At 64.1% G+C, this 55,723-nt stretch carries 55 protein-coding genes (1 of these 55 running past the window's edge); 31 read left to right on the forward strand and 24 right to left on the reverse strand.

All coding sequences use genetic code 11. The features are described 5' to 3' along the window. Positions 1-1,095 carry the 3' portion of a SulP family inorganic anion transporter gene (locus EZV60_RS01625; RefSeq protein ID WP_135501472.1) on the forward strand. Its footprint begins 540 nt before the window's first position, so only the last 1,095 of its 1,635 coding nucleotides appear in the window; its start codon lies off the left edge, out of view; it ends in the stop codon at positions 1,093-1,095. Positions 1,096-1,111: 16 nt separating this feature from the next. Here the strand turns inward: EZV60_RS01625 and EZV60_RS01630 are convergent, their stop codons facing one another. After that, entirely contained in the window at positions 1,112-1,714 is a 603-nt protein-coding gene (locus EZV60_RS01630; RefSeq protein ID WP_135501474.1) for a flavin reductase family protein, read from the reverse strand. Positions 1,715-1,817: 103 nt separating this feature from the next. Between EZV60_RS01630 and EZV60_RS01635 the strand changes: the two genes are divergently transcribed. The 3 genes from EZV60_RS01635 to EZV60_RS01645 all read left to right on the forward strand — a co-directional run bounded on the left by EZV60_RS01635 (position 1,818) and on the right by EZV60_RS01645 (position 3,589). Further along, positions 1,818-2,303, forward strand: coding sequence for a GNAT family N-acetyltransferase (locus EZV60_RS01635; RefSeq protein ID WP_135501476.1), 486 nt, complete (start codon positions 1,818-1,820; stop codon positions 2,301-2,303). A gap of 40 nt (positions 2,304-2,343) precedes the next feature. Further along, positions 2,344-3,123, forward strand: coding sequence for an EcsC family protein (locus EZV60_RS01640; protein ID WP_135501478.1), 780 nt, complete (start codon positions 2,344-2,346; stop codon positions 3,121-3,123). Positions 3,124-3,280: 157 nt separating this feature from the next. Then, positions 3,281-3,589 (forward strand): hypothetical protein, encoded by a 309-nt coding sequence (locus tag EZV60_RS01645; RefSeq protein WP_135501480.1) that lies wholly within the window; start codon positions 3,281-3,283, stop codon positions 3,587-3,589. 56 nt (positions 3,590-3,645) lie between these two features. On the opposite strand, the gene ptsP is transcribed toward EZV60_RS01645, so the two are convergent. The 6 genes from ptsP to EZV60_RS01675 form a co-directional block, all read right to left on the reverse strand. Next, entirely contained in the window at positions 3,646-5,889 is a 2,244-nt protein-coding gene (gene ptsP, locus EZV60_RS01650; RefSeq protein ID WP_135501482.1) for a phosphoenolpyruvate--protein phosphotransferase, read from the reverse strand. Between the two features lie 165 nt (positions 5,890-6,054). After that, positions 6,055-7,917, reverse strand: a complete 1,863-nt coding sequence (locus EZV60_RS01655; RefSeq protein WP_135501484.1) for a hypothetical protein — start codon at positions 7,915-7,917, stop codon at positions 6,055-6,057. Between the two features lie 172 nt (positions 7,918-8,089). Further along, on the reverse strand, positions 8,090-9,328 hold the full coding sequence (locus EZV60_RS01660; protein ID WP_135501486.1) for an aspartate kinase: 1,239 nt from the start codon (positions 9,326-9,328) through the stop codon (positions 8,090-8,092). A 77-nt stretch (positions 9,329-9,405) separates the two neighbouring features. Continuing rightward, positions 9,406-10,050, reverse strand: a complete 645-nt coding sequence (locus tag EZV60_RS01665) for an SDR family NAD(P)-dependent oxidoreductase (RefSeq protein WP_135501488.1) — start codon at positions 10,048-10,050, stop codon at positions 9,406-9,408. A 72-nt stretch (positions 10,051-10,122) separates the two neighbouring features. Beyond that, a complete protein-coding gene (locus EZV60_RS01670) occupies positions 10,123-10,599 on the reverse strand; it encodes a DUF1178 family protein (protein ID WP_135501490.1) in 477 nt (158 codons plus the stop codon). Positions 10,600-10,672: 73 nt separating this feature from the next. Then, a complete protein-coding gene (locus tag EZV60_RS01675) occupies positions 10,673-11,200 on the reverse strand; it encodes an NUDIX hydrolase (RefSeq protein ID WP_245306168.1) in 528 nt (175 codons plus the stop codon). Positions 11,201-11,330: 130 nt separating this feature from the next. Here EZV60_RS01675 and modA point away from each other — a divergent pair, with 130 nt between their 5' ends. From modA to EZV60_RS01705, 7 genes are all read left to right on the forward strand, one after another. After that, a complete protein-coding gene (modA, locus tag EZV60_RS01680; RefSeq protein WP_135501492.1) occupies positions 11,331-12,092 on the forward strand; it encodes a molybdate ABC transporter substrate-binding protein in 762 nt (253 codons plus the stop codon). Next, positions 12,089-12,778 carry a molybdate ABC transporter permease subunit gene (modB, locus tag EZV60_RS01685; RefSeq protein ID WP_135501494.1) on the forward strand — a complete coding sequence of 230 codons (690 nt, stop codon included), beginning with the start codon at positions 12,089-12,091 and terminating at the stop codon, positions 12,776-12,778. Before modA ends, modB begins: the two co-directional genes overlap by 4 nt. Then, positions 12,775-13,881 (forward strand): molybdenum ABC transporter ATP-binding protein, encoded by a 1,107-nt coding sequence (modC, locus tag EZV60_RS01690; protein WP_135501496.1) that lies wholly within the window; start codon positions 12,775-12,777, stop codon positions 13,879-13,881. The genes modB and modC overlap by 4 nt, the downstream gene beginning before the upstream one ends. A 150-nt stretch (positions 13,882-14,031) precedes the next feature. Then, positions 14,032-14,193 (forward strand): hypothetical protein, encoded by a 162-nt coding sequence (locus EZV60_RS18970; protein WP_167853434.1) that lies wholly within the window; start codon positions 14,032-14,034, stop codon positions 14,191-14,193. Continuing rightward, complete coding sequence (hemP, locus tag EZV60_RS01695; protein WP_135501498.1) at positions 14,190-14,354, forward strand: hemin uptake protein HemP; 165 nt, start codon at positions 14,190-14,192, stop codon at positions 14,352-14,354. The genes EZV60_RS18970 and hemP overlap by 4 nt, the downstream gene beginning before the upstream one ends. A gap of 125 nt (positions 14,355-14,479) precedes the next feature. Next, positions 14,480-16,144 carry an ABC transporter permease gene (locus EZV60_RS01700; protein ID WP_135501500.1) on the forward strand — a complete coding sequence of 555 codons (1,665 nt, stop codon included), beginning with the start codon at positions 14,480-14,482 and terminating at the stop codon, positions 16,142-16,144. Positions 16,145-16,148: 4 nt separating this feature from the next. Continuing rightward, on the forward strand, positions 16,149-16,838 hold the full coding sequence (locus EZV60_RS01705) for a hypothetical protein (protein ID WP_135501502.1): 690 nt from the start codon (positions 16,149-16,151) through the stop codon (positions 16,836-16,838). 103 nt (positions 16,839-16,941) lie between these two features. Here EZV60_RS01705 and EZV60_RS01710 read toward each other — a convergent pair whose 3' ends face one another. Beyond that, on the reverse strand, positions 16,942-18,285 hold the full coding sequence (locus EZV60_RS01710; RefSeq protein WP_135501504.1) for a flavin-containing monooxygenase: 1,344 nt from the start codon (positions 18,283-18,285) through the stop codon (positions 16,942-16,944). Positions 18,286-18,407: 122 nt separating this feature from the next. On the opposite strand from EZV60_RS01710, the gene EZV60_RS01715 reads away from it, so the two are divergent. Together EZV60_RS01715 and EZV60_RS01720 are read left to right on the forward strand one after the other, a co-directional pair. Further along, positions 18,408-19,700, forward strand: coding sequence for an ABC transporter substrate-binding protein (locus EZV60_RS01715; protein WP_135501506.1), 1,293 nt, complete (start codon positions 18,408-18,410; stop codon positions 19,698-19,700). Between the two features lie 302 nt (positions 19,701-20,002). Then, positions 20,003-20,644, forward strand: coding sequence for a rhodanese-like domain-containing protein (locus EZV60_RS01720; protein ID WP_167853435.1), 642 nt, complete (start codon positions 20,003-20,005; stop codon positions 20,642-20,644). 77 nt (positions 20,645-20,721) lie between these two features. Here EZV60_RS01720 and EZV60_RS01725 read toward each other — a convergent pair whose 3' ends face one another. Next, positions 20,722-21,450 carry a FadR/GntR family transcriptional regulator gene (locus EZV60_RS01725; protein WP_135501510.1) on the reverse strand — a complete coding sequence of 243 codons (729 nt, stop codon included), beginning with the start codon at positions 21,448-21,450 and terminating at the stop codon, positions 20,722-20,724. Between the two features lie 113 nt (positions 21,451-21,563). On the opposite strand from EZV60_RS01725, the gene EZV60_RS01730 reads away from it, so the two are divergent. Then, entirely contained in the window at positions 21,564-22,046 is a 483-nt protein-coding gene (locus tag EZV60_RS01730) for a thioesterase family protein (RefSeq protein WP_135501512.1), read from the forward strand. Between the two features lie 59 nt (positions 22,047-22,105). Here EZV60_RS01730 and gatB read toward each other — a convergent pair whose 3' ends face one another. Further along, complete coding sequence (gatB, locus tag EZV60_RS01735; RefSeq protein WP_135501514.1) at positions 22,106-23,614, reverse strand: Asp-tRNA(Asn)/Glu-tRNA(Gln) amidotransferase subunit GatB; 1,509 nt, start codon at positions 23,612-23,614, stop codon at positions 22,106-22,108. Positions 23,615-23,704: 90 nt separating this feature from the next. Further along, positions 23,705-24,442 carry a hypothetical protein gene (locus tag EZV60_RS01740; RefSeq protein WP_135501516.1) on the reverse strand — a complete coding sequence of 246 codons (738 nt, stop codon included), beginning with the start codon at positions 24,440-24,442 and terminating at the stop codon, positions 23,705-23,707. Between the two features lie 95 nt (positions 24,443-24,537). On the opposite strand from EZV60_RS01740, the gene EZV60_RS01745 reads away from it, so the two are divergent. Both EZV60_RS01745 and EZV60_RS01750 read left to right on the forward strand, forming a co-directional pair. Next, on the forward strand, positions 24,538-24,858 hold the full coding sequence (locus EZV60_RS01745) for a winged helix-turn-helix transcriptional regulator (RefSeq protein ID WP_135501518.1): 321 nt from the start codon (positions 24,538-24,540) through the stop codon (positions 24,856-24,858). A 99-nt stretch (positions 24,859-24,957) separates the two neighbouring features. After that, positions 24,958-26,178 (forward strand): T6SS phospholipase effector Tle1-like catalytic domain-containing protein, encoded by a 1,221-nt coding sequence (locus EZV60_RS01750; RefSeq protein ID WP_135501520.1) that lies wholly within the window; start codon positions 24,958-24,960, stop codon positions 26,176-26,178. On the opposite strand, the gene EZV60_RS01755 is transcribed toward EZV60_RS01750, so the two are convergent. After that, a complete protein-coding gene (locus EZV60_RS01755; protein WP_135501522.1) occupies positions 26,175-27,458 on the reverse strand; it encodes a hypothetical protein in 1,284 nt (427 codons plus the stop codon). The two genes, EZV60_RS01750 and EZV60_RS01755, sit on opposite strands and share 4 nt — an antisense overlap. Before the next feature lie 140 nt (positions 27,459-27,598). On the opposite strand from EZV60_RS01755, the gene EZV60_RS01760 reads away from it, so the two are divergent. Beyond that, positions 27,599-28,246, forward strand: a complete 648-nt coding sequence (locus tag EZV60_RS01760; protein WP_135501524.1) for a transglycosylase SLT domain-containing protein — start codon at positions 27,599-27,601, stop codon at positions 28,244-28,246. Here EZV60_RS01760 and pepN read toward each other — a convergent pair. After that, positions 28,243-30,795, reverse strand: coding sequence for an aminopeptidase N (gene pepN / locus EZV60_RS01765; RefSeq protein ID WP_135501526.1), 2,553 nt, complete (start codon positions 30,793-30,795; stop codon positions 28,243-28,245). The two genes, EZV60_RS01760 and pepN, sit on opposite strands and share 4 nt — an antisense overlap. 133 nt (positions 30,796-30,928) lie before the next feature. Here pepN and EZV60_RS01770 point away from each other — a divergent pair, with 133 nt between their 5' ends. The 3 genes from EZV60_RS01770 to EZV60_RS01780 all read left to right on the forward strand — a co-directional run bounded on the left by EZV60_RS01770 (position 30,929) and on the right by EZV60_RS01780 (position 32,761). Next, positions 30,929-31,126, forward strand: a complete 198-nt coding sequence (locus EZV60_RS01770) for a hypothetical protein (protein WP_135501528.1) — start codon at positions 30,929-30,931, stop codon at positions 31,124-31,126. 236 nt (positions 31,127-31,362) lie between these two features. Continuing rightward, positions 31,363-32,139 carry a gamma-glutamyl-gamma-aminobutyrate hydrolase family protein gene (locus EZV60_RS01775; protein WP_135501530.1) on the forward strand — a complete coding sequence of 259 codons (777 nt, stop codon included), beginning with the start codon at positions 31,363-31,365 and terminating at the stop codon, positions 32,137-32,139. 79 nt (positions 32,140-32,218) lie between these two features. Beyond that, positions 32,219-32,761, forward strand: a complete 543-nt coding sequence (locus EZV60_RS01780) for a flavodoxin domain-containing protein (RefSeq protein WP_135501531.1) — start codon at positions 32,219-32,221, stop codon at positions 32,759-32,761. On the opposite strand, the gene EZV60_RS01785 is transcribed toward EZV60_RS01780, so the two are convergent. The 4 genes from EZV60_RS01785 to EZV60_RS01800 all read right to left on the reverse strand — a co-directional run bounded on the left by EZV60_RS01785 (position 32,758) and on the right by EZV60_RS01800 (position 41,988). Beyond that, complete coding sequence (locus EZV60_RS01785) at positions 32,758-37,500, reverse strand: Hint domain-containing protein (RefSeq protein ID WP_135501533.1); 4,743 nt, start codon at positions 37,498-37,500, stop codon at positions 32,758-32,760. The genes EZV60_RS01780 and EZV60_RS01785 overlap by 4 nt on opposite strands. A 203-nt stretch (positions 37,501-37,703) precedes the next feature. Further along, the gene (locus EZV60_RS01790) at positions 37,704-40,619 is read right to left on the reverse strand and encodes a Hint domain-containing protein (protein WP_135501535.1); all 2,916 of its coding nucleotides are present in this window, start codon (positions 40,617-40,619) and stop codon (positions 37,704-37,706) included. A gap of 257 nt (positions 40,620-40,876) precedes the next feature. Further along, positions 40,877-41,236 (reverse strand): MmcQ/YjbR family DNA-binding protein, encoded by a 360-nt coding sequence (locus EZV60_RS01795; protein WP_135502178.1) that lies wholly within the window; start codon positions 41,234-41,236, stop codon positions 40,877-40,879. A gap of 2 nt (positions 41,237-41,238) precedes the next feature. Continuing rightward, on the reverse strand, positions 41,239-41,988 hold the full coding sequence (locus EZV60_RS01800) for an SDR family NAD(P)-dependent oxidoreductase (protein ID WP_135501537.1): 750 nt from the start codon (positions 41,986-41,988) through the stop codon (positions 41,239-41,241). 131 nt (positions 41,989-42,119) lie between these two features. Between EZV60_RS01800 and EZV60_RS01805 the strand changes: the two genes are divergently transcribed. From EZV60_RS01805 to EZV60_RS01830, 6 genes are all read left to right on the forward strand, one after another. After that, positions 42,120-43,064 (forward strand): MBL fold metallo-hydrolase, encoded by a 945-nt coding sequence (locus EZV60_RS01805; protein WP_135501539.1) that lies wholly within the window; start codon positions 42,120-42,122, stop codon positions 43,062-43,064. Positions 43,065-43,119: 55 nt separating this feature from the next. Next, positions 43,120-43,569 (forward strand): methyltransferase family protein, encoded by a 450-nt coding sequence (locus EZV60_RS01810; RefSeq protein WP_135502180.1) that lies wholly within the window; start codon positions 43,120-43,122, stop codon positions 43,567-43,569. Positions 43,570-43,708: 139 nt separating this feature from the next. Further along, positions 43,709-45,292: a Re/Si-specific NAD(P)(+) transhydrogenase subunit alpha gene (locus EZV60_RS01815; RefSeq protein WP_135501541.1), complete on the forward strand. Its 1,584-nt coding sequence runs from the start codon at positions 43,709-43,711 to the stop codon at positions 45,290-45,292. A gap of 14 nt (positions 45,293-45,306) precedes the next feature. Then, positions 45,307-46,740 carry an NAD(P)(+) transhydrogenase (Re/Si-specific) subunit beta gene (locus EZV60_RS01820; RefSeq protein WP_135501543.1) on the forward strand — a complete coding sequence of 478 codons (1,434 nt, stop codon included), beginning with the start codon at positions 45,307-45,309 and terminating at the stop codon, positions 46,738-46,740. Between the two features lie 307 nt (positions 46,741-47,047). Further along, a complete protein-coding gene (locus EZV60_RS01825) occupies positions 47,048-47,743 on the forward strand; it encodes a hypothetical protein (protein ID WP_135501545.1) in 696 nt (231 codons plus the stop codon). A 182-nt stretch (positions 47,744-47,925) separates the two neighbouring features. Then, a complete protein-coding gene (locus EZV60_RS01830) occupies positions 47,926-49,206 on the forward strand; it encodes a DUF3422 family protein (RefSeq protein ID WP_135501547.1) in 1,281 nt (426 codons plus the stop codon). A 2-nt stretch (positions 49,207-49,208) separates the two neighbouring features. On the opposite strand, the gene EZV60_RS18975 is transcribed toward EZV60_RS01830, so the two are convergent. From EZV60_RS18975 to EZV60_RS18985, 3 genes are read right to left on the reverse strand one after another with little or no spacing between them, the layout of a single operon-like run. Next, complete coding sequence (locus tag EZV60_RS18975; RefSeq protein WP_167853436.1) at positions 49,209-49,346, reverse strand: hypothetical protein; 138 nt, start codon at positions 49,344-49,346, stop codon at positions 49,209-49,211. A gap of 28 nt (positions 49,347-49,374) precedes the next feature. Next, complete coding sequence (locus EZV60_RS18980; RefSeq protein WP_167853437.1) at positions 49,375-49,515, reverse strand: hypothetical protein; 141 nt, start codon at positions 49,513-49,515, stop codon at positions 49,375-49,377. 40 nt (positions 49,516-49,555) lie between these two features. Then, positions 49,556-49,705 (reverse strand): hypothetical protein, encoded by a 150-nt coding sequence (locus tag EZV60_RS18985; RefSeq protein WP_167853438.1) that lies wholly within the window; start codon positions 49,703-49,705, stop codon positions 49,556-49,558. 251 nt (positions 49,706-49,956) lie between these two features. On the opposite strand from EZV60_RS18985, the gene EZV60_RS01835 reads away from it, so the two are divergent. The 3 genes from EZV60_RS01835 to EZV60_RS01845 all read left to right on the forward strand — a co-directional run bounded on the left by EZV60_RS01835 (position 49,957) and on the right by EZV60_RS01845 (position 51,830). Beyond that, positions 49,957-50,502: a sigma-70 family RNA polymerase sigma factor gene (locus tag EZV60_RS01835; protein ID WP_135501549.1), complete on the forward strand. Its 546-nt coding sequence runs from the start codon at positions 49,957-49,959 to the stop codon at positions 50,500-50,502. After that, positions 50,499-51,212 (forward strand): anti-sigma factor, encoded by a 714-nt coding sequence (locus EZV60_RS01840; protein WP_167853439.1) that lies wholly within the window; start codon positions 50,499-50,501, stop codon positions 51,210-51,212. Before EZV60_RS01835 ends, EZV60_RS01840 begins: the two co-directional genes overlap by 4 nt. An 81-nt stretch (positions 51,213-51,293) precedes the next feature. Beyond that, a complete protein-coding gene (locus EZV60_RS01845) occupies positions 51,294-51,830 on the forward strand; it encodes a putative glycolipid-binding domain-containing protein (RefSeq protein WP_167853440.1) in 537 nt (178 codons plus the stop codon). A gap of 88 nt (positions 51,831-51,918) precedes the next feature. Here EZV60_RS01845 and nusB read toward each other — a convergent pair whose 3' ends face one another. The 3 genes from nusB to ribB are packed head-to-tail and all read right to left on the reverse strand — an operon-like array spanning position 51,919 to position 54,087. After that, positions 51,919-52,392 (reverse strand): transcription antitermination factor NusB, encoded by a 474-nt coding sequence (nusB, locus tag EZV60_RS01850; RefSeq protein WP_135501556.1) that lies wholly within the window; start codon positions 52,390-52,392, stop codon positions 51,919-51,921. Next, positions 52,389-52,934: a 6,7-dimethyl-8-ribityllumazine synthase gene (locus EZV60_RS01855; protein ID WP_135501558.1), complete on the reverse strand. Its 546-nt coding sequence runs from the start codon at positions 52,932-52,934 to the stop codon at positions 52,389-52,391. The genes nusB and EZV60_RS01855 overlap by 4 nt, the downstream gene beginning before the upstream one ends. 4 nt (positions 52,935-52,938) lie before the next feature. Beyond that, on the reverse strand, positions 52,939-54,087 hold the full coding sequence (gene ribB / locus EZV60_RS01860; RefSeq protein WP_135501560.1) for a 3,4-dihydroxy-2-butanone-4-phosphate synthase: 1,149 nt from the start codon (positions 54,085-54,087) through the stop codon (positions 52,939-52,941). Between the two features lie 308 nt (positions 54,088-54,395). Here ribB and EZV60_RS01865 point away from each other — a divergent pair, with 308 nt between their 5' ends. Beyond that, positions 54,396-54,728: a hypothetical protein gene (locus EZV60_RS01865; protein WP_135501562.1), complete on the forward strand. Its 333-nt coding sequence runs from the start codon at positions 54,396-54,398 to the stop codon at positions 54,726-54,728. 326 nt (positions 54,729-55,054) lie between these two features. Then, a complete protein-coding gene (locus EZV60_RS01870; RefSeq protein ID WP_135501564.1) occupies positions 55,055-55,498 on the forward strand; it encodes an MmcB family DNA repair protein in 444 nt (147 codons plus the stop codon). Here EZV60_RS01870 and EZV60_RS01875 read toward each other — a convergent pair. Next, entirely contained in the window at positions 55,493-55,681 is a 189-nt protein-coding gene (locus EZV60_RS01875) for a DUF6324 family protein (RefSeq protein WP_135501566.1), read from the reverse strand. The genes EZV60_RS01870 and EZV60_RS01875 overlap by 6 nt on opposite strands. Between the last annotated feature and the right edge of the window lie 42 nt (positions 55,682-55,723).

Here is a 55,723-nt window from a genome sequence, read left to right on the forward strand (position 1 = left end):
GAACTGGCGACGATGCTGGCCCTCGTGGCGCTGACCATGGCCATCATCTGGATCATGCCGCGTGTCACCCGCGTGGTCCCCGCGCCCTTGGCCGGCATCGCAGTGGTGGCGGGGCTTGTCATCGCGCTGGGGCTCGACGTGCCACGCGTGGGCGATCTGGCCTCGATCGAGGGCGGGCTGCCGGCGTTTCACATCCCCACCGTGCCGCTGACGCTTGAGACGCTGGAAATCATCCTGCCCTATGCGATCATCCTCGCCGCGATCGGGCTGATCGAAAGCCTGCTGACGCTCAACCTCGTGGGCGAGATGACGGGCAAGCGCGGCGGCGCCAGCCAGGAATGCGTGGCCCAGGGCGTGGCCAACACCGCCACCGGTTTTTTCGGCGGCATGGGCGGCTGCGCGATGATCGGTCAGTCGATTATCAACGTGAAATCGGGCGGGCGCACACGACTGGCGGGGATCGCCGCGGCGCTCTTTCTTTTGGCCTTCATCCTGTTCGCCGCACCGATGATCGAGCAGATCCCGCTGGCGGCGCTCGTGGGCGTGATGTTCATGGTGGTGATCGGCACCTTCGCCTGGAATTCGCTCACGATCCTGCGCAAGGTGCCGCTGACCGATGCGATGGTGATCGTGCTGGTGACAGTCGTGACGGTGAAATACGACCTCGCCATTGCCGTGGTGGTCGGCGTGATCGTCTCGGCGCTGGCTTATGCGTGGAACAACGCCACGCGCATCCACGCCATTACCGGCAAAGAGATCGACGGCACCAAGGTCTATCGCGTGCAGGGGCCGCTGTTCTTCGGGTCCGCGGCGGGTTTTGGCGAGATGTTCGACGTCAGCGGTGATCCCGACAGGGTGATCGTCGATTTCGCCGAAAGCCGGGTGGTGGACCAGTCCGCGCTGCAGGCGATCGAGGCGATGGCGATGAAATACGAAGGCGCCGGCAAGGAGCTTCAGCTGCGCCATCTGAGCCGCGATTGTCACCGGCTTCTGTCCAAGGCCGGACACCTGATGGTCGACAGCGATGATGACCCCGATTACAGCCTGGCCGTCGATTACCAGGTCAAGACCGGAGTGCTGGGAGCGGGGCATTAACGCCCCGCACGCGGCCTCAGCCGGGGCGCGTCATCGAAAAGACCTCTTTGACCGTGGCGTAATCCTGATACCCCATACGCGCGAGCGGTTGGTAGATCGTCACGTCGAACATACCGTCTTTCAGGCAGTCGTCGCGCATATGCACGCCGATCACCTCGCCGAAGACGGCGAAATTGGCCTCGCCGGGCAAACGCACGATCTCGGTCAGCTTGCATTCCAGCGCCGCGGGCGCGCCCTTGACGCGCGAGCAGGGGATGGTTTCGCACTCCACCCGTTCCAGCCCGGCAAGCGTGAATTCATCGGTGTCTTTGTCCCACGGGCCCGAGCTGGCGTTCATCGCCTCGCGCATGGCGTATTGCACGATGTTGACGCAGAACACGCCCGTGTCGCGGATATTGGCGACGCTGTCCTTGGTGTCGCCCCGGTCCGGCTTGGCCGAGGTCGACGAGAACATGACCTGTGGCGGCACATAGGCCACGGCGTTGAAGAAGGAATAGGGCGCGAGGTTTTCCGACCCGTCGCCGCCGCGCGTCGAAATCCAGCCAATGGGCCGGGGTGACACGATGGCGTTGAACGGGTTGTGCGGCAGACCGTGGCCGTCTTCGGGGCGGTAGAACATGTTGTGTCCCTGCTTTCATCTGGTGTTTGTAGAAGCCCTAGCGCCATGCTAGGCGACGGGCCAGCCGGAAATGAACCGACCGGGACCGCCAGAGACCTAAGCCGTGATCGAATTAAACCAAGAAAACAGCGATGACTGGTGGGAGGTCGAGGCGCTTTACGACCTATGCTTCGCCCCGGGGCGCGAGGCGTTGTCGTCCTACCGCTTGCGGGACGGGGTCGATCCGGTGGCCGGGCTCTGCCTTGTGGCACGGGACGCCGACGGCATTCTGGCCGGTGCGATCCGCGTCTGGCCGGTGCGCGCCGGCGGAAAGCCGGCCCTTCTGGTCGGGCCGGTCGCGGTGCATCCGACGCATCAGGGCGAAGGGCTGGGCGGTTATCTTATCCGGGCCGTGGCCGAGCGCGCGGGTGCTGCGGGCTGGCAGCGCGCGCTTCTGGTCGGAGACGCGCCCTATTACGGGCGCTTCGGCTTTGCCCGGCTCGACGGGGTCGAGATGCCGCCGCCGACGAACCCCGACCGGGTGCTCGGCCTCGCACTGACGCCCGGGGCGTGGGACGGCATTCGCGGTCTCGTGGAACGCGCCGCTTGAAATCCCGGCCCGGGCCGCCGATCTTAAGGCGATGACAGATATGCCCCCGCCGGAACTGCTGCCCGCCCCGATCACGCCGCAAGAGACCGAGGCGCGGCTGCGTGCGCTGGCCGAGCGGCACAGGCGGGCGGGCAATCTCGGGATCCAGATCCTCAATCTGGTGGGCGAACAGGCCGAGTCACTGCTCGACCGGCTGCCCGAGGGCGCGCGCCAGAAGCTGGGCGAGACGACCGAGCGCGCGCTGCACTCTGCGATGCAGGCCGCGCACCGCTCGCGCGATGTTCTGACCGAAACGCCGGGCTGGTGGAGCCGTGCGCTTTCCACCGCAATGGGCTGCATGGGGGGCATGGGCGGGCTGCCCACGGCACTGGCGGAATTGCCTGTGACCACGACCGTCCTGTTGCGCGCGATTCAGGATGTCGCTGTCGAGCACGGTTTCGACCCCGCCGAACCGGGGGTTCAATACGACTGTATTCAGGTCTTCGCCGCCGCCGGGCCGCTCGATCACGACGACGGATCTGACCTGGCCTTTCTGACCACGCGGGTCGCGGTCACGGGCAAAGCGGTGCAGGCGCTGATCGCGCGTGTCGCACCGCGCCTGGGCGCGGTCCTGAGCCAGAAGCTCGCGGCCCAGACCGTGCCGGTGCTGGGCGCTGCCGCGGGCGCTGCCACGAATTACGTCTACACCAGCTATTACCAGCAGATGGCCCATATCCATTTCGGCCTGCGCCGTCTGGCGATCGAATCCGATCGCGACCATGCCGACCTGATCGAGGAATTCCGCGCGCTGGTCGAGGCGCCACCGGTGAAGCGCGCATAACGCCTTTCGCTTCAAGATCCACACGAACCGGACAGGTCCCCGGTTGGCACCGGCTTGGGCAGCTAATTGCCGACGTGAAAATCCGAAACACCGGCAATGCGGATTTCGCGCTATACTAGAACTCATTAGCAAAAAGTATTTTTTAAGGAGATTTCAAATGACTCAGGCTCTTAAAGACAGATTCGGGGACAAATCCGCCGTTTTCGCCTTCGATCAGAAAGAAAACCAGTTCATGCTGGCCTACGAGCCGGAGCGCGCGGACGAGATCCTGCTGCGCCTGACGCGGGAAGATTTCGGCACGGCCCCCGCCCGGACGCGGTTCGATCCGTTCTGGAAAATCCAGCTTTGCATGTGGCTTACATCGCCCTGCTTTCCCGAGCATTGTCCGCCGAGTATCGATGACGTGATCGAATGCCTGCGGGATTTCAGCCCGGAGGACCTACAGAACTTCACCACCCGCGGCTAGGGCGGCGTCGCGCGCAAGTTCGGTTCACGGCGTGCGTCGCTTCGTGAACCGAGATCTCAAAGCTTGCCCTTGAGGTATTCCATCACGCGCGGTCGCACCGATTGGTGCCCATCGGCGCGGGCCGTGTGGATCACCTCGCGCAGCTCGCCCAGATCGGTGCGGCGCAGCACAGACTTGACCGGCCCGACCGAGGCCGGGCGCATCGAAAGCATCCGCATACCGATCGCAGCAAGACACGCGGCCTCGATGGGGCGGCCGGCATCCTCTCCGCAAAAGCTTAGTGGCGTGTCATGGGTCGCGCAGCGCGCCACGATATGCTCGATGAAGGTCAGAAAGCTCACGTTGAGCGTGTCGTAGCGGCGGCGCACCAGCTCGTTCTCACGGTCGGCGGCGAAGAAGAACTGCTTGAGGTCATTGCCGCCGATCGACAGGAAATCGACCTCTTTGTAGAAACTGTCCGGGGCATAGGCCAGCGACGGCGTCTCAAGCATCGCGCCCACCTCAAGCGTCTCGGGCAGGGGGTGGCCCAGGATGCGCTCGCGCTCCAGCGCCTTGTCCATTTCAGCGCGGGCCTGGGTGTATTCCTCGCGTTGGGCCACGAAGGGAAACATCACCGAAAGCGCCCGGCCCTTGGCGGCCCGGATGAGCGCCTGAAGCTGCATGCGCATCACCCCGGGCTTGTCGAGCGCCACGCGCACCGCGCGCCAGCCGAGCGCGGGGTTGGGTTCCTCCACTGCCTTCATGTAGGGCAGCACCTTGTCCGAACCGATATCGAGGGTGCGAAAACAGACCCTCTTGCCGTGGGCGGCATCCATGACCCGCGCGTAAAGCTCGGACAGTTCGGCGCGCTTGGGCATATGCGCGCGCACCAGAAATTGCAGCTCGGTGCGGAAAAGTCCCACGCCTTCTGCGCCGGACCCTTCCAGGCTGGGCAGATCGGCCATCAGGCCGGCGTTCATGTGCAGCGAAATCCTCTGGCCGCACAGCGTCTCGGCGGGCTTGTCGCGGATCGAGGCGTAGCGTTCCTGCGCTTGCGCCTGCATCGCCATCTTGTCGCGAAATGCCGCGACGACGCTGTCATCGGGGCGCAAATGCACGACGCCCTGATCACCGTCGACAAGGATATGATCGCCGTTCAGCGCCTCGGTGGTGATCCGACTGGCATGGATAACAAGCGGAATGGCCAGCGCGCGCGCCACGATGGCGGCATGGCTGCCGACAGAGCCTTCCTCCAGCACCACGCCCTTGAGCTTGCGGCCATAATCCAGAAGTTCCGCCGGACCGATATTGCGTGCGATCAGGATCGGGTCGGTCGGCATTTCGGCGCCGGTTTCCTGACCCTGGCCGGTCAGGATCCGCAAGAGCCGGTTGCTGAGATCATCCAGATCGTGCAGCCGCTCGCGCAGGTACGGGTCGGTGACCTGACCCATCCGCGCCCGCGCCGCCGATTGTTCCTTCTCGACAGCGGCCTCGGCGGAAAGGCCCCGCTCGATATCTTCCTCCATCCGCCGCATCCAGCCCTTGGAATTGGCGAACATGCGATAAGCCTCAAGCACCTTGAGCTGTTCGTTGTCGCCGCTGGCCGCGGTTGACAGCATGCGGTCGACGCCCACGCGCAGGGTCTCGACCGCCTCGTGCAGCCGTTCGAGTTCGCGCGCGGGGTCATCGGCGATGGGGTTGGTCACGACGACGCGCGGCTCGTGCAGCCAGACATGGCCGCGCGCGGCGCCTTCCTGTCCGGTGGCGCCCCGAAACAGCACCGGCTGCTGGTGGCGCGCCGACATTGCCGCGCCTTCGCCCACGAAGGCGCCCAGTTCCGCCATCTCGGCGATGACCATGGCCACCACCTCGACTGCGTAGATCTCTTCGTCGGAAAAGCGGCGTGACTGCTTGGATTGCACGACCAGAACGCCCAGCGTCTCGCCAAGGCGCTGGATCGGCACGCCCATGAACGAGGAATAGGCCTCTTCGCCGGTCTCGGGCATATAGCGGAAGCCGCGTGTCGCCGGCGCGTCATCGGTATTCACCACGACGCCGCTGCGCGCCACCCGGCCCACCAGACCCTCGCCCAGCTTCAGCCGGGTTTCGTGCACGGATTCGGGCTTCAGGCCCTCTGTCGCGCAAAGCTCCAGCGTGTCTTCATCGCGGAAAAGGTAGATCGAGCAGACTTCCGTGCGCATCTCTTCGGCGATGAGCTGCGTGATGCGGTCCAGACGCTGCTGACCGGCGGCGTCCTCGGCCATGACGGCGCGCAGGCGGCCAAGCATCTGCCGGCTGTCGGTCTCGAAATGCTGCGTCATGGCCTGTCCCGTGTTCTGGGCCGATCCCTCCGGCCCGTCCCCTTCCTGTCAGAGATCAGGCCGTCTTGTCCAATCCAAAGCCTGTCGTCCGGAATTAGACGGATCTTCCTTATACCGGCGGGGGAGCGGAACCAAGCCCAGAGTGCGGCGCGCGGGCGCGCCCTCTCAAGCGTTGATCCAGCCGCCCATATCCACCAGCAGGTCCTTGAAGTCGTCGCTGCCCTCAGGGAGGAAATCCATATCCGTGACTTCGGTGAAATCGGCCTCGCCCCGGATCTGGCGGAACAGGCGGTACTGATCCACGCGGGGATCGCTGGAGGGGATCACGATCAGCGGAAGCGCGCTGTTTTGGGGGACGCGAAAGTAGTCCCCGGCGCGCGCGCCCTTCGACGGGGCCACATCCGCGAACTCGGTGGCACGTGACACCAAGTTTTCCGTCAGGATCTTGTATCGCACCTCCATCCCGTTGCGCCAGATCCCGCGCGACCGCGCGGGCTGGTCCAGCGAGGCCCCCCAGCGTTCGATATAGGCGCCATGGGGCGCGGGCGGATGCGCGCTTGCATTGGCGGGCAGGCGAATGACATCCTGTACGGTATCGCCCTTGCCGCTCCGGCTGGGAAAGCCGTCTTCGAACCCGATCGCGGCAAACACAGTGCCGCGCGTTCTCGACGTGCTTCGCTGGGTGATGCGCGTGCCGGGCAACCCATGGGGCGAGGTGTTTGCGATGCGAAACCGCAAGGCGTCGTCATAGCTGAAATCCGTGCTGCGGCCGGCCACGCGGCGCGAATGGTTTTCCCGGGACGTGGGTGTGACCACGCCCAGTGTCATCCGGATGGGATCAGACGAGTTGGGCAGCCTTCTGACATTGTCCAGCAATGCCTTGACGAAGAAACTGGTCGACGGCCCGCCAATGCCCGGAAGCCGCTTGCCTGAAATCTGGTGGCCGATGGCCAGATGCGGCAGGTTTTCGAACGTGACCTGATTGTTGGCAAGAAGACCCTTGTACGTCTTGGCTGGAGGCAAGAGGATTACGGCCCAGACGAGCTGTTGGCCTGCATTCGTAAATTCGAGCGTCAGCTTGAACACCAGCCCGAAAGCATCCTCACCATCCTCGGTCAGCACCCATTTCGCCCCGTTGAAAGGCGAAAGCGGCGCTTCCTTCTCTGAGGTTATGGCAATGCCGGGCACCATGGCGACCAGCGTATGCCGCGCCGGCAGGCTGGAGTTCGCCGCGTCTTCGGCATCGGGCAGGATGGCAAGCTCGTCCAGTTCGATCCGCATCTTGCCGAACGACACCACGGCGGCCTTCACGAAGGGCGGCATGGGGTCCAGAAAGCGCTGGTATTGCTCCGACAGGTTGGACTCGACAAGGCTGTGCAGCCCGTCTGCTTCGGCATCCAGCCCCTGAGCGCGATAATGCAACGCGGCCAGCGTCGCGGCCTTGCGCTGAAGCGAGGCGTAGTAGTCGTAAAGCTCGTAGCGACGCCAGAAATACTCGCGCGGATTGGCCACATCCAGCGGGTTTTCCGATCTGGTAGCGAGAAAATTCTCGTAGGCGTCGAAAATCGTCTGCTGACTCTTCGGCGTGTTGTTCTCGTGGAGATCGAGGATGACCCGGTGCATGAACTTCAGGATCAGGTCGAAACCCGCAAGCTCGACCCGTGTGAACGTATCCCGCAGGTTCGCCTCGATCTGCGCGTCTGACAGGCCGCGCGCAATGCCGTCGTCCATAAACTCCGACAGCTCCTTGAACCGGTCCGAAATGGCCGAGATATCCTTGGAAAGCGGGTCGTTGCGGTGATACCACTCTACCTTGGCATCGAGGCCTTCGAGATCGGCGTAAATTTCATGGACCTGCTCTTGCAGTTTCGCGATATCCTGCTGCGCGCGAGCCAGCGCCACGTTGCCGCCCAGAAGGTCGATGAAAAACGCCTGCTCGCGTGAATAATCTCTTGGATCCCCGGTCGCGATCAGGCCGCGCAAAAGCGGCTTTCCGAACGTGTTCAAAGCAAAAGTCAGAGTGCTCATGAAAATAAATCCCCCTAGAAAAATCGTCTGCGTCATCGGCAGACATGGGGCAGCTTGTCAGACAGAAGCCGGTCGGTCACTTTTAAATGCTTGATCGCGCCGTTTTAATTTCAAAACGGCGCTTTCAGATGCAGAATTCAGCCAGCCAGGCGGCTGAAATGTTGGATGGTTCTCAGGCCACTTTGTCCAATCCAAAGGCGTCGTGCAGGGCCTGAACCGCCAATTCCAAATACTTGCGGTCGATCAGCACTGAAATCTTGATCTCCGAGGTCGAGATCACCTTGATGTTGATCCCCTCGTCGCGCAGCGTCTGGAACATCTTTGCGGCAACACCCGACTGACTGCGCATGCCGATCCCCACCGCCGAGATCTTGGCGACATTGGTGTCGGCGACCAGATCGTGGAAATTGAGATCGCCCTTTTTCTTTGCGTCCGTCAGCGCCTTTTCCGCCCGCGCCACCTGATTGGTGGGGCACGAAAAGGTCATGTCGGTGCGGCCCTCTTCCGAGATGTTTTGCACGATCATGTCCACATTCACCCCGGCATCCGAGAGCGGCGTGAAGATCGCGGCGGCGATCCCGGGCCGGTCAGCGACCGAGATGAGGGTCATCTTCGCCTCGTCGCGCGAATAGGCGATGCCGTTGACGACGTTTGATTCCATGATTTCCTCCTCGGCGCAGACCAGCGTGCCCGCGTCATCCGATTGTTCCTCGAAGCTTGACAGCACCCGCAGGCGCACATTGTAGCGCATCGCCAGCTCAACCGAGCGGGTCTGCAGCACCTTGGCGCCCAGGGATGCCAGTTCGAGCATTTCCTCGAAGGCGATCTTGTCGAGCTTGCGCGCCTTTTCGGTGATTCTTGGATCGGTCGTATAGACCCCGTCCACATCGGTGTAGATGTCGCAACGTTCGGCGCCGAACGCGGCAGCAAAGGCCACCGCCGTGGTGTCCGACCCGCCCCGACCGAGCGTGGTGATCCGGCCCTCCGGGCTGATCCCCTGAAAACCCGCCACGACGGCCACGCGCATGCCCTCGGCAAACTTGGTGTTGATATTATCGGTCGGGATGTCCTCGATCCGGGCGGCGGAATGCGCCGACGTGGTGATCAGCGGCACCTGCCAGCCCTGCCAGCTGCGCGCGGGCACGTCCATTTCCTGCAGGGTCAGCGCCATTAGCCCGGCGGTCACGGCCTCGCCCGAGCTGACCACGGCGTCGTATTCGCGCGCGTCGTAGAACGGTGAGATCTCCTCGACCCAGCCCACCAGCTCGTTGGTGCGCCCGGCCATGGCCGAGACGATGACGATCACGTCATACCCCTTGGCCACCTCGACGCCCACACGCTTGGCGGCGCGGCGGATCCGGTCGATATTGGCGACCGAGGTGCCGCCGAATTTCATGACAAGCAGGGGCATGGCCTGTGCCTTTTATCAAATCGAGCGCGGTTTACGCGGCGGCGGCCCCAAGAGCAAGAGAAAGAAGCCCGCGCGGTTCAATAGGGATGCGCGCGCCCGTCCCATGTCTCGAAACAGCCCGTTCCGTCGATGTCCAGAGCATCGAACCGCGCCTCCAGCCCCTCGGCGGCCTCCTCGACCGACAGATCGGCGCTGTCGCCGCCCATCTCGGTGCGCACCCAGCCGGGATGGTAGATGCCCACGGCGATGCCCAAATCCTTCAGGTCATGCGCAAGGTTACGCCCGAGGTTCAGCGCGGCGGCTTTCGACGCGCGGTAGATATAGCTGCCACCGGGTGCGCGCGTGGCGCTCGCCATCTGGCTCGACAGAATGGCGATTTTCGGCGTCTCGGCGCATTGCAGATTGGGCAGCAGGGTCTGCACCGACAAAAACACGCCGGTGACGTTCACGGCAAAGCTTTCGGCCCACATTTCCGGCGGATAACCATCGGCCAGCTTCTGTCCCTTATCGAGATAGACGCCAGCGTTACAAATCAGCAGATCGACCGGCTTACAGTCGAGCGCCTCGGCCAGATCGGTGAGCGTTTCGGGTTTGGTGACATCGAGACAGGCCAGATCGCCGCCGGCGCGAGACGTGCCGGTAACAGTGTCGCCCCTTTTGGCATAGCGCTCCGCCAGTGCCGCACCGATTCCGCGATTGGCGCCTGTGATCACGACATGCATGGGCGACCTCCTGTGGTTGTAGGCTTTGCCGTGGCACAGCATTGCCCAGCCACGCCCGCGCGGCAAGAGGGCTCAGTTGGTCTTGCGGGTCGGAATGAAGGGCAGGGGGGCCACCGGCACGCCATCCTCGATCAGTTTGCGCGCCTCTTCGGGCTTCGCCTCGCCATAGATCGGGCGGTGCGGCGTCACGCCGTCATGCATGTCACGCGCCTGGCTCGCGAACTTGAGGCCGACATACTCGGAATTGCTCTCGATATGGCGCTTGATCGCCGCCAGCGCCTTGGCCGCCTCGCCGGGCGGGGCGGCGGGTGTGGCGGCGGGCGCAGGGTCGGCGGGCGGCGTGGTCGGCGCGGTGGCTGGTGTCCGGGGCGCGGCCTTCTTCCGGCTGGCCTGCACGCTGGGGGCCATCAACGCCTTTTCCACGGCGTCCGAGCCGCAGACAGCACAGGACACAAGGCCCGACGCCTTAAGCTTGTCGAAGGCGTCCGCCGACTGAAACCAGCTTTCGAAGGTATGATCTCGGTCGCATTTCAGGGAAAATTTGATCATCTGCCAAACCCTAGCACATCGGCCAGCAGTATGTACGACCTGCCGCCGCCGTTTCAAGCGGCCGCCCTGCGACCTATAGCCCGAAGCGCTGGGCGTCGAAGCGGCGTACGAAATGCGCCAGCTCCGGCTCGGCGATCTTCTGCGCGGCTTTCTTGGGGCTCATCCACTTGCGCTTGCGCTGCGTGCGTTCCGGGAACCGGTCGCTCAGCGCGCTCACCTTGACCGGAAAAACCATGACAGCGCAGGGCAGGGTGCCCATGCCGGGTACGCGTTTCTCGTAACTGTAAAGCGCCAGGCACGGACCGGTCACCTTGCCTTTCACCCCGGCTTCTTCCCAGGCTTCCTGCACCGCGCTTTCCGCCGGGGTCTTGCCCTGCATCGGCCAGCCCTTGGGGATCACCCAGCGTTTCGTACGCCGCGAGGTGATGAGCAGGATCTGCGTCTTGTTCTTGACGATGCGGTAGCACAGCGCGCCGAACTGCGTGCGCATGTCGCGCTTACGCTCCAGTTCCACCGACAGTGGAAGCTGCTGTTTGCCCGGGTGCATCACCTGCGTCGCCTCGATTTCTTCGCGGTTTCCGCCGCGATTGATCCCGAACATAGCGGACGAGGCGCCGCGCTGGCCAGAAAAAACCCCGAGCGCCCGCATTTTCAGGTTGCGGGCGTTGCGCCGCTGCCCCGCATCCGCGCGGGCTTGCCTTGGTTTGCCGGCTCAACAATACTCCGCCACGATGACAGCGGTTTTTCGTCTCCTCGCAGGGATTTGCGCCCTTCTCCTGACGCTCGGGCCGGCCCGGGCGGAAGAGACCGTGACGGTGTTCGCCGCCGCCTCGCTGCGCGGCGCGTTGGAGGCCGCGGTCGAGGGATTTCCCGCAAGGGTGGTCGTGTCCTACGGTGGATCCGGCGTTCTGGCCCGGCAGGTGACGCAGGGCGCACCCGCCGATCTGGTCTTTCTCGCCAATGCCGTCTGGATGGACTGGCTTGAAGAACGGGGTGCGCTCGTACCGGACACCCGTCGGGATCTTCTGGGCAACGCGCTGGTTCTGGTCGCACCCGCCGGCGCCCCGGCGCTCGACGCGGTGACCCCCGCCGCACTGGTCGCGCGCCTGGACGGCGGCAGGCTTGCCATCGGCAACACTCTGGGTGTGCCCGCGGGCATCTATGGCCGAGAATGGCTGACCACGGCAGGTCTTTGGCCGGAACTGCGCCCGCATCTGGCCGAGACCGAGAACGTTCGCGCCGCGCTGGCGCTCGTGGCACGCGGCGAGGCGCCGCTCGGCGTGGTCTACGCCAGCGACGCCGAGGCCGAGCCGGGCGTGCGGGTGGTGCATGCCGTCGATCCTGCGCTCCATGCGCCGATCGTCTATCCCGCCGCCCTCGTCGCGGGCCGCGGCGGCCCCGTGGCGCGCGCGCTTTTGGCCCATCTTTCTGAACCGCCCGCGCAGGCGGCGTTTGCCGCGCAGGGCTTTCGCCCTCTTGGGGCCACACCATGACGCTCGAGCCGCAGGAATGGGCGGCGCTTGCGCTGTCGCTCAAGGTGTCGGTCTGGGCGGTGCTTGTCAGCCTGCCTTTCGCCGTCGCCATGGGCTGGCTTCTGGCGCGGCGCGACTTTCCGGGCAAGGCGTGGCTCAGCGCGCTGGTGCATCTGCCGCTGGTGCTGCCTCCCGTGGTCACCGGCTATCTGCTCTTGCTGACCTTCGGCGCCAACGGCGCCGTGGGCCGCTGGCTGGCCGATCTCGGGATCGTCTTCGCCTTTCGCTGGACCGGCGCGGCGCTGGCGGCGGCGATCATGGGCTTTCCCTTGATGGTGCGCGCCATCCGCCTTGCCGTCGAGGCGGTGGACCCCAAACTGGAAGAGGCCGCTGAAACGCTGGGCGCGGGGGCGGTGGCGCGTTTCGTGCTCATTACCCTGCCGCTCATCGCACCGGGGATCCTGGCGGGCGCGGTGCTGGGCTTTGCCAAGGCGATGGGTGAATTCGGCGCGACCATTACCTTCGTCGCCAACATCCCCGGCCAGACCCAGACTCTGCCGTCGGCGATCTATGCTTTCCTGCAGGTGCCGGGCGGCGAAACCGGGGCGATCCGTCTTGCCATTCTGTCGGTTGCGGTGGCTTTGGGCGCTGTGCTGATCTCGGAATGGTTGGCGCGTCGCGTGGCGCGCCGGATCGGCCGCGCATGAGCCTGACCGTCGACATCCGTCACGCGTTTCCGGGCGTCACACTCGATCTGTCGGTGCGGGCGGGGCAGGGGGTGACGGCCATTTTCGGACCCTCCGGCGCGGGGAAATCAAGCCTCGTAAACGCCATCGCCGGGCTTTTGCACGCAGATGAGGGCCGGATCGTCCTGGCCGGTGAGACCTTGTTCGACAGCGCGGCGCGCGTGTATGTGCCGCCCGCAAAACGCCGCATCGGATATGTCTTCCAGGACGGGCGGCTTTTTCCGCATCTCAGCGTCGCGGCAAACATGCGCTTCGGCGCACGCTTCGCGCCCGAGGGTCTGGACCGGGCCGAGATGGATCGGCTGACCGATCTTCTGGGGCTACGCGCGCTCTTGCATCGCAAACCCGGAAGCCTGTCTGGCGGCGAAAAACAGCGCGTGGCGCTAGCCCGCGCCTGGCTCTGCCGTCCGCGCCTTTTGCTGATGGATGAACCGCTTGCGGCGCTGGACGAGCCCCGCAAGGACGAGATCTTTCCCTATCTCGAACGCCTGCGCGACGCCACCTCCGTGCCCATCATCTATGTCAGCCATAACCTTGCCGAGGTCGCGCGGCTGGCCGATGATCTCATCGTGCTGCAGGACGGGCGCGCGGTGCTCTCGGGGCGCGCCGAAACTGTGCTGAGCGACCCCAAGGCACTGCCGCTGGTGGGCGTGCGCGAGGCCGGCGCGGTCCTGCAGGCGCGGGTCGTCGAGCATGATGCCGACGGGCTCAGCCGGCTGCGCCTTTCGGGCGGCGATCTCTGGCTGCCGGGGGTCTCCGCCGCGCCCGGCGCGACCGTGCGACTGAGGGTGCTGGCCCAGGATGTCCTGCTGTCGCGCGACCGGCCGTCGGGCCTGTCGTCGCAGAACATTCTGCCGGTGACGGTCGAGGCGCTGTTCCGCGGCGCAGGGCCGGGCGTTGCGGTCAAGCTACGGGCCGGGGAAGACACGCTTCTGGCGCGCATCACCGCCCGCGCGGCGGGTGAAATGCAGTTGGCGCCCGGGCAGGATTGCTTTGCGGTTCTCAACGCCATCTCGATCCCACGCGGCAGTATCGGTCACGCCGCTGGTCCCGCAAGCATCTGAAAATTAAAACCCTTTCGATTTCGCGGATCCGTGATCGGGCATGTTATGCAGGCGTATTGACAAAGACGACAAAAAAAGTCAGGAATAATATAACTATCAGCAAGCCGTCCCGGCCAGCCAGCGACTGAAACATCCCGAGGAGCGAAAACAATGAAGATGCCGCCTGAGATGACGGAACCTGGCCGGCGCACCCGGCCTTGCCCACACGCCGCCTTTTTGCGGGAAGACTTGCTTAGCCGTGCGTTCGGCGGCTTCGACATGGACATACTTCTCGACCGGCTTTTCGACACGCTGTCGGAGCGGCGGCCATGATCCGCGCGCAAACCAAGTACGAACCCCGGCTTGTCGCCGACACCGACCCACTTGATGCCCGGGCCCTCACCGGGGGCGCCGCCACAGCGCGGATCACGCTTGACGGTCAGGTCTACACCCTGCTCATCACCCGCACGGGCAAGCTGTTGCTGACCAAGTAGCCCGGCGTGCACCGGACGACGCGCTTTGCCGCAGCGTTTTTGTCAGGATTTGACTGGCATCTTGTCCCCGGATGTGGCAGCCAGAGGCCTTGACCCGCCACTACCCGGGGGAAAGACCCGCGCCCATGTCCGAGACGCTGCTGCATCGCCTGGCCTGGATCTTCGTCGCGATCTGCGTCGCGCCGATCCTCGCCGCCGCACTGTCGGCCTTTACCGGCGATCTGCAGACCTGGCGCGATGTGCTGTCCTCTGTCCTTCCGCGCTACACCCGCACGACCCTCATTCTCGTGCTGGTCGTTGGGTTTTCGACCGCCGTGATTGGCTCGGTCACGGCATGGCTGGTTACGGTCTATCGCTTTCCGGGGCATCGCTGGCTGGAAATCGCGCTGGCCTTGCCGCTTGCCTTCCCGGCCTATGTGTTGGCCTACGCTTATACCTACCTGCTCGATCATCCCGGCCCGGTGCAGACCTTTCTGCGCGAGGTGACGGGTTGGGGCCCGCGCGACTACTGGTTCCCCGAAATCCGCAGCCTCTCGGGGGCTGCGCTGATGCTGACCATCGTGCTTTATCCATACGTCTACCTGCTTGCGCGGGCGTCGTTCCGGCAGCAATCCTCGAACGCCTTTCTGGTGGCGCGCACGCTGGGGCGCTCGCCGATGCAGGCCTTCCGCCGCGTGGCGCTGCCCATGGCCCGGCCCGCCATCGCAGGCGGCGCGCTTCTGGCGGTCATGGAAACCATCGCCGACTACGGCACCGTGGCTTTCTTCAACGTTCAGACCTTCGCCACCGGCATCTATCAGGCGTGGTTTTCACTGGGCGACCGGGCGGCGGCGGCGCAGCTGTCGCTTTGTCTGCTCTTCTTCGCGCTTCTGGTCGCTGGGCTGGAACGCGCGCAGCGCGGCCGCGCGCGCACGGCCGGGCGCGGCGCGCGCTTCGAGACGATGGAAAAGCCGCGCCTCACCGGGCTGCAGGGGGCACTTGCCTCCGCGCTGTGCCTTGCGCCGGTGCTTTTGGGCTTCGTCATTCCGGTAATCATGTTGGGAACCATGGCCATCGGATCGGGGCAGGATCTTTTCTCGGCGCGCTATCTGGGCCTGATGCAGAATTCGGTGCTGCTCGGTGCGGTCGCGGCGGTCCTGACCGTCATGGGCGCGATCCTCATCGGTTTTCGGGCCCGCACCCGGCCTTCGCGCAGCTCGAAGCTCATGGTGATCGGAGCGGGCCTCGGCTACGCCATTCCGGGCGGGGTGATCGCGGTCGGGCTGATGGTGCCCATGGCGGCGCTCGACAACTTGATCGACGACGTGATGGAGGCGAGGTTCGGCATCGACACCGGGCTTTTGATCACCGGTTCGATCTGGCTAATGGTGGTGGCCTATATGGCGCGCTTCATGGCCGCCGCACTCAATGCCTATGACAGCGGCATGGCCACAGTGCCGGGACATTTCGATTCCATCGGTCGGTCGCTGGGCCAGCCGGGACCCAAGCTTTTGTGGCGGGTGCACCTGCCGGTGGCACGCAATTCGGTGCTGACCGCGCTGCTTATCGTCTTCGTCGACGTGATGAAGGAACTGCCCGCCACGCTCATTCTGCATCCCTTCAACTTCCAGACGCTGGCCGTGCAGGCCCACCGCCTGGCCGCGGACGAACGCCTGTCCGAGGCGGCGATGCCGTCGCTGGTGCTGGTCGCGTTCGGCCTCTTGCCGGTGATGATCCTCTGCCGCTCCATCGGGCGCGAGGATCCGGGCCGCCGCGCGGCGCGTATGGGCATAGCCGTCAAGACCGGGTGACGACATGGGCGCAGGCAGCAGGTTCATCACGCTCGCGCTCTGGCTGATTGGTCTGTCGGCGGGCGTGGCGCAAGCGCAAGCGCAGACACAGGATTGCCCCACTTTTTTTCGTTTCGTCGATTTCGGGCTGCGCGCCGGGGATGCGCGCCTGCATCGCGGCGGCGTGGTTTTCCGGGCCGAGGATTTCGACGGCCAGACCCTGCTTTTGCGCGACCGCGCGCTTTGCATGCACGTGGCCGAAACGTCGAAAGACGGGCGCGGCAACCCCATCCCGGTCGTGTCGCGGATCGAGTATTATCCCGCGGCGACGGGCCTTGAGCTGTTGCGGATCACGCGCATGCCTGACGCCGTCGCCACGGCGGAAAAGGCCGCCGCGCAACACCACGGGGCGCTGACAGAGACCGGGACCCGCGTGGCGCGGGGCGTGCGGTTTCTGTGCGTCCAGCAACCGGACGCAGGCACGCTCAGTTGTCAGGTTGTGTCGCCGTTTCTGGGGCTTGGCCCGCTCACCGTCTATTGCGATGCCGCCCGCTGTGACATGCCGGCGTTGGCGATCCACGCGCATCTGACGGTCACGGCGGCGTGGCCTCGTGCGGGCAAGCCGTCCCCTGACCTTGAAACCACCGGGGCCCGGATCGCCGACAGGGTCGACGCGATCCACGGCTTTCTCGCGCCGATATCCTCGGGCCTCTGATCCGTCGGTCCCGGGTTGCATCGGCACGCTGCGCCAATAAAAAAGCCCCGGCCGCAGGGGAGACGCGCGACCGGGGCAAAAGCGATCGGGAAAGACCGCCGGTTCACGTCTGCAGATAACTCTCCAGGCTGTCGTCCATCGCATCCTTCCACGGGGTGTGGTGCGGCGGGGCCTTCTTGCCGGTCATGGGCGAGGTGTAGCCGTGGTTGCGGAACTCCATGATGTTCTTCTTCTTGTGCTTCTTCCACTCGTAGAACGCCTGACAAGCGGCATCGACGTCAAAGCTCGGGTAATCCGTCTCATCGATCAGTTCCTGCACGTAATCGCCCTGGTACTTGATGCAGCCGTAATCGTCCTCCAGCGCGTCCTCGGCGGCCTCGCGGGCCTTGGGGTCGGCCTCCATCGTGGCCTGATCGGGCAGGGCGATCTTGCCCATTATGCAGTCGCGCACCCACCAGGCTTGCGCGTCGAACATGTTGAAGGTGAACCACTGGTCCTGCATGCCGAGGTAGAACATCTTGGGATTGTGGTTCCAGACGACCCCTTTGTAGAGATCCGCCGCCGCCAGCCGGTTCGCGGTCTTGAGCCGCAGGTCGTCGGGCAGGAAGGGGAAGTGATGCTTGTAACCGGTGCACAGAATGATGGCGTCGACGTCCTTGGTAGTGCCGTCCTTGAAATGCGCGGTGCGCCCCTCGACCTTCACCAACGCGGGCACCTCCTTCCAGTTGTCGGGCCAGTCATAGCCCATCGGCGCGGTGCGATGCGCGACCGTGACGGACTTGCAGCCGTACTTCCAGCACTGGCTGCCGATATCCTCGGCGGAATATGACGTTCCGAGAATGAGAATATCCTTGTCGGTGAATTCACGGGCATCGCGGAAGTCATGGGCGTGCAGGATGCGCCCGTTGAAGGTTTCGAAGCCCGGGTAGTGAGGCACGTTCGGGGTCGAGAAATGGCCTGTTGCGACGATCACGTGATCATAGTCTTCCACGGTTTCCTTGTCGGCCTTGGTGTCTCGCGCGGTGACGGTGAACTTGCCCGTCGCGTCGTCATAGCGCACGTCGCGCACCACGTTGTTGAACCGGATCCAGTCGCGCACGCCCGCCTTCTTCACCCGGCCTTCGATGTAATCGAACAGCACGGCGCGCGGCGGATAGCTTGCGATCTCGCGGCCGAAATGCTCGTCGAAGGTGTAGTCGGCGAACTCCAGGCCCTCCTTGGGGCCGTTCGACCACAGGTACCGGTACATCGACCCGTGGCAGGGCTCGCCGGCGGCATCTACGCCGGTACGCCAGGTGTAGTTCCAAAGCCCACCCCAATCCGACTGTTTCTCAAAGCAGACCACGTCTGGAATGTCTTCGCCCTTCTGCTTGGCGGACTGGAAGGCGCGCAATTGCGCCAATCCGGATGGGCCTGCGCCGATCACGGCCACTTTCTTCTTGGACATAAGCTTTTCTCCCTGATTGGTATGAACCAAATAATTGACTTTGGTACTTTTGGTTCCTTTAATTAAGCCAAAGCCTGAACCAGTCTGTCAACAAATTCCTGCACCCTCTCACCGGAGCCCGCATGCAAACCTCCAGTTTTGCCCAGAGACTGGCCATATCGGGGGCCATGCCCCGGCTTTCGGTCGGCATGGCCGAAAAGGTCGATATCGGTTTTCTCGCGCCACTGTCCGGCCAGGCCGAAAGCTGGGGGCGCCCGGGTCTGCACGGCTGCCGTATCTGGGAGCGGTGGGTCAATCGCGCGGGTGGGGTCCTGATCGGCGGGCGGCGCTATCCGATCGCCATTCACGCCGAGACCTGCGGGCCGACGGCGGAATCCGCCCGGCAGGGCGCGGCGCGCCTCCTGCAGGCGCATGACATCAAGCTGATGTTGATGCTGGGCGGCGATTCCTTCGCGGCGGTGGCCGACGATCTGATGTCGCGGCGGATCCTGACCTCGACGCTGCTACCGTCGGACCTGTCGCCCGATTCCCCCTTTCTCATCGCCCCGTCCGAGGTGCATCCCGTCTACGTCGTCACAGGTGTCGACTGGCTGGCGCGCACGCAGCCCGGCCTGCGCCGGGTGGCGCTTTGCGCCCAGCAGGACGGCATGGGCCTGCCGTCGCTCGCCACCTACCGCGCCGCCTTCAAGGCGGCGGGCCTCGAGATCGTGGCCGAGGTGCAATACCCCGCCGAGGGTGCGCCCGCGGGTGAGGTGGTGCAGCCCATGCTGGACGCCGCGCCGGATCTGCTGTGCTGGTGTACCTCCTACACGCCCATGGTCCACGCGATGACCGAATACGCCCACGCACAGGGCTTTGACGGACGGATCCTGTCCTGCACGCTCGACCATTACGAAACGCTGGTCGACAAGCTGGGCGCTAAGTTCATGGAAGGGGTCACCTTCCAGTTCCCGGATTTCGACGATCCGGCGCTGGCCGAAAAGGCCTTTTTCTTCAATCAGCCCAAGGTGTTTTACGAAGAATACCAGCGCGCCTACCCCGGAAGCTGGACGGCGGTCAGCTGGGAGTACGCGGCCATTCTCGATATCTGGCACGCTGCCGTGGAAAAGGCCGATTCGGTCCAGCCGGCGACCGTGCTGGCGGCGATGAAACAACTGGGGCAGGTGACCCACGCCTTCGGCGCGGCGGAATGGTGGGGTGAGGATCTCTTCGGGATCGCAAATGCGCTGGTAGGCGACTGGCCGGTGGTCATTATCCAAAGCGGACGCGCCCGGGTGGCCGAGTTCGGCTCAGTGCCCGACTGGCTGCGCCGGCACGAACCGCTTTTGCGGGCCGAGATGGAGGCGCTCGGCCAGCTCTGGCACCAGCGCCTGACCGGCCCCGCCCCGGAATTGGGGGCGCGGTCGATCGGCTGACGCCGTGCGTTCCGGTCTCGCGCCCACGCCGGTCGATCCCACCACGGATAAACGCGGCCCAAATTGTGATGAAAGCCCAAAAGTGGTACGATCATCTCGGTTTTAAGGCGGCTTGTCGAAGGCGACAGGTGTTACAAGGCGTCGTCGCGGCGTGTTTGAATTCCACTTGGCCCCGCGCCATGCGCCGATGATCGCGTGATATTCATATGTCATTCCGTACGCGGCGTTTCCGCTTCTTGATGGTCCGGTTGCCCGCGTTTCAAGCAGGCGAAATGGGCCTTGCCGACAGGGGATTATTGATCGTGAGATTTCCGAAGACTTCGCTTCTTGCATCGCTGATCCTTGCGATATCGGTTGCAGATCCGTCGCGAAGTCAGACCGAGTCCGCGCCACCTGCAAATGAGACCGAGATATTCGCGGCGCTCGTGGTGCATCTCGCGGAAAACGCGCAAACCATACAGTCAGGGCGATACACGGATGGTCGCGAGATGGGACCGATCTGCGATCAGTTTGGCTACAATGTCTGTGAATCCGAGGCGTTTCTGGGGATCCACGACACCGGTGAATCTTGGCTCGCGAAAAGCCTGCTCAAGACGGACGGTCGGGTGCTGATCGATGTCCGTGGTCCGACCGAGCGGGCATGGGCCGATCTGGGACGTGCTTCGGTGGAGACCATCGTTTACGGCGTCGACGGCTACGATCCCCTCTCCATCAGCGAACTCGACCGCGCAGCGTTCGCGGAGACCGTGAGCGAGGCGCTTGGCGGCAAGACGCGCCCCGTCGCCGTCATCTGCTCGTTGGGCGTCCGCTCTCGCGCGGCCGCGATGGCCCTGCGCGAGGCGGGCTTCACGGATGTGGTCAATGTCGCGGATGGCGTGCTGGGCAATGCCGCCGGCGATGGCTATGCTGCAGTTCTGGGAATACCGGTAGACATGCCGCAATAGGCTTGCCCGGCTTGTACTCGTTGCCGACGCTATGGTCGCGCGTCTGCGCAGCTTAAGGGAACAAAGGAAACTGCGGCTCAATCGTCCTGCAGCAGCAGCTTTTGTTCTTCCACGAGATGCAGCTTGATGAACTCCACCGCCTGCGCCACATCGCGAGATGCGATGGCGTTGTAGAGGGTGTTATAGCGTTTCTGATAAGCCTGCATGCGCTTGGGCGTCAGGTTGCGGCGGCGCAGCTCGGTGCGAAAGCCCTGCCGGTAGGTCTCGACCGTAAGCCGGTAGCAGGACGCCAGAAGCGGATTGCCGGTGCCCTCGGCGATCTGCAGGTATAGCTGTTCTTCCAGCGCGATAAAAGCGTCGGCGTCTGTGCTGACGGCCTCGATCTGCGACAGGGTTTCGCTCAGCCCGGTGATCATGCGCGGCGTCATGTTCACCACCGCGAGCCGGACGATCTCGGGCTCCAGGATGCCGCGCACCACGAGATGATCGAGCGGGCTGGTTTCCTCGGCCAGGGCACCGGCATCGGCCTCGGCGCGCGGCGCGGAGCGGTAGGTGACGAAACTGCCCGAGCCCGCGCGGCGGCGGATCACCTGCTGGCTTTCCAGCACGTCGAGCGCCTCGCGCACCGTGTTGCGCGCCACGCCAAGCTCGGCCGCCAGCGTGCGTTCGGACGGCAGGCGCGTGTCGCGCGGATAGGTTTCGGACTTGATGCGCGCGAAAAGCGTGTCGACGACGATCTGCACCGTCGCGCCGATGGGCTGGGAATAGACGATCCCGGTGTCGCTGTCGTCGCTGATCTGTCCCATCGCCACCATACCAATTTCGCCCTATTGGTATAAATTGGTCTGATAGGGTCGTAAAGGTCTTTCGGCCGCGCCGCCGCCTTGGCAGGGCGGCCGGGCTGGGGCATAAGGGGCTCATGACGACGGATGCGCTATTCCTGTCCGGGCTGCACGAGGTCGAGCAGGGCTGGATCGATTACAACGGCCACATGAACATGGGCTATTATACCGTGCTCTTCGATCGCTGCGCGGACGAGGCCTATGAGGCGATGGGGTTCGGCCCGGCCTATATCGAGGCCACCGGCTTCACCACCTATACCGCCGAGTTCCATATCCGCTACCTGCGCGAGCTAAAGCTCGGTGATCAGGTGCGCTGTTCCTTCCGGATGGTGGATTTCGACGAAAAGCGCTTTCATTTCTTCCAGGAGATGATCCACGCGGACGGCTGGGTCGCGGCCACGGGCGAAAGCCTGGCGCTGCACGTGGACACGCGTGGCCCGAAGGTGGCGCCGATGCCCGAGGCGCGCGTAAAGGCGGTCGAGGCGATGTACGCGCGCACGTCAGATTTCCCGTTGCGCGAGGATCTCGGCCGGTCGATCGGGATAAGGCGCAAGACCTAGCCACGCGATGCATCAGCATCGCCGCACTCCGTAGAATATCTGTGACCGGCTAAAGAGCGTCAGAGGCCCAGCTTTTTCTGCACGATCTCGTTGACAGCCTTGGGGTTCGCGGTGCCGCCCGTGGCCTTCATCACCTGACCCACGAACCAGCCGGCAAGCTTGGGGTTCGACTGCGCCTTTTCCACCTGGGCGGGATTGTCGGCGATGATCTGGTCCACAGCAGTCTCGATGGCGCCGGTATCAGTGACCTGTTTTAGGCCGCGATCCTCGACGATCTTGTCGGGCGCGTCGCCGGTCTCGATGTGGATTTCCAGAACGTCCTTGGCGATCTTGGTCGAGATCTCGTCTCGCGCGACCATGGCCAGAATGGCGGCGTTGACCTCTGGCGCGGCGATCTCCCGCGCGCTCAGCTCGGCTTTGTTGGCGCGGCCCAGCACCTCGTTAATGATCCAATTGGCAGTCTTCTTGCCGTCGCCGCCGCCGACGGAGTCCTCGAAATACTGCGCAAGATCCTGATCGGCGGTGAGCACGCTGGCATCATATTCCGTCACGCCATAGTCCGCGACAAAGCGCGCCTTCTTCTCGTCGGGCAACTCGGGCAGGGAGGCCTTAATCGCATCCACCCAGTCCTGCTCGATCGTGAGCGGCAGGAGGTCGGGATCGGGGAAGTAGCGGTAATCATGCGCCTCTTCCTTGGACCGCATCGAGCGCGTCTCGCCCTTGTCCGGGTCATAAAGCCGGGTTTCCTGCACCACCGAACCGCCCGATTCCAGAATGCCGATCTGGCGGCGCGCCTCATAGTCGATGGCGGCCTGGATAAACCGCATGGAGTTCATGTTCTTGATCTCGCAGCGCGTGCCGAGATGGCTGAAATCCTGCGTCTCCTGATACTTCTCATAGGCGCCGGGCCGGCAGACCGACACGTTCACGTCCGCGCGCAGATTGCCGTTCTGCATGTTGCCGTCACAGGTACCAAGGTAGCGCAGGATCTGGCGCAGCTTGGTCACATAGGCCGCCGCCTCTTCGGGGCCGCGAATGTCGGGGCGGCTGACGATCTCCATCAGGCAGACGCCGGTGCGGTTGAGATCGACAAAGCTCATCGCCGGGTCCATGTCGTGGATCGACTTGCCCGCGTCCTGCTCCATGTGAATACGCTCGATCCGCACCTTGCGTGCGATACCGGGCTCCATGTCCACAAGGATTTCGCCCTCGCCGACGATCGGGTGGTAAAGCTGGCTGATCTGATAGCCCTGCGGCAGGTCGGGATAGAAATAGTTCTTGCGGTCAAACGCCGACCAGAGATTGATTTCGGCCTTGAGGCCCAGCCCGGTGCGCACCGCCTGTTCCACGCAGAATTCGTTGATCACCGGCAGCATGCCGGGCATGGCGGCGTCCACGAAGGCAACGTTCGAATTGGGCTCCTGCCCGAACTCGGTTGAGGCGCCGGAGAAAAGCTTGGCGTTCGAGGCGACCTGCGCATGGACCTCCATGCCGATCACCAGTTCCCAGTCATGCTTGGCCCCGGCGATCACCTTGGGTTTCGGGGTCTCATAGGTCAGGTCCAGCATCGAAGGCGCTCCGTCATGGCTTTCCCGCGCGGTTCTAGGCCAAGCCCCCGGCGCGGGCAAGGGGCGGTTGGCCCTTGCCCGCGCACGTGGTCAGGCCGGCTGAGCGACCGGGACCGCGCCCTGCCGCAGGCGCGACACCGAGATCAGGTGGAATCCGAGAAAGAGCGGCACGAAGAAGCCCGGGAACATCGCCAGCGGATGCAGGTTGATGATGTTGGGCGCGTCATGGGCCATCAGATGCGCGAAGCCTTCGGATGTCATGATCCCGGCCAGTACCGCGACGGCGAAATCTACCATCCCGATCACGTTGGCGCGGATCGTCAGGCGACGCGCATTGGCAGCACCCGCGCGATGCGCGCGACACGCTTGCCAGGCGGCAACCCCGGCCCAGATATCGCCCAGTCCAGCGGGCAGGGCGAATTGCCACGGAACCGCACCTGCGGCCCACGCAAGAAGGAAAAGCGCGCCCATCATGCGCGGGATCTGGAAGGCGATGATCGCGCCGTCGTCCAGGTGATCGGTGATGCGTCGCCCGGTGTCCGTCCGCCGCGCCGCCGCCCAGATCGCGCCCGCGCCGCCAAAGAGCACCAGCAGAACATAGGGCGGATCGGTCAGGGTGGCGGGAACATTGAAGATATCGGCACGCGACAACGCCATCGAAGCGGCGGCGCATACGGCAAGCGTGATCGTCACGATGGTCAGCGCCGCGATCCGCCGCTCGGGCGAAAGCCCCGCCGCGTGCGCGCCGGACTGCACCAGAAGCAGCGCGAAAACGGGCAGGCCCACCAGAAAGGCATGCACATAGCCAAGAAAGAACAAGTCGAGCATGGGGAAACTCCTCAAAGTGATAGAATACGAATTTCGTAGTAACTATAGTAATAGGAGTCAATTCACATTTTGAACGCTCTCGGTATAGTGAGGTCATGACCGGCAAGCCCCGCGAAAACTGCCCCGTGATGCACGCGACGAACGCCATGGGCGACCAATGGTCGATCCTGATCCTGCGGGAATTCTTTCTCGAAGGTCCGCGCCGCTTTCAGGACCTTCAGGATGTGCTCGAGGCGTCGCCGAACACGCTTTCGGCCCGTCTCAAAAAGCTGGAAGGCGCGGGTATTCTCGAACGTCGGCAATACTCCAAAAACCCGCCCCGCGCGGAATATCACCTGACCGAGGCGGGCGAGGCGCTGCGCCCGGTGATCCGCGCCCTGCATGCATGGGGCAGCAGTTTCGCCCCGGGCGGCTGAGGCAGGTTTCCCCGACTTGGCGGGATGGCCCTGCTGGGGCTATCATGACGGGAATTCCAGTTGCCATGTTTCAACCATCAGATTTCCCGGAGGCCCCTCATGCCCAAGAATATCGTATTGCTCTGCGACGGCACCTCGAACGAGGTCGCGCATAACCGTACCAACGTGCTCCGGCTTTACGGATGCCTCAAGAAGGACGCCGGACAACTGGTGTTCTACGATCCGGGCGTCGGCACATTCGGCGCCGCGAATGCCTGGTCCTACTATTACCGTCGGGCGCTCGAAATCTGGGGGCTGGCCACCGGCTGGGGCCTCGATGCCAACGTGAAAGAGACCTACCGCTTTCTCGTCGAACACTACGATGACGGCAAGCGCGACGAGGGCGAGGATGAAGAGCCCGATCAGATCTACATCTTCGGCTTTTCGCGCGGGGCCTACACGGCGCGGGTGCTTGCGGGCTTTATCCACGCGGTGGGGCTGATGGAGCGTGAAAACCTCAACCTGCTGGATTACGCCTATCGCGCCTACAAGAACGTAGGAAAGATCGATGGCCCGGACGAGACAGACGCCCGCGCTCCCGACAAGGGCCCCTTTGCCGAGGTGCGCCTGTTCGAGCGGATGCTGCGCGCGCGCCGCTCCGCGATCCGCTGTCTGGGGCTCTTTGATACCGTCGCTTCGGTCATCGAATGGGGCCGGTTCGGGCCGATGGTGCGGGGGCATCCCTACACGTCGAAAAATCCGTCCGTGCAATCGGTGCGCCACGCCTTGGGCCTTGATGACCGCCGGTCGATGTTCCTGCCTACACCCTGGCCGCAGGGAGAGGAGTACTGGGGTGGGCCGTTCAAACCCGGCGACGACAAGATTTTGCCTCAGGACGTGGACGAGGTCTGGTTCTCGGGCGTGCATGGCGATGTCGGCGGCGGCTATCCCGAGAAGGTCAGCCAGCTCGCCAAGTATCCGCTCAAATGGCTGATCGACGAAACCGAGACCCTCGGGCTGCGCTACAAGACACGCACGATCAACCGCATCGTGCTGGGGCAGGGCGAGGATGGCAAATATGTCGGGCCCGATGCTCTTGCCCCGCGCAACGAGTCGATGACATGGGGCTGGGCGCTGCTGGAGTATATCCCGCGCTGGAAATCCCGCTACGCGCTGACCGGGCGCAAGACCTTTTTCGGCTTCTACCTGCCGCTCTTCGAGCGGCGCCATGTGCCCGAAGGCGCAAGGCTTCACGCCTCGGTCTTTCCGCGCAAGGGCACAAAGCGCGACTATCCCCAGCCGAACATACCAGACGACTACACAGAGGTTGGAGAGGTCTAGAGCGCGGGCAGTCGGTACATGCCCTGTTGCGAGAAGGCGATGGAACTGCCGTCGGCGATCTGGTTGGCAAAGCGCGCGGCGATGATGCGCAGCGCGGTCTGACGGCCCTTTGCCACCAGCGCGCGGCGTGACGGCAAAAAGGGCGCATGACCCGGCGCCAGAAGCATCTGCGACCAGATGAGCGGGTGAAGTTCCTGCAGATGATCCTGCAACAGCCAGTCAAGACAGTCATGCACCTCGGCGCGCGCGGCATCGGCCTGCGGGGTCAGAACCTCGTCGCGCCCGCCCGGCGCCATGGTGATCGCGCAAAAGGCGGTCAGCAGATTGATGATATGCTGGTCCTGCTTGCGCGCCACGATATCGCGCAGACCTTCGACGAAGAACTCCGGGTCCAGCAGGTCGAGCGCGCGCTTGTCGAGTGCCAGCGCGTCGAAATAGACCCAGGCATAGCCGCCCGCGCCCCACTGCGCTTCGGTCAGCACCACGGCCTTGCGCGCCTCAACCTCCAGCGCCTTCAGCCCGCCGGCATAGGCCGGCAGAATATGCCGCCCAAGCGCGCGCATGTGCCGGTGCCCGTCCGGATCCAGCCGGAGTAGCGCTTCGTAATCGGCCGGCAGGCGTCGTGCGCGCCGGTCGCAGGCGGCATCGAGCGCACAGCGCGCCGCCAGAAGCGATGGCGCGTCCAGGTCGTAGCCTTCGAACGGATTCAGGATCGCCTCGGCGCGCGCCACATGGGCAGCGCAGCGCGATGCGGCCGTCTCGGGATCGTCGCGGCCCACGATATTGCGCCAGGCCCAGCCCGTATCCACATGCGCCAGCGCGACGATCAGCGCGGTTGCGTAATCGTCGGGGAAATCTTCCAGGATCTCTTCCAGCGCGTCCAGGCCACCCGGATGCGGCACCGCGCCGTCATGCAGCGCGTCCTCGGCCGAGCAAACCACGTCGCTCCGGGCGCCGAAAGCCAGCAGAAGCGACGCCGTCTCGCCCCCCGGTGTGGCCAGCCGCGCCCCATCCGCATAGCGGATTTTCGCCGACAATTCGCCCCAAAGTTCCTGCCGGGCCAGTTTCTGGCCGCGGTCCTGATGGGTGGCGCGCGCCATTTCCTCGTCCGAGACGGGCAGGGACGGCAGGATCACCCGCTTGGCCAATGCGTCGATATCCTCTCGCGGCAGCTGACGCACAGCGGCCGCGTCGGCCCGCCGCGCCTTGCCACGCAGGAGCGCGCGCAATCCGGGCACGCCGCGCCCGCGGGCAGAGGATGAGGAGGATATCTTTGGCATACTGCCTACTCTTTGACTTACTGCTTCCGTTCTGGTCCGCCTTTCCGGCCAAAAAGCGGCAAGCCTGCGGAGACTCGGGGGAATTTCGCCCACGATCCGGACAGATTGATTAACCGGCGAAACCGGCGCATGATGGCGCGATGCTGCGGATCGCTCTTTTTCTTGCGCTGCTTGTCCTGCCCGTGCCGGTCCTTGCGACCGGCGACGCGCCGGAGATGGCTCCGCTCACCCCGCCCGGGCGCGAGGCCAACCTGCCTCGCACCCGCTGGGAACATGTGCCGGGCTCACGGCTCTGGACCCGCGCGGCGCTGTCCGCGCTCAAGGAACACGGACGCGCGCTGCCCGCCACCGTGCCGCGCGACATCGCCGAATGGTGCCCGGCCTATCCTTCGGCCTCACCGGCACAGCGCCGCGCTTTCTGGGTGGGTTTCCTGTCGGCGCTGGTCAAACATGAAAGCACCTATCGCAGCCACGCCGTGGGCGGGGGCGGGCGCTGGTTCGGCCTGACCCAGATCCAGCCCTCGACAGCGCGCGGCTATGGCTGTCGCGCACGCAGCGGCGATGCGCTCAAGCACGCACCCGACAATCTAAGCTGCGCCCTCAGGATCATGGCCCGCACCGTCACGCGCGACGGCGTGGTATCGCGCGGCATGCGCGGCGTCGCGGCCGACTGGGGCCCGCTGCACAACAGCCGCAAGCGCCGGGACATGATGGCGTGGACCCGCAAGCAGACCTATTGCAAGCCGCTCTCCTCGGTCCGGCCGCGTCCGCGCCCCGAAAGAGGCTAGGCGCCCCGTATGCGGCTGACCATTTCGGTCGTGTCGCGGCTGAGCCCGGGCGAGGCAAGAATCCGGTCCAGTTCCGCCCCGATCTGCGCCTGCCGTCCGGCATCGTAGCGCTTCCACGTCTCGAAGGCCGTGCTCATTCGCGCCGTGGTCTGCGGATTGAGCGGATCGAGCTTGATCAGCCAATCCGCCAAGAGGGCATACCCGCGCCCTGACACATGGTGAAATCCCGCCGAATTCATCGCCAGCGCCCCCAGCGTGGCGCGGAACCGGTTGGGGTTTTTCATGGTGAAGTCGGGGTGCCGGGTCAGATGCTCGGTCACCTCCGCGGCCTTGTCGGGCGTCGCTTGCACGATCTGCAGCATGAACCACTTGTCCATCACCAGCCGGTCGTCCTTCCACTGGTCGTAAAAGGCCTCTGTCGCCGCCGCACCGCGCTCGGCCTGCAAAAGGCAGGAAAACGCCGCCAGTTGCTGGGTCATGTTGCCTGCCGCATCGTACTGCGCCTGCGCCGCCGCGCCCCCATCCAGCCGCGTGATTATCCCCAGCGCCGCGTTGGCCAGTGCCCGCGCGCCCGACTGCGCGGCGTCGGGACGATAAGCCTCGGTCACCTGGAACTGCGCGTAAAGCCGCATCGCCACGTCCTGCATCTTTTCGGCCATGGCGTGGCGCAGCGTTTCCAGCGCTTCCCAGATCGCCTGCGGGTCGGGCGTGTCGCCCGCATCGTGCAGCACCTGCGCGAGGTCGTCCTGGCTGGGCAGGCCCAGCGCCAGCGCGCGGAACGCCGGATCAAGGCTTTCGTCCTGCACCATAGCGAGGATCGCGTCGAGAAACGCCTCGTCCGCAGGCGCGCTGTCGCGGATCATCCGCAAAAGCCCCGCCCGGGCCAGCGCGCGCCCGGCCTCCCACTTGTTGAAGGGGTCGGTGTCATGGGCCAGCAGAAAGGCCCGCTCGGCGTCCGAGGTCTCACGCTCCAGGATCACCGGGGCGGAAAAGCCGCGCAGGATCGACGGTATAGGCCGCGCGCCCAGACCCTCGAACCGAAAGCTCTGCCGCGCCTCGGTCATTTCCAGCACCTGGGTGTCCCGCACTTCGTCGCCATTGGGTCCGATCAGCCCCACGGCAATGGGGATCACGCGCGGCGGTTTGTCGTCCTGTCCCGGCGTGGGCGGCGTCATCTGCTCGAATTCCAGGGTAAAGGTGCCGTCCTCCCACCGTTCCGAAACCTTGAGGCGCGGCGTGCCCGCATCCTCGTACCAGCGCTTGAACTGGCTCAGATCGCGCCCCGTGGCGTCCTCGAACACCTTCAGCCAGTCCTCGATCGTCGCCGCATCCCCGTCATGACGCTCGAAATAGAGATCGAGCGCGGCCTTGTAGCCGTCGTCGCCCACAAGGATCTTGAGCATCCGGATAAGCTCCGCCCCCTTTTCATAGACGGTCGCGGTGTAGAAATTATTGATCTCGACAAAGCTTTGCGGGCGCACCGGATGCGCCAGCGGGCCGTTATCCTCGCGGAACTGCCGCGCGCGCAGCGCGATGACGTCCGAGATCCGCTTGACCGGCTCCGAGCGCATGTCCGACGTGAACTCGGAATCGCGAAAGACCGTCAGCCCTTCCTTGAGGCAGAGCTGGAACCAGTCGCGGCAGGTGATGCGGTTGCCGGTCCAGTTGTGGAAATATTCATGGGCGATGATCGCCTCGATCCGCTCGAAATTGGCATCCGTGCTGGTCTCGGGGCTGGCCAGAACGCAGGAAGAATTGAAGATGTTCAACCCCTTGTTCTCCATCGCGCCCATGTTGAAATCGTCGACGGCGACGATGTTGAAAAGGTCGAGATCGTATTCCCGGCCATAAACCTCTTCGTCCCATTTCATCGACGCGATCAGGCTTTCCATGCCCCAGGCGCATTTGCCCTCGTCCCCGGGCCGCACCCAGATGTTCAGCTCCACGTCTTTGCCCGACTTGGTGGTGAACTGTCCTGGATGATTGACCAGCTCTCCGGCCACCAGCGCAAAGAGGTAGGCCGGTTTGGGCCAGGGGTCATGCCATTCCGCAAAGCCTTCGCCCGCGTCGCCCGGATTGCCATTCGACAACAGCACCGGCAGATCGCCCTCGATCCGCACGTCAAAGGGCGCCATCACGTCGGGGCGGTCGGGATAATAGGTGATCTTGCGAAACCCCTCGGCTTCGCATTGGGTGCAATACATGCCCGAGGACATGTAAAGCCCTTCCAGCGCGGTGTTGGCCGACGGGTTGATCTCGACCTCCGCCTCAAAGGTGAACGGCCCCTCGGGCACGTCACAGCGCAGACCCTGCGCGTCGATCTCGGGCGTGATCTCTGCGCCGTTCACCGCCGCCCGAATAAGCCGCAGGTCCTCGCCGTGCAAAAAGAAGTCACGGCTTTGTGACGCCGGATTGGGACGGAAGTCTATCTTACTGATAACGCGTGTTTTTTCAGGGTCCAGCCTGAAGGTCAGATGAACCTTGTCCACCAGGTACGGTGGCGGCGTGTAGTCCGCGAGATAAATCGTCTGCGGCGCGGCGTCTTTCATGCCCGGCGTCTCCCGTGTTGCGCATTCGGCGAAAGCCTAGGGCCAAGACGCCCTGTCTGCAACGCGGCATCCCGCCGGGTCCGGCGCCGCAAGAGATCGAACGACCGAAATGACTGAAATGAAGGAGACTTATATGTCCGCCCCCGACACCAACACGCAGACCGAACTGCATCGGCACAAGCCTGTCATCTCGATGCTGCGCGCCGTGATGGCCTTTGCCGCCGTGCTGTTTCTCGGGCTCATCATCTGGACGTTCGCCAAGGGCCAGGAACCCCGCGACGCGGCGGTCAAGATCGACGGGCGCACCGGCGCCGAGGTGGTGGTCGAGTGACCGCCAACCGGTATCCCGGGCGGGCAGGGTGTGCTGACGGCAGGCACATCCGTCGCACCGGGATGTTCCGGTCCGAGGCAGACGTTACCGTGCCGCCGCCCGCGCCTCAATTTTAGGCGGCAAGCCGTTTCCGCAGGTGCATAGACCCTGCGCGGAGAGCTTAAATATTGTGCGCAATTTCACATTTTCTTATGTATAGGGCGGCATACATACTGCGGTGTCGCAAAGGAGATCACATGATACGGCCGGTCATCGGCATTCTCGGCAACAGCCACGAAGTGGAAGGGCGCTACCCGCTGCGCGCCGGCGGCGATATGTGTTCTGACGCCATCGCCAACGCGTCGGGCTGTCTTCCGCTGATCGTCCCCGCGGATCCGGCTTTCGTTTCTGTCGCGGAGCTGCTGGACACATGCGATGGCTTCCTGCTGCCCGGTGGGCGGCCCAATGTGCACCCCGAAGAATACGGCGATGCCGAGACCGAGGCGCATGGCGCGTTCGACCGCGCCCGCGACGCCATCGCGCTGCCGCTTGTGCGCGCGTGCCTTGAGCGTGGCCAGCCGTTTTTTGGCGTTTGCCGCGGCTTTCAGGAGGTCAATGTCGCCTTGGGCGGCACGCTTCACCCCGAAATCCGCGATCTGCCCGGCCGCGATAACCACCGCATGCCCCCGGATGGCACCTTGGAAGAGAAATTCGCGCTGCGCCATCCGGTGACCTTCACGCCTGGCGGTCCTTTCCATCGTCTGATGGGCACGACCGAGGTGATGACCAACACCCTGCACGGGCAGGGTATCGTCGAACCGGGGCGGGGCGTGGTGATCGATGGCCGCGCACCCGATGGCACACCCGAGGCGATCTATATCAAGGATGCGCCGGGCTTTGCGCTCTCGGTGCAATGGCATCCCGAATGGAAGGCGCCCGAGGACCCGGTCAGCGCGAAACTTTTCGGCGCGTTCGGCGACGCCGCAAGGGCCTGGCAGGCCGGGCGCCGCGCGCCTGTGCTGAAATCCGCCTGACCGCCCGACCCAAGCAGGCTGCAGGCTTTGCCCGCTTCATTTCGTGCTATAATCCCTCGGCTCATCTGGCGGGACGACCATGACCTTTCTCATCGCGTATGCCACGACCGAAGGCCAGACCCGGCGCATCTGCCGGTTCTGCGCCGACCACCTGACCGGGCGCGGTCACTCGGTCGAACTTCTCGATGTCGACGCCGCCGATGGGCTTGACCCGGGCCGCTACGAAGCGGCGATCCTCGCGGCCTCGGTGCATCTGGGACGCTATCAGCCCCAGATGCACAGCTTCGCTGCCGCCCACGGCGCGGCGCTCTCGGCCCGTCCGGCGCTGTTTCTGGCGGTATCGCTGGCCGCGGCGGGCGACGACCCGGACGAACTGGCCGATCTCGACCGCATCGCGCAAACCTTCTGCGCCGAGACCGGCTTTTCGCCGGACCGCACGCTGCAGGTCGCCGGCGCGTTCCGCTTTACCGAGTACGATTTCTTCAAGGGTTGGGCCATGCGCTATATCGCGTCTGTGAAAGGACAGAAGATCGACCCCCACACCGATACCGAGTTCACCGACTGGGATGCGCTGCAACAGGCCCTTGACGCCTGGCTCGAAGGGATCGGCGCGCGGGCCTAGGCCCCGTTCGCTTCCATCAAAAGCTGCGCCTCGTGCTTCTTTAGGCAAAGTCGCGCGGTTTCAAGATGATGCCCCGGAGCGCTGCGTAGCTCGGAGAAGATCGCGAACAGCTCCTCGCGTGCGGCCGCCGAGATCGCCGTCAGCCCCATATCGCCGGCATGAAAGCTTTCCGTTGCGATGCCCTCGGCATAGATCACCTTATGATGGTCGAACATGAGATGAAGATAGGTGATCTCATCGCGCGGCTCCTTGACCACGTCGCGCCCGTCGACCAGATGCTTGGCGGGCACCAGAACTTCCGCATCGCCGAACAGAAGCTCGGCCCGGTAGCCGGTGAACAGGATCCGGTGCTGCGGCGACACCAAAAGCCCCTCGCGCCCCGTATCGACGGCCCGGGCCCCTACCCGGGTCGGCGTGAACCGACCGCGTCCGCGCACCGTGCGTCGGCCGATCCATCGGATCGGGCGCAGCCCCTCGTCGCGGGTCACCACCAGGTCACCGATCTGCAGCGTCTCGACCGGGCGCTCGCCCTGTCCGGTCAGGATGCGCGTGCCGGGGGTGAAGCAGATGATATTCTCCATCTCCCGGAAGGTGACCGACGTCCCGTCGGCCATGGTGAAGCTGCCCGAAAGACCGCCCCCTGCGCCAGGATCTGAATTGGTAAAGGTGATATCGCTATAGGCGACATCGGGGGTCAGGATCAGCGGGTCGCCAGCCGTCTCGCCGCCTTCGCCGCCGGCGATATCTATGGCGGCGTTGCCGGTGCCCGTCGTGTCCAGATCCTGCAGCCGGAACGTATCGTCGCCATCTCCCCCGCTGACGGTATCGCCCTGATCGACCGTGATCGTATCGTTGCCGCTTCCGCCGACGACGGTGTCGGACCCCTCTCCGCCATCGAGAACGTCACTTCCCGCGCCCCCGTCGAGGCTGTCGTCGCCGGCTCCTCCGGCGACGGTGTCGGCCCCGTCGCCGCCAGCAAGCGTATCCGCGCCGCCGCCGCCGATCAGGCTGTCATCCCCGCCGCCGCCCGACAGGGTGTCGGCACCCCCGCCCCCGTCGAACGTGTTGGCGAAACCGTCGCCGGTGATCGTGTCCGCCCCGGACGAGCCGATCACGTTCTCGATTCCGGTATAGGTGTCGCCCTCCGCCGCGCCGCCGCTGCCGGTGCCGGTCTCAAGATTCACGTCCACCGCTTCGGTCGAGGCGCTGTAATCCACCGTGTCGCTGTCCGCGCCGCCGTCGAAGGCGTCCGGGGTGGTGTCGGTCAGGCCACCGCTTGTGCCGATGTCGTTGAACTCCGCCAGCTCCTGCGGGGTGAGCGCCCGGTCATGAATACTGTATTCATCTATTTGGCCGTCGAAGTGATTGTTGTAGTCTCCGCCGTCGTCCTTGGCGCCAAGAACCTGGTTGTTGGTGCCACTCAGGCTCAGACCGGTGATAATGCCGTCCGCTTGAACGCCGTCGATATATAGCCGCAAAGCGCCGTTACCATAGGTCACCGATATCTGCGTCCAGGTCCCGACGCTTAGCGCTCCTGCGGCGCTCAGAGTGACAGAACTTCCACCCTCGAAGAACTCAAGATTGACGTCACCCGATCCGTTGGTGATGATCGTCATCCCCTCGGCCTCGGAATTCTCCGTCGTATCGAGGATATAACCGCCAAGCGTGTCGGGATTGACCCAGATTTGATAGGTGCCCTCGGGCGGAATGAGCGAATTGTCGTTTCCAATGACAATCTCGCTGTTCGATCCCGACAGATCCGCCGCCGACCCCGTTCCCGTCAGACCGGCCGTATTGAAGTTCACCCCGGCCCCGGCCGTGCCGTCATTCGCGCTGATGGAATCCGACGCCGTGGTACCGGCAGTCTCGGTAAAGCGCAGGTTGGTCACGCCATTCGTGTCGACGACCTGCTGACCGTAATCGACCGGTGTCGTCTCGGTGTCGTCCGCCGCGCTTACGATGGTGTCGTTGCCTGCGCCCGCGTCGACCGTATCGCGCCCTTCGCCCGGTGCGATGCTGTCATCGCCGCCGAACCCGAAAATGGCGTCGTCGTTGTCACCCTCGGCATTGTCAGCCGCATCCACGCGGTCGCCATCCGGGTCGCCCAGATACCCGTCGTCGATCGTATCGGCCCCACTGGTGCCTTCGACGATGAACTCACCCGTAGGGATCCCCATCGCAGCGAGCGCGTCCGCGTCGCTGACCTCCGCCGGGGCGATCCCCACAAGCGTGATCGTCTCGCCGTTCGGAAAACTCAGCAGCGCATTGCCGAAACCGTCGTCGCCCACCGTGACATCGGCGGTGGTCACCGAAATCCCGTCCGCGTCTGTCAGCCCCGACAGGTCAAGCTGGTCCTGGCCGGTAAAGGTGCCGTCGCCATTGTCGATCGTGCCCTCGAACCCCGAGACCGTATCGGCGCCGTCGCCGTCGGAAAAGACCACCGTATCGACCGCGCCGTCACCGGCGCCCACGTCGATGCTGTCATTGCCGCCGCGCCCTTCGATCGTATCGGCCCCTGCGCCGCCGCTCAGCGTATCATTGCCCGATCCGCCGGTCAGAGAATCGTTGCCGATCCCGCCCTCGGCTTGCGTCGAGGCGCTCGATGTGCGGGCGTCGAAGCGGTCGTCGCCATTGCTGAGCGTGAAGGCCTCGATCTCCGAAAAGGTCCCGCTGTCACCGTCATCGTCGGTATAGGTGCCCGCCTCATCGCCGGTGAACACGATATCGGCAGTATCGTCGGCCTGCTCGAAGGACAGCGTATCGTTGTCGGTTCCGCCTTCGCCGCCGATGATCGTGGAGGTGCCGTACCCGACATGAAAGAGATCCGCACCGTCCCCGCCCAGCAGCGTGTCATCGCCGGCTCCGCCGCGCAGGACGTCATTGCCGTCCAGCCCCTCGACCAGCACGCCCAGGCTGTCGTTACCCGCATCCAGCGTATCGTTCTGATCGGTAAGCCTGACAGCTTCGATCTCGCTGAAACTCAGCGTGTCGGCGCCGTCCGTGGCCGTGCCGATCTCATTGCCGGAATAGGTGGCCGAGATGCTTGTCGTCGCGAAAGAGAAATCGAGCGTGTCGCTGTCGCTGCCGGTGGTGACTGTCTCGCCGCCCACGATCGTGTCGGCACCGAACCCGTCCTCGACAAAGAACGTATCCGCGTCCGCGCCCCCAACCAGCGAATCCGCGTCGCCGCCCAGACCGCCGAAAACGATATCGGCCCCGTCGCCGCCAAGGATGGTGTCCGCACCCTCGTTGCCCACCAGCGTGTCGTCGCCGGCATCCCCGGCGATCTGGTCATCGCCGAAATTGCCGAGGATTGAATCCGCGTCCGCACCGCCCGAGACCGTGTCGTTGTCGAGCACGGCATCGATGGAGTCCGCACCGTCCCCGCCAAGGATGGAATCCGCGCCGCTGCCACCGTCGAGCGTGTCGTTCCCCGCGCCACCGCTCAGGGTGTCGTTGCCCGCCGACCCCCACAGGATATCCGCGCCGCCCGCGCCCGTAAGGCTGTCGTTCCCGTCGCCCCCCTCGAAGAGGTCCGTTGCGGCGCCGCCCAGCATCGTGTCGTCGCCGCTATTCGCGTTCACATATTGCGAGCCCGACAGAACCGCCGAGGTGTCTATGACATCGGCGTTGCCGGTGCCGAAGACCTGTTCAAAGCCCGTAAACGTGCCGCTGGCGGTGCCCGCGCCCAGATAGGCGTAGCTGCCGCTGCCTTGCGTCGTGCCGAAAACGACCGAGACGCCGTCGGGCGAGGGGCCCACGCCGAAGGCGAGAAAGTCCCCGGCGGCATCGTTGGTGCCGCCATCGATTGTATCGACCCCGTCATCCTGGTCGATGAACACGCCGTCCTGCCCGGCGCCGCCATCGATCAGGTCATTCCCGCTGCCGCCGTAAATCTGATCCGAGATGCCGTCGCCGCCAAGCAGCGTATCGTTTCCGGCGCCGCCGCGCAGCGTGTCGTTGCCGTCGCCCCCATCCAGGCTGTCGGCCCCGGCCTCGCCCCGCAGGAAATCCGCGCCGGTCCCGCCGAGAATGGTGTCGTCGCCGGCGCCCCCAAGCAAAGAGTCGTTCCCCGATCCGCCGTCGATCAGGTCTTCCCGCTCTCCCCCGTCGATGGTGTCGTTTCCGGCCTCACCGTAAAGCGTGTCATCCGAAAAGGATCCGCCGCTATCGGTAATGAGATCATCGCCATCGCCGCCGTAAACCGTGTCGCTGCGCGCCCCGGCGTCGATCGTATCGTTGCCGGCGCCGCCATGGATCGTTTCGGTGTTGCCGCCGCCGGTGCCGCTGTCGGTCAACAGGTCGTCGCCGTCACCCCCCGTAATCAGGTCACTGCCTTCGCCGCCCTCGACGGTGTCTGCGCCGGCCCCGGCATCGATCGTGTCGTTGCCCCCGGCGCCGTCGATATCGTCCGCGCCGCTGCCTGTCGTGATGGTTTCGGCGGCGGCGTCGCCGACGATGCGCTGATCGCCGTCTCCGAACAGCAGCGTCTCGAAGAAATCCCAGAGCGTGCCGCCGCCCAGCGTCGCGTCCGAGGCGCCGCCATATCCGGCTTCGCCCACCGTAAAGCTTGTCGTCCCGTCGGACAGGATGATCCGGCCGGTGTCCTTGTCGACATCGATGTCGAAATTCGGCGGCAGCGCCGAAAAGTCGAGCGTATGGCCGCCCGCGCTCTCGTTGATCGCCGCCCAGAAGGCGGGATCGTTCCCGTTCGCCGTTGTGACGACGTAAACCGTCATGCGTCACCCCGCGCACAGCCTTGCGGACGCGATGCGCGCATCACGCTCCGACCTTCGCAAAGCTCTGGTGTGTTTCGTGTCACTGCTCTTTCCTGCGCGTGGTTCTACAGCCCTTGCGTTCAGACGAGGTTAATTCGCGCAGAACAGCTGCAATTCGTAGGCGTCACCTCAGGGGTTCGGGGTGTTTGAGGACCGGCGGCGTGTCAGGCCGCGTGGTCCAACTGCGGCTGCATCGCGGCGACAAGACGCGCCTCATGCGGCTTGAGGCAGATCCGTGCGGTCGGGCCATAGCTCCAGGGGCTTGCGCGCAACTCGGGGAAGATGGCGAACATTTCTTCGCGCGACGGGTCGCTCAGCGCCTCAAGACCCACATCGCCCGCGTGGAAGCTCTCGGTCGCGGCGCCCTCGGCATAGACCACTTCGTGACGGTCCAGCATCATGTGGAAATAGGTGACCTTTTCGCGCTCCATGACCCGCACGTCGCGCCCGTCGACCAGGTGCTTCGCGGCCACCAGCACCTCGCTTTCGCCGAACAGAAGCTGCGCCTTGTAATCGGTGAAAAGAATGCGGTGCTGGGGCGAGACCAGAAGCGGGCGGCGCGCGCCGTCCATCACCGTCGAGTTGACCGCGATTGGCGCGAACTTGCCCCGGCCCGGAACGGTGCGGTGCCCGATCCAGCGAATGGGTTTCGGTCCGCTGTCGCGCGTCACCACCATGTCGCCAGGGCGCAGCGTCTCGATGGGCCGCTCGCCGTGGATCGTCAGGATGCGCGTGCCGGGCGTGAAACAGATGATATTCTCGATCTCCGAGAAGATGACGACCGTGCCGTCGCCCATCGTGAAATTGCCCGACAGCCCCCCATTGGCGTCGTCGGTATTGGTAAAGGTGATGTCGGCAAAGGTGACATCCGGCGTGAGTTGCAGAGTGTCGCCGGCGATCTCGCCGGTCTCGCCGCCGACGATGTCGATCGTGCCCGCGCCCGCCTCACCAAGATCGCTCAGCACGAAAAGATCGTCCCCGGCGCCGCCATCGGCGCTGTCGCCCTGGGCGAGATACATCTCGTCGTCGCCAAGCCCGCCAAAAATCATGTCGGCGCCCAAACCGCCGATAATCGTGTCATTGCCCCCGTTGGCATAGATCACATCATCGTCGGCGCCGCCGTCGATGCTGTCATTTCCGGCCGCGTCAATCAGACTTATCGTGTCGAAATGAATATCCGAGATATTGGCGACCTGACCGGCGGTGCCGCCATTCTGATAGATGATTGCGATTTGCGACACCGGCCCCGCGATCTCGACCAGCGCCGAGCCCTCCGGATCCGGCAAGCTCGACCCGCCGTCGGCGGCTGTGATCGTATTTCCCGACACCGTGTCGGCGCCTGCAGGTGTGATCGTAACGTCGACCGGATTGCCGAAGGCGTCGAACGCGTTGATCGTGATGATATCACGCCAGCCGCCCTGGTCGATCTCGTCGAGACGGAACGAGACATTCACCACCTCGTCGCGCACATCCGAATTCGTGGAATCGAAATCGATGGTGACGGTCGAGGTGTCGGTCGTTGTTCCGTCGCCCGCCAGCGCGGCGGAAGAGGTAGGGTTAAAAGGCTCCCCGGCCTCGGTATAGATCGTGTCGGTCGACTCGATAGTAAAACCGGTGCCGCCACCGTCATCCGTATAGGTGACCGTTACATCGATATCGCCGGTACTTTGGGTGAATCCGCCCGCAACGCTGGATTCGTCCGCGCCCTGCGCGCTCCAGTTGAGGGACGCCGAGCCCTGGATACGGATAATCGCATCGCTGTCGCCAACGATGGTGTCCGCGCCTGACCCGCCAAGAAGTGTGTCGTCGCCGCCCTCGCCGTAGATTTCGTCGTCGCCTTCGCCGCCGTCGATGCTGTCGTTACCAGGCAGTCCCGGCCCCACGGCATAATCCGCGTCAAGACGGTTTGCTCCAATCAGAGCGGCATCGTTGTTCACAGCGTTGAGCGAGATCGACTCGATCGGCTGGCTGGTCAGCAGCGCGTTATCCGCGTTGTTAGTCAGCTCCGGCACCATGAATATTTCGCCGGTCGTGGTCTGGATCACCACGGCCGTAAAGGCACCGGAACTGCCATCGGTAAAGGTCACCGTGGCGTCATAGACCAGGCCGGAATCGATCTGGTAGGTGACGCCGTCGATGACGATGTTCTCGGGCGTGGCGCCGTTGTCGTCGTCGTTGACCGCACCGCTGCCATCAGTGTCAAAGGTCTGGGCATCCAGAATATTACGGTAAAGCTCATCGCCCGCACCGCCGTAGGTGCCGATGAGATCGGCGGCGTTTTCCGACGCGGTGTTCGTCTCGGTCGGGTCCACATCCGCCGCGGAGCCGAGCGAGATAACCGTGAACGAACTGCCAACCGTGTTGCTGCCGCCGACGGTGCCGCCTTCCTGCGGGTCGCTGTCGCCCCAGATCGTATCGTTTCCCGCACCGCCCAGGATCGTGTCATTCCCAGAGCCGCCATAGACGAGGTCATCCTCCAGCCCCGCCACGACCGAGTCGTTGCCCGCATTGGCAAAGATCGTATCCTCATTGCCGGTAGGCCCTGTGCCATCGCCGCCATCGGCCACGTCGCCCTCGGGGTCGTCGGCATAGGACCCGTCGATTGTGTCGTCGCCAGTCGTCCCGCTGACCTCCAGGTCCGTGTAATCCTCTGAAGAAAACGCCGGATCGCCGGTGGTTACATTGGGGTTGCTGTCATAGGCCACGACTTCGTAAGTCCGCCCTGAGACAAGCGGGACCTCCGACAGCAGGTAATCGCCGGCTGCCGCGCCATTCTCCACGTCGAACTGGATCACTTCGAAGGTGAGACCCGTCACCGTGTCGCGCAGGGTCCAGACGAGTTCGGCGTCCACGTCCGAGCCGATTGAGGTATTGCCGCCGACCGTGACATCCGCTGTCGCGGTCTCGCCGCCCGCACTGTCGTCATCCAGCGTCAGGCCCTCGATGCCGGCCTCGTTGTCGGTGATCGTTGCGGTGCCGTCGGCAGTGGACGGACCAGTCCAGATAAAGGTGCTGCCAGTGCCGGTAGGGATCACTCCACCGGGATTGAAATTGTAAAAATCTACCGTGTACGTGGGCATCTGCCTGCTCCGGTCTTCCTCTGCTCAGGCCGGCGCTCTGACGGCACCTGGCCGCGTCAGCCCCCGCTTTACGTGATCGCGGACTGGCGTTTCCAATCTGGATACAGAGTGTTGATGGCGGCAAAACGCACACTTTCAGGCAACTTTTCGGTAAATTGGGGCGATACCGCGGCACTGTTGCGCGCCCGAACGAGGCAGCCCGAAAGGGCGGGAGTTTGGCCTGCAACAAAGGAAGAAGCAGGGCAGGGCGCTCTCGCCTAAGATTCGAATCCCAGCTCGTACCGTTTTTTCTTCGACAGCCCCGCAACCACCATGTCGAATGACATCACAACATGCTCTTTAAGCTGTTCGTCCGACAGGCCCGGGTCGTCGTGCACCTGCAGCCATTTGAGGCCGCGGGACGCCAGATAGGGCGCGGGCCTTATTCCCGGCTGGTCCGCCAGCACGTCGAAGGCCACGTCGCCCGCCTTGAACGTATAGGCGTCGCGCCCGTCGTTCCATCCGGCGATGGCGAAGACCTTGCCGCCGATCTTCCAGACATCCGCGCCGCCCCACTGCACCACGTGAGTGACCGGGCCAAGCCCGGCGCAATACGCGTTGAAGGCGTCGCGCGACAGCATCAGAACTGGCCGCCGGCGATCTCGATGGCCTGTCCGTTGACGCTGTCGGACCCCGGCCCGCAAAGCCAAAGCACCGCTGCTGCGACCTCCTCGGGGGCGATGAGCCGCCCGTGCTTGTTGGCGCCCACCATCATCTCGCGCGCCTCTCCGCGGCTGATGCCGGCGCGCTCCGCGATGGCCTTGGCGTTACGCGTCACGATTTCGGTGTCCACGTAGCCTGGGCAGACCGCATTGAAGGTGAAGGGCGTGCCGAGGTAATCTTCGCTCAATCCCCGGATCAGCCCGATCATCCCGTGTTTCGAGGCTGTATAGGCCGCCGCGCCCTTCAGCCCTTTAAGTCCGGCGATGGAGGACACGGCGATGACGCGACCCCACTCCGTCTTGCGCATCGAGCCAAGGCTTTCGCGCACCGTCCAGAACGCCCCGTCAAGGTTCGTCGCCATGATCCGACGCCAGAATTCCGTGTCGGTCTTGTGCAACGCGCGCCCCTCGGCGATGCCGGCATTCGGTACGCAGATCTGAACCGGGCCGCTATTGGCCACCGCTGCCGCGACGCCATCCTGCACACTTTCCTCGTCGGTTACATCCATCACCACATAGGTGATCCCGCCGCCCGACACCTCCTCCAGCACGCTCTCGCGCCGGCCCGTGATCGTCACCTGCGCGCCCGCATCCGCAAGCGCCCGCGCAATCGCAAGGCCGATCCCCGTGCCGCCGCCTGTCACCAACGCATGCTTGCCGTCCAGCATCCCTGCCAACTCCTTGACCTTGCATCACACCGTGACCCGCAGCGCAGGTCTTCGCAAGATGCAATAGGGCCCCTAGACATTCGCGATTCTGAATGCGTAAGCTTGCTTGGGAAAAGAGGAGGAGGACACCCATGAGACTCGCCCTGATCGCCGCGCTCGCGCTCGCTTCGCCCGCTCTGGCCTCCGAGGATATCGCCGACCAGTACCCGCAGTCCGAGCTCTACTCGAAGCCGGTGGAATTCATCCCGCATGTGTTCTCGGCCATCGGCGCCACCGCGCCTCCGACCTACGAAAACGCGGGCCATAACAACAACCTCAGCTTCATCGTCACCGGCGACGGGGTGGTCGTCGTCAACGGCGGCGCCTCCTACCGGCTGGCCAAGGCGCTCCATGATGAAATTCGCGAGGTGACAGATCAGCCGGTCAAGCTTGTGATCAATGAGAACGGGCAGGGCCATGCCATGCTCGGCAACTCCTACTGGGCCGAGCAGGGGGTCGATATCCTCGCTCATGTGGACGCCATCGAAGAGGTCGAGGCCGAGGGCGATTTCATCCTGCAGGGAATGGAACGCTACAATCGAGACAAGGCTGAGGGCACCACAGTCGTGCCCGCCAATCTCAGCTTCGAGGACGAAGAAATCATTCAGATGGGCAACGTGGAGATCCACGTGCTCCATCTCGGGCCCGCGCACGGGCCGGGCGACACGCAGGTCTGGATCCCTCAGTGGTCCATCGTGATCGCGGGCGACATCGCCTTTCACGAACGCATGCCGCCGATCTTTCCCGGCACCGACACCGACGCCTGGATCGACACCTTCGACGGCCCCTTCGCCGGGCTTGGCGCGACCTATGTGATCCCGGGGCACGGCCACCCGACGAACATGGCGCAGGTCACGCGCTATACCTCCGATTACCTCAAGGACCTTCGCGCCAAGATCGGCGCGCATATCGAGGCGGGCGGCGAGCTACTCGATGCCTATTACGTCGATCAGTCCAACTGGGCGCATCTCGACACGTTCGAGGAACTGGCCACCAAGAACGCCGGCCGCGTGTTCGAGGAAATGGAGTGGGAGTGACCGGTTTATCTGCGCTCTCCCGGCCCGACGCCTGCCACATCCCGGGCATGCCGTGCTGAAATGGATCGACATCCCGCCGATGTGGCTTCTGGCGGCGCTGATCCTCGCCTGGGCGCAGGCGACGCACCTGCCGCTGGGGCTGAGCTTCGGCGGCGTCTGGGCCGATTTCGCGGGTGGCCTTATTGTAGGCGCGGGGCTCTTGCTGGCGCTGCTGGCGCTATACGAGATGCGCCGCTATCGCACCACGCCGATCCCGCATCAGGAGGCGGACCGCCTCGTGACCACGGGCATCTTCTCGCGCTCGCGCAACCCGATCTATCTCGGGGATCTCATGATCCTCGCGGGTCTCATCCTGCGGTGGGACGCGGTTTTGTCGCTGCCGCTCCTGCCGCTTTTTCTCTGGGTGATCGAACGCCGCTTCGTCATCCCCGAGGAAAACCGCCTGCGCCGCAAGTTCCGCGCCGACTTTGCGCGCTATTGCCAGAAAACCCGCCGTTGGGTTTGACACCCTGCGACAATCGCTACATTCAAACTTCTGTCTAAGTGTGACATAAGCCGCGCCTGCACTATATACCGGCGGTGACCGTCCACCACTGCTACGTGAACCAAAAATAACCGCATCTAAGATACGGGGGATAAAGAACTTGAAGATCGGAACGCCAAAAGAAGTGCTCGAGGGCGAGCGCCGCGTCGCGATGACGCCGGACTCGGCCCTTCAGCTGCAAAAACTGGGGCATGAATGCGCCATCGAGTCCGGCGCCGGAGAGGCCGCGGGCTTTACCGACGCCGCCTACAAGGAGGCCGGTGTCGAGATCATCAAATCCGCGGCCGCCCTGTGGAAGGCCAGCGATGTTGTCGCCAAGGTGCGCATTCCTACCGACACCGAGATCAAGCGCCTGACCAAGGGCCAGACGCTGATCACCTATTTCAATCCCAGCGAAAACGAAGAGCAGCTCAAGATCGCCGCCGACAAGGGCTCGACGGTCGTGGCCATGGAAATGGTGCCGCGCATCAGCCGCGCCCAGAAGATGGACGCGCTCAGCTCGATGGCCAATATCGCGGGTTACCGCGCAGTGATCGAGGCCTCCAACAACTTCGGCCGTTTCTTCACCGGTCAGGTGACCGCAGCGGGCAAGGTGCCCCCGGCCAAGGTGCTGGTGGTCGGCGCGGGCGTCGCGGGTCTTGCCGCGATCGGCGCCTCGACCTCTCTGGGCGCGATCACCTATGCCTTCGACGTGCGTCCCGAAGTGGCCGAACAGATCGAGTCGATGGGGGCGGAATTCGTCTTCCTCGATTTCGAGGATACCGATGTTAAAGATGGTGCCGAAACAGGTGGTTACGCCGCGCCGTCCAGCCCGGAATTCCAGGAAAAGCAGCTCGAGAAGTTCCGCGAGATGGCGCCCGACATGGATATCGTCATCACCACCGCGCTCATCCCGGGCCGCCCCGCGCCCAAGCTCTGGACTAAGGATATGGTCGAGAGCATGAAGAACGGCTCGGTCATCGTCGACCTCGCCGCAGAGCGCGGCGGCAACTGCGAACTGACCCAGAAGGACGAGCGCATCGTCACCGACAATGGCGTGATCATCATCGGCTATACCGACTTCCCCAGTCGTATGGCACAGCAAAGCTCGTCGCTTTACGCCACCAACATCCGCCACATGCTGACCGATCTGACGCCCGAAAAGGACGGTAAGATCGTGCACGACATGGAAGATGACGTCATCCGTGGCGCGACCGTAACCCACGAGGGCGAGGTCACTTATCCGCCGCCAAAACCAAAGGTTCAGGCCATCGCGGCCCAGAAGCCCAAGGAAAAGAAAAAGGAACTGACGCCGGAAGAGAAGAAGGCGCAAGAACTGGCCGCGTTCAAGAAGCAGACCCGCAATCAGGTCACGCTTCTGGCCATCGGCGCGGCACTGGTGCTTGGCGTGGGCGCGATCCCGAACATGCCGGCCAGCTTCATGCAGCATTTCATCGTCTTCGTGCTCTCGGTCTTCATTGGGTTCCAGGTGATCTGGGGCGTGGCGCACAGCCTGCACACCCCGCTCATGGCCGTTACCAACGCGATCTCGTCGATCATCATCCTCGGCGCGCTGATCCAGATGGGATCCAGTTCGCTATTGGTCACGATCCTCGCGGCGTTGTCCGTCTTCATGGCCGCCATCAATATCTTCGGCGGCTTCCTCGTCACCCGGCGCATGCTCGCCATGTTCCAGAAATCTTAAGGGGGTAGAGGACAATGGAATTCGCATTCACAATTGCGGCCTACGCGGTCGCGGCAGTTCTCTTCATCCTGTCGCTTGGCGGTCTGTCCGGTCAGGAAAGCGCGAAACGCGCTGTCTGGTACGGCATCGTCGGCATGGCCATCGCGGTGCTCGCCACGATCTCCGGTCCCGGCGCGGGCCTGTGGTACATCTCGGTTGTCCTGATCGCGCTTGGCGCGGGCGTGGGCTATCAACTGGCCACCAAGGTTCAGATGACCCAGATGCCCGAGCTTGTGGCGATCATGCACAGCCTCGTGGGCCTCGCGGCGGTTTTCGTGGGCTTCAACGCAGACCTCACCATCCAGATGGTTGCGGCCGCAAAGGAAGCGGGCGAAGCGGTCGAGGGCGTTTTCGCCAATCTCGTCTACAAGAAGACTCCGGTTGAAATCGGCATCCTGCGCGTCGAGCTGGTGCTCGGCGTCTGGATCGGTGCCGTGACATTCACCGGCTCGGTCATCGCCTATGGCAAACTGGCCGGCAAGGTCGATTCAGCGGCCAAGAAGCTGCCCGGCGGGCATATCCTGAACGCCGGTGCGGCGCTTCTGTCGGTCGTGCTGATGTTCATGTACCTCTCGGACGTGGGCAGCTGGACGCTGATCGTGCTGACGCTGCTGGCGCTTTTCATCGGCTATCACCTGATCATGGGCATCGGCGGCGCCGACATGCCGGTCGTGGTCTCGATGCTCAACAGCTACTCAGGCTGGGCGGCTGCGGCCATCGGCTTCAGCTTGGGCAATGACCTGCTGATCGTCGTGGGCGCGCTCGTGGGCTCCTCGGGTGCGATCCTGAGCTACATCATGTGCAAGGCAATGAACCGGTCATTCATCTCGGTCATCCTCGGCGGCTTCGGCGGGTCCTCCGGCCCCGCGGCAGAGGTCGAGGGCGAGCAGGTGCCGATCGACGCCGACGGCGTGGCCAATGCCCTCAACGAGGCCGACAGCATCATCATCGTGCCGGGCTACGGCATGGCGGTGGCACAGGCTCAGCAGGCCGTGGCCGAGATGACCAAAAAGCTGCGCGACAAGGGCAAGGAGGTGCGCTTCGCCATCCACCCCGTCGCGGGCCGTCTTCCGGGCCACATGAACGTGCTTCTGGCTGAGGCCAAGGTACCCTACGACATCGTGCTGGAGATGGAAGAGATCAACGACGACTTCCCCGATACGGACGTGGTCATCGTGATCGGCTCGAACGACATCGTGAACCCCGCAGCCCAGGACGATCCCAACTCGCCCATCGCCGGCATGCCGGTGCTTGAAGTTTGGAAAGCCAAGCAGGTCTTCGTCTCGAAGCGCGGCCAGGGTGCTGGCTACTCGGGCATCGAGAACCCGCTCTTCTTCAAGGACAACACGCGGATGTTCTACGGCGACGCTAAGGACAGCGTGACAGCGCTTCTGTCCAAGATCGACTAGGCGCAGGTCAAGTAAATCGACGAAAAGCCCCGCCAGTCCGGTGGGGCTTTTTTTATCAACGGCAGCGTATCCACCGTGTGGAAAATCGGCGGCGCCCCGTGCTGAAAGCGAAAGCGCGTCGACCGATAGCTTTTCGAATCTCCATCCTGACCGGTCTCACGCCGCCTTGCCTCAGCGTCAGCGTTTGATGTGAATCAAGCGGAAGACATCGCAGGCGTGCCATTCTCCTGCTGCCGGAATTTCCCGCCGCCCCCTGCATCGACCCCGCAGGACCGGAAGGCAGGGCGGTACATCAAGGGGGGGCCATATGACACGACTTTCAAGCCGGGGAATTGTCTTGCTCGCGCTGACCGCCGCATGTCCGGCCAGCCCGGCGCTGACAGCAGAGCCGGTGCCATGCGACAGACCCGGAATTTTCGTGACGACCGATGATCCGGAACTGCACGATCGCACCTGCGCCGTTGCGTCTGCGGCCCTGCCGCGCTTCGAGGCATGCCATCTCAAGCAGTATCATCCGGTCAATTTCCACTTCAACGACGCCATCCTGCCGTCGAACCGTATCTGCCTGGGTCTTTATCATGCCGGCACGAACCAGGTCGAACTTCTGACGCCCGAGGCCTTTGGCGAAGCGCATCTGCAGTCCGAATTCTGTGAGGGCCTGTCCGAGGACGCGCATTTTGACAGCATCATCGTGCACGAACTGACCCATGCCCTGCTGGATCAGGTCCCGGGCGGAACAAGCCGGTATTTCGTGGATCAGGAATACATTGCCTACGCCATGCAGCTCGACCTGCTGCCTGAGGCCGAGCGCGCCACGATGCTGTCCGGCACAGAATTAGCCAAAGCGCCCGGTTTGGAACGGTTCAACGAACTCGTTCTGATGTTTTCGCCCTATACCTTCGCGGTTTCCGCCTGGCAGCATTTTTCGGAGCCCGGAAATGGTTGCGATTTCGTGGGGCAAATCGTGCGAAAGGAACAGACCTTTTGGCTGGATCCGAGTTGACGCAGCCGGAGGCCAGATTGCAGGCGATATCCGACAGGGCCGGCTCGCCCGAAGCTTCAGGAACGATTTGAATCCGGGCAGTAACGCGTTCCATCCAGCCAGAGCCTTGCTGCGTCACCCTATTCCATTGCAATGCCGCACCGCTTCGCTACGTTGCGGTGCAGAAACCCAAGGCCGCGTCCATGCCCCCCATCGAAGACCATCCGCTCCGCTACCAGCTAACCAACGAACTGCACGCGCGGCCCTTTCCCTCGCTCGACGTGCCCTCCACCGGGGTCTTTCTCGCGGTCAAGCGGCTCGATTCCGCCGCCGGGCGCGACAAGGACGCCGATCTCAATCACCTCATCGCTCTCTTGGACCGCTACGGCGCGTCCCACCCGCAGCCGGGCGCGTCGCATTATTCGGGTAAGATCGGTCGTCACCTGCTCAAATGGGAAAACCATACCGAATTCGTCACCTACACCGCTTTCCGCCCCGGGGTAGGTGACCGCGCCTTCGATCCGGCCGAGTTCGAGGTCTTTCCAAAGGACTGGCTGCAGGAAGCCCCCGGTCATCGCATGACCTCGGCGCTGCTGCGCATCGACACGCTCAAGGATGACGAGCACCTCAAACGCGATATCTCGGACTGGTTCGTCGCCGACAGCATCGCGGTCTCCCGCGTGCTCGACGATTCCGCCGTGGTTGCGGGCGATTTTCACATCGATCCCGCCGGTCACCTGCGCTTTCTGGTCGCCGCCGCCCCGGATGCCGGGGCACGCCGGATCGGCCGCATCACCCAGCGCATGTGCGAAATCGATACTTACAAGACCATGTCGATGCTGGGCTTCGCCCGGGTGCGCGAGATGAACCCGACTCTTGGCGCGCTCGACCAGCGCCTGACAAAGCTGGTGGGCGAAATGCCCGGCGGCGCGACCAAGGCCGAGGACACGCTCGACAACCTGCTGGCCATCTCGGCCGAACTCGAAGGCATGGTGGCGCGCTCCTCCTACCGCTTCGGGGCCACGGCAGCCTACGAGCAGATCGTCAAGCAACGCATCAACGTGATGCGCGAGGAACGCTTCGACGGGCGTCAGACCTTTCACGAATTCATGATGCGCCGCTACGACCCGGCGATGCGCACCGTGCGTTCGGCCAAGGACCGGCTCGACGCTATGGCCGACCGCGCGATGCGCGCGGGCGAACTCCTGCGAACCCGCGTCGACGTGGAACGCTCCGCCCAGAACCAGGCGCTGCTCGAAAGCATGAACCGGCGCGCCGATCTGCAACTGCGCCTGCAGCGCACGGTCGAAGGGCTGTCGGTCGTGGCGATCAGCTATTATGCCGTTTCGCTCGCAAGCTACCTGCTTTACCCGGCGGCCGAGATGTTGGCGCTCTCCAAGGGCATGCTGACGGCGCTCGTCACGCTGCCCGTGGTGGGGCTTGTCTGGTACATGATCCGGCGCATCCGCCAGAAAATGGAATAGGATCAGGCCGCCCGTCGCGGCAGGAAAAGCGCGGGCCCCTCGGGGCGGCGCGCCCGCGCGGCGATGGCACAGGTGGCGCGCTGATTGAGGCGGGCAAGCGCGGTCAGACGGTTTTCACGGGCTTTCATCAACAGGGCCATTCTGGATCTCCTTGAAATATGTGGTGGGTCAGGCCGCGCGGCGCGTGGCGAAATACGGGGCAGGGCGGTCGGGGCGCTCGGGCAGATCGGCAAAGATGTTGTCGTCGCGGCGCTCAAGGATGTCGAGGGCGGTCAGACGATTCAGGCGGGCTTTGATCAGCAGGCTCATGTGGGGTTACTCCTTGTGATGTGCTTCGTGTTCGGGTGTCTCAGGCTGCGGCGGCGCGGTGAAATCGCGCCTCCAGTTCCTTCGCGAATAGCGCCTTGATCTCGGCGCGGGTTACGCCGCGCGCGGGCGTGGCGACTTCGCGCTCGGGCGCGCGCTCGGTTTCGATGCGTGTCAGCAGCTTTTTCATCATGTTTTCCTCATCCTTGTCGTGCCCCCTTGGTTCATGGGACGGGACAGGATCCGGAAAAGTTTCGGAACCGGGTCTCTTTTTAGCGCCTGGAATTACAACTCATTGATTTTAAGTAATTTTAATTCTGAAAAATTCTGAATTTTCGCCTCATTCACGTCACGTCCTTGCCCATCTGGCAAAGCATCATGGGTGAAGTAGTTCCGCGACAGACGGGACCGGAAAGACCCGTCTGCAGGAAAAGGACGCCAGGGATGGACCAGACCGACGAGATCGAATCCTTGCTGAGCAGAACGGCATTGGGAGACCGCCAGGCCTTCTCGCAGCTCTACGATCGGACCAGCGGAAAGCTTTTCGGCGTGGCCATGCGCGTCTTGCGTGACAAGAGCACCGCCGAGGACGTGCTACAGGAAAGCTACATCAAGATCTGGCGCTACGCCGAGCGCTTCGCGGCCGGCGGCGGTGTCAGTCCGATGGGCTGGATGGTCACCATCGCGCGAAATACCGCCATCGACCGGCTGCGGGCGGGCCGTGACGCCGACGATATCGACGAGATGTCCGACCGGCTGGCTGATCGCGGTCCCACGCCCGAACAGGTGGCCGAGGCCGCCGGTGAGGCGGGGCGTATCTCGACCTGCCTGTCGCAGCTTGACGATCCCCGCGACAAGGCCGTGCGCGGGGCATATCTCGAAGGGCTCAGCTACGCCGAGCTGGCCGAGAAATTCAGCGTGCCGCTCAACACGGTGCGCACCTGGCTGCGCCGCAGCCTCATCAGTCTCAGAGAATGTATGGACCAATGAGCCCGACCGCCGATCCCGCCAAAGACGACAGCCTTCTGGCCGCAGAGTACGTGCTGCGCCTCCTGCGCCCGCGCGAGGAGCGCGCGTTCGAGCGCCGCCTGCTCGAGGATCACAGGCTGGCGCAACAGGTCGCCGGATGGACCGCTCGGTTTTCCGGCATGAACGCCGAGATCGCCGAGATCACGCCGCCGCGTTCCGCCAAGAAGGGCCTGCAAACCCGCCTCTTTGGTAAGGTTGAAGAGGCCGTACCGCTCTGGCGTCGGCTTGGCCTCTGGCAGGGGCTCAGCTTTGCCTCGGTGGCGTTGGCCGCCTTCTTTGCGATGCAAATCGTCCAGATGCCGGGCCAGACGCCACCCCAAGCGCAGGACGACCGCGGCGCGCTCTTCCTCTCCGAAGTCGCGGCCGAGGATCAGTCGCTGCGCGTGCTGGCGGTCTACGACAGCGCCGCCGGACGCCTCCAGATCACCCGCACCGCCGGCGCCGCCGCGCCGGGCCGCGTGCTGGAACTGTGGGCCATCGCCGGTGAGAACGCACCGGTCTCGCTGGGTGTTCTGCCCGAGACGGGCAAGGGCGGTGTGATTCTACCCGAAGGCCTGCGCGCGCAGGTCGCTGGCCTGACGCTCGCCATCTCTGACGAACCGCCCGGCGGCTCGCCCACGGGGGCGCCCACCGGCGCGGTTCTGGCCGTCGGACAGGTGACCCGGCTCTGAAACCGGCAGCGAAAGGGCGCATTTGACCACCCCGCCGTGTCGCGACGTGCTAGAATGGCCCCCGGAAAGGGAGGACAGATCATGATCGCAGGGGCGCATTCCGTCTTGTGGGTCCGGCAGGATGGGGTCGGCAACGATGCCTGCCGCTTTGCCGATGCCGAGGGCGGCTACCTGATCGACGGCTCCGCGACCGATTCCGACTGGACGGTCCGCCGCTATCGCATCCGCGCGCGAGACGACGGCACGACGCGCCGCGCCCGGATCGGCGTGCAGTCCCGACTTTTCGTGCAGCGCGCGCCCGACGATACCTGGCGGCTCAACGGCCAGCCGGCGCCCGAGGTCACGGGCGCGAAAGACATCCACCTGGCCTTCACGCCCGCCACGCTGACCCTTCCCATCCGCCGCCTCAAGCTGGCAGAGGGCGACGAGGCCGAGATTCTCGTCGCAGAGCTGGATGTGGAAAACGAACGCCTCAGCCCCCGCCACCTCAAGCTGCGCCGCACCGGCAAGGACAGCTACGAGTGTGTCGAGACCGAAACCGGCCTCGTGTCAAACCTGACCATCGACCGCCACGGAATCGTGCGAAAATGGGACGGACGCTGGCAGGCGCAGAGATAGAGCGCGCAGGAGCCCGCAGGGGCAACACGTCCGGCTTCGAAAACACGCACGCGGCAGGCTCGGGTTTTGCAAAAAAACCGAAAGGTCGTCAGAACGCCTCGGGCTTGGCCTCGCGCGCCATGTGGTCAAGCACCGCGTTCACGAACTTGCCTTCCTTACCCTCGGGGTAAAAGCTTTTGGCGATGTCCACGAATTCGTTGATCACCACGCGCGGCGGTGCCTCGCCTTCCAGCATCTCGGCCCCCGCGGCGCGAAACAGGGCCCGAAGCGTCGGATCGATCCGCCCGATGGGCCATTTCGCCACCAGCGCGCGGTCCGTCATCTGGTCGATCTTCGCCTGCCAGTTCACCGCGTCGTCCAGCAGCTTGCGGAAAAGGTCGATATCGCCATCGGCCATGTCAACGCCCTCTTCCACCTCCGCGCCAAAGCGGAACTCGAGGAACTCGCGCCGCACCGCGTCGCTCGTCTGCCCGGAATGCTCCATCTGGAAAAGCGCCTGCACCGCGTATAGCCGCGCGGCCGAACGCATCTTGCGCCGCTGGTTGCCGGAAAGCTCGCTCATGCCTTGGGGTTATCCTTCAACTCGCCCGCGATCTTGTATTCTTCTGCCGCAGGCACAAAGCCGACGCCCTTGCGCGCGGACCCCCATTTGCGCACCAGCGCAATCAGATGCAGCGCCGCTGCGGCGGCGCCTGCACCCTTGTTCATCCGCGCAGGGTCTGCGCGCGCCTCGGCCTGATCGCGGTTTTCCACCGTCAGAATGCCGTTGCCGATGCACAGCCCCTGCAGCCCCAGCAGGGTGATCCCCCGGCTGCTGTCGTTGCAAACCGTTTCGTAATGCGTGGTTTCGCCGCGAATGACACAGCCAAGCGCGACATAGCCGTCGTAATTGCTCATCCGCTCGGCGATGCCGATCGCCGTGGGCACCTCCAGCGCGCCGGGCACCTCAATCACCTCATGCGTGCCGCCGCAGGCCTCGATCTCGGCGGTGGCGCCCGCGATCAGCTGATCGGCGATATCGCGGTAAAACGGCGCGACCACGATCAGGATCTTCACCGGTTTGTCGAATTCCGGGCGCGGCAGCGTGTACTCGGTTCCGGCCATGGGGTTACCCCTTGCTCAGCGGGCGCGTGCCCACGATGGAAATGCCGTAGGCGTCAAGGCCAAGATAGCGCGTGTCGGGGCTGTCGGTCACGAGGATCAGCTCGTGCAGACCCATCGTCGACATTATTTGCGCGCCAAGGCCGGTCTGCTTGACCGTGCGCGGCCCTTCCTCCTCGTCAAGCTCGCTTGCGAGGCTCGGACGCGGCTGCCGGAAAAGGAAGACCGCGCCACGGCCTTCCTCGGCGATGATCTCCATCGCGCGCGGAAGCTTTGCGGTGGGCCGGCCCCCCCGCGCCTCAAGCCCGATCCCCAGCACGTCCTCCAGCGCGTTCAGCGCATGGGTTCGTGCCAGCACCGGCTGGCCGTCATAGATGTCGCCCTTGACCAGAACGACATGCTCTGTGCCGCTGATCTGGTCGGCAAAGATGCGCATATCCCACGCGCCGCCATGAGAGGACGTGATCGTCTCGTGCCGCACCTCGCGCACGAGGTTGTCGTGCTTGTGGCGATAGGCGATCAGGTCCGAGATCGTGCCGATCTTCATGTCATGGGCTTTTGCGAAGGCGATCAGGTCGGGCAGGCGGGCCATCGTCCCATCCTCCTTCATGATCTCGCAGATCACGCCGGCGGGCTTTAGCCCCGCCAGCCGCGCGATATCGACCGCCGCCTCGGTATGGCCGGCGCGCACCAGAACCCCACCGTTCCGCGCGCGCAGGGGAAAGACGTGACCGGGTGTGGCGATATGCGCCTGGGTATTCTGTTCGTTGATCGCGGTGGCGATGGTCAGCGCCCGATCAGCGGCGGAAATTCCGGTGCTCACGCCCTCGCGCGCCTCGATACTCACCGTGAACGCGGTCTCATGCCGAGACGAGTTGTTCACCGCCATCATCGGCAGGCCCAGCCGGTCGATCCGCTCGGCGGTCATCGGCAGGCAGATAAGGCCCTTGCCATGGGTGGCCATGAAATTGATCGCCTGCGCATCGGCGAATTCGGCGGCGATGACAAGATCACCCTCGTTCTCGCGGTCCTCGTGATCGACGAGGATGAACATCTTGCCCGCGCGCGCGTCCGCGATGATCTCCTCTGTCGGTGAGATCGCGCTGCGCAGTTCCGCTTCGACGGGACCGGGTTTTTCAAAGGCTTGCTCTGGCATGTTGCCCCTCTGGCAGTGACCGACCGCCAGATAGCGCAGGGGCGCGGGAATGGCCAGAGGCGACGTCGGGTTCTGCGCCGCGTATGATGGCAAGGGGTAAAGGGACCGCGCGCTTGCCAACTACGGGCGAAGGCGATTTGGCAATCATATGGCTGTGTGGCGCACCGCGCCCAGACGTTGCAGGTTGGTTCAATCGACCGTTCCCGGCACAAGCGTCACAAAGCCACACCACCGGTATCATTCCGCTCACGCTCTTGAGGCGACCGCCCGGTGTGATACACTTTTGTCGAGCACAAAGGAGTCGTCCAATGCCCAAGCTCATCCGTCTTTACATCGTCAACGTCGCCATCGGCTTTGCCATCGCGGCGGTGTTTGTCGGGATGCTTCTGTGGTTCGACATCGCCAATCTGTGGCATCTGGTGAGCCACTCCGACAAGGGCTGGCTCGCCGTGCTCATCCTCTGGATTTCGAACGGGATCATTTTCGCCGGCGTCCAGTTCGGTATCGCCGTGATGCGGCTCAAGGACGATGACGACGACGACCACCCCGGCGGCGGTCTGCGCGAGCGGGTGATGCAACGCGATCACGCGACCATCCCGGTGCGCGTCGACGAGCGGCATCGCGACTTCTGGCAAAACTGATCGTGGAGCGGGCTTCTCCCGCTTCAGACTTTTGTACAAAATGGACAAACGCCCTCAAAAGCTTGGGTCATTTTGTACAATTCGCGGGATGTGACGGGCCCGCACGCAACCGTTTGGTTATCTCATTCCCGAGGACCTGTATGAACAGGTGGGCGCCGGTTAAACTGACCAGGGCCAGAACAGAGCCAGCTCCCTCGGATTTGCTTAAGGCCACCGGAATGCAACCGTTCACGAGAAGGGCAGCACCCGTCACGCACCACAGGTAATCCCTTCCTGCACCGGCGGCAAGGGGTTGCTTTTGTTCATCCTTTGTTCATACTGTCACTATGCATGTCGAGACCCTTCAAACCCTGCAGCCCGGACAGCTTCTGGCCCGCGGCGTCTGCCGGCACCTGCTGGGTCATGACTTTGTTTCCATTGAGGAATTCACGCCCGAAAAGGGCAAGCGAGTGGACGTGATGGCGCTTGGTCCCAAGGGCGAAATCTGGGTTATCGAGTGCAAATCCAGCCGCGCCGATTTTCTTTCGGACTGTAAATGGGAGGGTTATCTCGATTGGTGCGACCGCTATTTCTGGGCCGTAGACGACAGCTTTCCAACCGAGCTTTTGCCCGAAGAGACAGGTCTTATCATCGCGGATGCCTATGACGCCCAGATTCTGCGCATGGCGCCCGAAAACAAACTACCCGCCTCGCGCCGCACAGCGCTCATTCGCCGCATCGCACGCCACGCCGCCTTGCGCCTGCAGGGCCTGCGCGACCCCGGTCTATGAACGTTTGGCCTCGGCGGCCTTGGCGGCGGCAAGTATTTCCTCGGCGATTTCACGAGCTTCGTCAGGTTCGAAATCCATCGGGATTTCAACGCCTTGCGCCTCGACAAACAGACGCACCATGCCTGCGTCGGTCGGCCCGATCTGCAAGTTCGCTTCGATATCACGTTCGGTGTTGATACCCATGTTGCCCTCCTGACAAGCGCCATGCGACCTAGCGTTTTCACC

It is taken from the genome of Roseovarius aestuariivivens, assembly GCF_004761875.1.
Taxonomy (GTDB): Bacteria; Pseudomonadota; Alphaproteobacteria; order Rhodobacterales; family Rhodobacteraceae; genus Roseovarius; species Roseovarius aestuariivivens.

Coding starts and splice junctions, on each gene's coding strand:
- EZV60_RS01870 (WP_135501564.1), top strand. CDS start 55,055: ATGCATGTCGAGACCCTTCAAACCCTGCAGCCCGGACAGCTTCTGGCC.
- EZV60_RS01730 (WP_135501512.1), top strand. CDS start 21,564: ATGACGACGGATGCGCTATTCCTGTCCGGGCTGCACGAGGTCGAGCAG.
- EZV60_RS01760 (WP_135501524.1), top strand. CDS start 27,599: ATGCTGCGGATCGCTCTTTTTCTTGCGCTGCTTGTCCTGCCCGTGCCG.
- EZV60_RS01780 (WP_135501531.1), top strand. CDS start 32,219: ATGACCTTTCTCATCGCGTATGCCACGACCGAAGGCCAGACCCGGCGC.
- EZV60_RS01665 (WP_135501488.1), bottom strand. CDS start 10,050: ATGCATGTCGTGATCACAGGCGCCAATCGCGGAATCGGTGCGGCACTG.
- EZV60_RS01740 (WP_135501516.1), bottom strand. CDS start 24,442: ATGCTCGACTTGTTCTTTCTTGGCTATGTGCATGCCTTTCTGGTGGGC.
- EZV60_RS01645 (WP_135501480.1), top strand. CDS start 3,281: ATGACTCAGGCTCTTAAAGACAGATTCGGGGACAAATCCGCCGTTTTC.
- EZV60_RS18975 (WP_167853436.1), bottom strand. CDS start 49,346: ATGGCCCTGTTGATGAAAGCCCGTGAAAACCGTCTGACCGCGCTTGCC.
- EZV60_RS01750 (WP_135501520.1), top strand. CDS start 24,958: ATGCCCAAGAATATCGTATTGCTCTGCGACGGCACCTCGAACGAGGTC.
- modC (WP_135501496.1), top strand. CDS start 12,775: ATGAGCCTGACCGTCGACATCCGTCACGCGTTTCCGGGCGTCACACTC.
- EZV60_RS01705 (WP_135501502.1), top strand. CDS start 16,149: ATGGGCGCAGGCAGCAGGTTCATCACGCTCGCGCTCTGGCTGATTGGT.
- EZV60_RS01830 (WP_135501547.1), top strand. CDS start 47,926: ATGCCCCCCATCGAAGACCATCCGCTCCGCTACCAGCTAACCAACGAA.
- EZV60_RS01745 (WP_135501518.1), top strand. CDS start 24,538: ATGACCGGCAAGCCCCGCGAAAACTGCCCCGTGATGCACGCGACGAAC.
- nusB (WP_135501556.1), bottom strand. CDS start 52,392: ATGAGCGAGCTTTCCGGCAACCAGCGGCGCAAGATGCGTTCGGCCGCG.
- hemP (WP_135501498.1), top strand. CDS start 14,190: ATGATCCGCGCGCAAACCAAGTACGAACCCCGGCTTGTCGCCGACACC.
- EZV60_RS01755 (WP_135501522.1), bottom strand. CDS start 27,458: ATGCCAAAGATATCCTCCTCATCCTCTGCCCGCGGGCGCGGCGTGCCC.
- EZV60_RS01875 (WP_135501566.1), bottom strand. CDS start 55,681: ATGGGTATCAACACCGAACGTGATATCGAAGCGAACTTGCAGATCGGG.
- ribB (WP_135501560.1), bottom strand. CDS start 54,087: ATGCCAGAGCAAGCCTTTGAAAAACCCGGTCCCGTCGAAGCGGAACTG.
- EZV60_RS01700 (WP_135501500.1), top strand. CDS start 14,480: ATGTCCGAGACGCTGCTGCATCGCCTGGCCTGGATCTTCGTCGCGATC.
- EZV60_RS01660 (WP_135501486.1), bottom strand. CDS start 9,328: ATGCCCCTGCTTGTCATGAAATTCGGCGGCACCTCGGTCGCCAATATC.
- EZV60_RS01805 (WP_135501539.1), top strand. CDS start 42,120: ATGAGACTCGCCCTGATCGCCGCGCTCGCGCTCGCTTCGCCCGCTCTG.
- EZV60_RS01670 (WP_135501490.1), bottom strand. CDS start 10,599: ATGATCAAATTTTCCCTGAAATGCGACCGAGATCATACCTTCGAAAGC.
- EZV60_RS01655 (WP_135501484.1), bottom strand. CDS start 7,917: ATGAGCACTCTGACTTTTGCTTTGAACACGTTCGGAAAGCCGCTTTTG.
- modA (WP_135501492.1), top strand. CDS start 11,331: ATGACAGCGGTTTTTCGTCTCCTCGCAGGGATTTGCGCCCTTCTCCTG.
- EZV60_RS01725 (WP_135501510.1), bottom strand. CDS start 21,450: ATGGGACAGATCAGCGACGACAGCGACACCGGGATCGTCTATTCCCAG.
- EZV60_RS18970 (WP_167853434.1), top strand. CDS start 14,032: ATGAAGATGCCGCCTGAGATGACGGAACCTGGCCGGCGCACCCGGCCT.
- EZV60_RS01855 (WP_135501558.1), bottom strand. CDS start 52,934: ATGGCCGGAACCGAGTACACGCTGCCGCGCCCGGAATTCGACAAACCG.
- EZV60_RS01630 (WP_135501474.1), bottom strand. CDS start 1,714: ATGTTCTACCGCCCCGAAGACGGCCACGGTCTGCCGCACAACCCGTTC.
- EZV60_RS01710 (WP_135501504.1), bottom strand. CDS start 18,285: ATGTCCAAGAAGAAAGTGGCCGTGATCGGCGCAGGCCCATCCGGATTG.
- EZV60_RS01825 (WP_135501545.1), top strand. CDS start 47,048: ATGACACGACTTTCAAGCCGGGGAATTGTCTTGCTCGCGCTGACCGCC.
- EZV60_RS18980 (WP_167853437.1), bottom strand. CDS start 49,515: ATGAGCCTGCTGATCAAAGCCCGCCTGAATCGTCTGACCGCCCTCGAC.
- EZV60_RS01770 (WP_135501528.1), top strand. CDS start 30,929: ATGTCCGCCCCCGACACCAACACGCAGACCGAACTGCATCGGCACAAG.
- EZV60_RS01775 (WP_135501530.1), top strand. CDS start 31,363: ATGATACGGCCGGTCATCGGCATTCTCGGCAACAGCCACGAAGTGGAA.
- EZV60_RS01820 (WP_135501543.1), top strand. CDS start 45,307: ATGGAATTCGCATTCACAATTGCGGCCTACGCGGTCGCGGCAGTTCTC.
- pepN (WP_135501526.1), bottom strand. CDS start 30,795: ATGAAAGACGCCGCGCCGCAGACGATTTATCTCGCGGACTACACGCCG.
- EZV60_RS01800 (WP_135501537.1), bottom strand. CDS start 41,988: ATGCTGGACGGCAAGCATGCGTTGGTGACAGGCGGCGGCACGGGGATC.
- gatB (WP_135501514.1), bottom strand. CDS start 23,614: ATGCTGGACCTGACCTATGAGACCCCGAAACCCAAGGTGATCGCCGGG.
- EZV60_RS01790 (WP_135501535.1), bottom strand. CDS start 40,619: ATGCCCACGTACACGGTAGATTTTTACAATTTCAATCCCGGTGGAGTG.
- EZV60_RS18985 (WP_167853438.1), bottom strand. CDS start 49,705: ATGATGAAAAAGCTGCTGACACGCATCGAAACCGAGCGCGCGCCCGAG.
- EZV60_RS01785 (WP_135501533.1), bottom strand. CDS start 37,500: ATGACGGTTTACGTCGTCACAACGGCGAACGGGAACGATCCCGCCTTC.
- EZV60_RS01675 (WP_245306168.1), bottom strand. CDS start 11,200: ATGTTCGGGATCAATCGCGGCGGAAACCGCGAAGAAATCGAGGCGACG.
- modB (WP_135501494.1), top strand. CDS start 12,089: ATGACGCTCGAGCCGCAGGAATGGGCGGCGCTTGCGCTGTCGCTCAAG.
- EZV60_RS01840 (WP_167853439.1), top strand. CDS start 50,499: ATGAGCCCGACCGCCGATCCCGCCAAAGACGACAGCCTTCTGGCCGCA.
- EZV60_RS01845 (WP_167853440.1), top strand. CDS start 51,294: ATGATCGCAGGGGCGCATTCCGTCTTGTGGGTCCGGCAGGATGGGGTC.
- EZV60_RS01640 (WP_135501478.1), top strand. CDS start 2,344: ATGCCCCCGCCGGAACTGCTGCCCGCCCCGATCACGCCGCAAGAGACC.
- ptsP (WP_135501482.1), bottom strand. CDS start 5,889: ATGACGCAGCATTTCGAGACCGACAGCCGGCAGATGCTTGGCCGCCTG.
- EZV60_RS01835 (WP_135501549.1), top strand. CDS start 49,957: ATGGACCAGACCGACGAGATCGAATCCTTGCTGAGCAGAACGGCATTG.
- EZV60_RS01715 (WP_135501506.1), top strand. CDS start 18,408: ATGCAAACCTCCAGTTTTGCCCAGAGACTGGCCATATCGGGGGCCATG.
- EZV60_RS01865 (WP_135501562.1), top strand. CDS start 54,396: ATGCCCAAGCTCATCCGTCTTTACATCGTCAACGTCGCCATCGGCTTT.